The sequence below is a fragment of the Halalkalibacter kiskunsagensis genome (genome assembly GCF_037027555.1).
Taxonomy (GTDB): domain Bacteria; phylum Bacillota; class Bacilli; order Bacillales; family Bacillaceae_D; genus Halalkalibacter; species Halalkalibacter kiskunsagensis.
Window position 1 is genome coordinate 57,672 of record NZ_JAXBLX010000018.1, and the last position, 40,800, is coordinate 98,471.

A 40,800-nucleotide genomic window follows, 5' to 3' on the forward strand; every position below is an offset into this window, starting at 1 on the left:
GTCAGGAAGCAGCCTAGCTGTTTCAAAATACACCTTAAAAGTATAGAGTAAACGTTCTACTGCAGCATTAGTGCGGACTAGTTGACTTTGGAGAATCTCAAGAGGTTTAGGTGCATATTCTGCAGGCTCATTTTGAAAGTTTAACCGGTCTAATGATTGGGCTGCTGGATTAAAAAGTTCAATTTTAACATCGTAATTAAGCTCATTTACTTTGTCTGCTGGTAAGGTGACAAAACTACGATTTCTGTCAATGCCGTGATAAGGCTTACCATTGATTGAAACAAGAGCTTCATGATTGGTGTTTATCCCTGGTTTTCCTACTTTAAATTCGAGACCCACTGGATCTGTACTCCATTCTTGCGGTATCACTATCTTATTTTCTAAGAAAATTGTAGTGCCAGAATTAATCAGGAAATCACCTACATTTATTGTTTGCGTTTCTTCGTCATAATCATATTTAACTGGTTCCGTATACTGCGCGCGTACTGCCTTCCAATTATTTAATGGAATATAGTCTAAATTTACATGTGCACTTAAGTAATTTATAAAACGTTGAATTCTTTGCAACATAATCACTCCAAATTAAATTAGTTCCCTGCTACTTCCTGGCAGTACATAAAAAGTCTCATTTATTAAGAAGCTTAATCAAACAATGCGAAACAAATGTGATACGGGTGCTTTTTCTTTTAATTCCGTTTCAGGTAACGTTACCACGAAGCCTTCACTTTGGTTCATATATGTTAATTTGGCATTACTTGAAACAAGTTCAACTTTAGTAAAGTCATCTGTATAAGGGATAAAAATTTCTTTATTTATTGCGGCTTCTTCATCTTTGTATAAATAAAAGCAATAAACTGTATCACCCTTTTTTGTAAAAGCAACGCTTTCGTTTTCTAGATAATATGGATCTAATACTCTGGTTCCGTAAATTCCCTCACCATATTTTTCTAACCATTCTCCGAGCTCCTTCATTCGTTGAACAGCTGTTCTTGGCAAACGGCCATCTGGCTGAGGGGCTACATTTAAAGCTAGATTCCCTCCTTTAGCTACAACCTCAATTAATAAATGTATTATTTTTCTTGTCGATTTATATTCATCCTCGTACCTAAAGGAAAAAGCTGTTCCCATCGTAATGCAGCTTTCCCAAGGAGCATGTATAGGATCCTTAGGAATTGTTTGCTCAGGTGTAATAATATTTTCATAGGGTCCGCCAATCAAGCGATCCGCAGATAACAACCACGGTTGCTTTTCACGAGCCTTCTCTACCACTTCTCCAAGTCGTATATCCTGATTATTTCTTGCAGAAACCCAACCTGCATCAAGCCATAAAACATCAATCTTACCGTAATTTGTAAATAACTCTAATATTTGATTATGCGTAAATTTCACGAATTCATCCCATAGTTTCGGATGCTCTGACGGGTTATAGGAAGGACCTCTCCACATATGACGCCCACGCTCCATATCCGGCGCCCAATAAAATGGAGAATGCCAGTCAGCTTTTGAAAAATAGGCGGAGATTCCTAAACCTTGATCACGGAAGGCATTAAATAAATTTTTACATATATCCGCATTTTTGTTATTGTGAAATGGGCATTCTTCCCCTGTAACTTTATAATCTGTCTCACCTGTATCCCACATACTAAATCCATCGTGATGCTTTGTTGTAAAGACTAAATATTTAAAACCACTATCTTTAGCAAGCTTTGCCCACTCTTTAGGTTGGAATCGAACAGGATTAAATGTTTTATTTAAATCGAAATACTGCTTTTTAAACTCCTCCATATCTTCAATCCAGTCAATATCATCCCTCGACCAGTCCCCGTCTTCATCACTCAATGCCCAAGATTCCACTAATCCGAGTTGAGAGTATGGTCCCCAGTGCATCATTAATCCTAGTTTTTGATCTTTAAACCACTCAATCTGTTCATTAAGTATTGGTTTATCTGGTTTTACCCACTTTTTTTCACTGCTAAAATTATGAACGCCTTTTTCAACTTCATTTAGATTTGTATCAACCATCACATATCTCCCTTTTTTATTTTTCATTTATTCTGAAAATAAGTGGTATTCTGTCTATCTAGAATTTACATATACCGGGCTCAACTTCATATAAAATAGGTACCATGGAAAATGCAGCCTCATCACCAATTACAGAAACATTAGTACACATGATACTCAAAGCCTCTGGACTAGCGCTCATTACATCTGCACCATTTGCACCCTGAATATGTGCATCAATGCCCGGTATTGCTAATAAACCTAACCCACCAATAATTTAGCCAATTTTTAGATAATTCCCTTTAAAAAATCACCTATGTATTCAATTTGCTGTCCCGTTAATACAATTGATCTTTTTGTTTTTTATTTTCTTTATATATTTCTAATATGTATAACTTGACTATGCAATTTGCTCAGCCCCTACACCATTATTGGACCTTACAAAAAGGTTATCATATAGATGTTCAGTCGTCTATACATTTAGATGTCTATTTACATATTTTCACAAGAATGATAAAATAACGAAAATGAATATATCAAATCGGGAAGCACTGGGACGGTTCTAGTGCTTCTTCTGTTAACGATGTATTTTGCAAGAAACAAAGTTCCTCTCCCCAATACTTTAAAGTGCCGGGGGAGAGGAACCTTTACCAATATCTTACCTATAATATACTGTTATCAACATTCTTTGACTCAAAGTCATCAAGCAATACCCGTACTTCATCTGTTGACTTTGTGCTCATCAATTGATTTCTTAATTCACTCGCCCCTCGAAATCCTTTGACATATATCTTAAAAAAGCGATGAAGAGCTGTAAATGGACGTGCCTCAAATTCCTTTGAATATTGATCATAGAGGTCAAGATGCAATCTTAAGAGATCAAGGAATTCTTTACTGCTATGTTCTTTCGGCTCTTTTTCAAAGGCAAATGGATTTTTAAAAATACCACGCCCAATCATAATCCCATCAACTCCATATTGTTCGGCAAGCTTCAAGCCGGTTTGACGGTCAGGAATATCCCCATTAATTGTCAAAAGTGTATCTGGTGCCACACGATCACGAAGTTTCTTGATCTCAGGAATCAGCTCCCAATGAGCATCTACTAGGCTCATTTCCTTTCTTGTACGCAGATGAATGGAAAGGTTAGCGATGTCTTGTTTCAAAATATGTGTTAGCCAGTCCTGCCACTCGTCTAAATCCGTGTACCCAAGCCTTGTCTTCACACTTACTGGCAATCCTCCCGCTTTTGCTGCCTGTATTATATCTGCAGCCACTTCTGGACGAAGGATAAGACCGCTTCCCTTCCCTTTGGATGCTACATTAGGGACAGGACAGCCCATATTGATATCCACACCGCGAAAACCTTCTTTCGCCATTCCAATGCTCATTTGCCGAAAATACTCGGGTTCATCCCCCCATATATGAGCCACAATCGGTTGTTCGTCTTCTGTAAAAGTCAAACGCCCACGCACACTATGGTTCCCTTCTGGATGACAATAACTTACCGTGTTTGCAAACTCTGTAAAAAACACATCCGGTCTAGCAGCTTTACTCACTACATGACGGAAAACAACATCCGTCACTTCTTCCATTGGTGCTAGTATAAAAAACGGTCGTGGTAATTCACGCCAAAAATTATCTGTCATATTCAAACTCAAATCCTCTCATTATGGAACATCTGGATAAGCCCTTATATGGCCCCCAAAAATAAAAAGCAACGATGTCCCTGCTTCCTTTTACACTTATACCATGTTTGAGCACTTTGTATCAAACTATAGAAAATTTTTCGGATCAAGGTCCCTCACCCCCGGTGCGATACTAAATCAGTAAGGAAGATTTACCCATTTCAGGATGATATAATTAAATGTAATTAAGGAGGTATGTATTGTGGGTGATATAAAACTTTTTAGGTTAAACGGAGATAGCGTTGATGAATTAGAAGGGCAATCCGTATCAATAGAAAAATCACTTCAACATATTATTGAACAGCATTTGGAAACATTTTTAGGTGTCCGCTTTTTAGCATCTGAATATCGTACAGGCAAAAAACATGCTGGACGTATTGATACGTTAGGTATAGATGAAAATAACTCGCCCGTAATTATTGAATACAAGCGTTCAATTAAAGAAAATGTAATAAATCAAGGACTTTTACTTAGATTGGTTACTTGATCATAAAGCAGAATTTGAACTTATGACCTTACGTAAGTACGGGGAAGCCGTTGCAGACGCTATTGATTGGAGTAGCCCCCGTTTACTTTGTATTGCAGGCGGTTTTACAAAATATGATGAACACGCCGTACAACAAATAAATAGAAATATCGAACTTTACCAATACAAGCATTATAATGAAGGTTTTATTCTACTTGATTTAGTTAATGCTACAACCGCACAAACAGTCCATATTAGTGAAGAAGTTGCTATTAGTACGCAAACAAATAAAAATACAAAGGTAAAAACGGTATCTGATTACTTAGAGCAAGCTAATACGGATGTAACCGATCGATTTGAAACGCTAAAAGCCTACATGATGGCTCTCGGTGATGACGTACAAATGAAAATCCTTAAACATTACATAGCATTTAAGCGTATTAAGAACTTTGCTTGTTTAGAAATACATCCGCAAACTGCAAAGATACTACTTTATTTAAAAGTTAAACCCGATACAATTACATTAGAACAAGGCTTTACCCGTGATGTTACTAATATAGGGCATTATGGTACGGGCGATTTAGAAGTTGTCATTTCTAATGATGAAGATATAGAAAAAGCAAAACACTTAATAAATATAGCTTATGATGTTAGTTAGTTTTATTAAACAAACAAATGTTCCTGTCCCCCCCTACTTTAAAGTGAAGGCACTGAAAAAGGTACGTTTTTCACCTTTTTCAGTGGCCTCCTTTAAAGTGCCGGGGGACAGGAACCTTTACCATCAACTCTTATCATTGGTATTAATTTTGCCAAAGATAAACACGCTGCACGTGCACAAGCTTATTATTGGAAGCCGTATTTTTGGAGTAGAAGTTATAGGATTTTAACGACTGGTGGTGCGCCAATCGAAGTGATTAAGGAATACATTGAAAACCAAGGAAAAGAAGAAACGCCTAACCCGACTATATCATAGATTTTGAAGGGGAATGCGGCGTTCATTTTTGTTCAACTTTTTTGTAATATTATTAACACCCAACTCTAAACAACTAATCCACCTTAAACGATCACCTGTTTTTACTGATATCGTTTAAGGTGATCTATGAATAGATTTCTTTCCTATCCTAACTCACTGTTTTTTCTCTCTCTTTTTTAATTACTGCTTTATTATTTTGCTTTTTTAAGTCTTGATTAAATGTTTTTATCAAACCATAGCACATGATTAAGACAATGAATGTTAGTGGAAATGAACTAACAATGATAGCTGTTTGTAAACCAGCTAATCCCCCTGAAGCCATCAATACCACGGTAGAAGCTACTAGGATGACGCCCCATGTGACCTTTACTTTGTTTGGAGGGTTTAACTTTCCGTCAGTCGTCTGCATCCCTAAAACAAAAGTTGCTGAGTCTGCTGAAGTAATAAAAAAGGTTGTGATAAGGGCCACCGTCAAAATTGAGAGTATTATGCCAAAAGGCAATTGTTGGTAAACGTAGAATAATGCAGTTTCAATTCCTTGTCCAGATACGTTTAATCCCTCGAAAAATTCTAAATAAATTCCTGTTCCACCAAAAACAGTAAACCATAGAGCGCAAACAAGGGATGGAATGAGGAGAACAGCCACGGTAAACTCTCGTATTGTGCGACCTTTTGAAACACGGGCAATAAACATTCCAACAAACGGAGTCCAGGAAACCCACCATGCCCAATAAAAGATTGTCCAACCTTGTGTCCAAGCTGCTTCTTTGGCATCAAAAGGAGACAACCGCAATCCCATTAATGCTACATTTTGTACATAACTGCCTAATGTTGATGTAAACATATTAAACAGGAATAAAGTAGGACCAAGAACAAACATTGTAATAAATAGTAAAACGGCAATTGACATATTTACATTACTTAAATACTTGATTCCTCTTGAAATACCTGTATTTGCTGAAATGATGAAAAGCACTGATATGATACCCATAATCATGATTTGTACCATAAAGTTATTAGGAATACCTACAAGATACGCTAATCCGGCATTGATTTGCTGTGATCCTAACCCGAGAGAGGCTGCTACCCCAAACAAAGTCGCAAAAACAGACATCACATCGATCGTTTGACCGAGAGGACCTTTCACCTTTTCGCCAAATACAGGATAGAGCGTGGCGCTCATTAAACCTGGTGCATTTTTTCTAAACTTTTGATAAGCAAAGGCTAACGCTACGATTGCATAAATAGCCCAAGCATGTAATCCCCAATGAAGCCATGTATACCGCATACCCAGAATGGCGGACTGCGCTGTACTTCCATCTCCTAAAGGAGGGGCCGTAAAATGAGCAATTGGTTCAGAGACACCATAGAATAGAAGACCTATTCCCATTCCGGCAGAAAATAACATTGCAAACCAAGTGGGACGGCTGTATTCGGGTTTAGAATCAGGCTTACCAAGTTTGATTTTCCCATATTTGCTGAAAATCATAAAAAAAGCAAATATAAGGGAAAAAGTAGCGACTAACTGATAAAACCAACCAAATGACTCAAGAATAAAACTTTGAGCGACTGTCATTGCAGCAGCAAACTGTTCTGGTATAAGCACACCAATTAATACAAAAATGGTAGCTATACCTACTGAAATTTTGAAAGTCGACCTATCACTATGTTCCAAAACACAACACTTCCTTTTCAGATTTTCTTTTAAAATTTATCCTTATGGTTCTTTAAATCTTCTATTGATTGAACATCAACATTTGTTCCTTGTTCACTTTCCTCTCTCATATTAAAGAAACTAACTTTTTAAAGAAGGGTTTGACACGCATAACTTTAGTACAGCGTGTCAAACCAGATTCATTATTCGACTTTCATACCTATGGACTCTAAGACAAAATTGTAAAATTTGGTAACGTGTTGTTCAATCGGTACTAAAATTCCGCCATTCTTGTATGCTCTTGATCCCATGTTTTCTTGACACCACTCGCACGCATCAAAATCTTGCATATTCACACGATGGAACAATTCAACAGCATCTTCTAGATCAAAATCTGACTTTTCCATTTCTTCTGGATCAAATAACCATTCACAAATTACTTTCGATTTCTCCGCACTAATTGGAATGATACGATGAACAATGACATGGTCCGGTGTTAAATTAATAAATACGAGCGGAAGAATCGTTATGCCATAATATAAACGATCATCTTCTGGAAGCAATCCTTTAAGCATCGGACGATTGCCTTTGCCGCTTATTGAGAAAGCATCTAGCTCATCATTAAACATGGCTCCTCCACCGACTGAATTTTGAGTACCAATACCTGAACGAAATTCCGGAAGAGTCGCTGTTAATTCAGGATGAATAGAAGAACAATGATAACATTCTTGGAAATTTTCCACGATAAGTTTCCAATTTGCTGCTACCTCGTACTCTTTACGATGAGCGACTTTTAAATCTTGAATTTGATATCTACTAAATGTAGCAAGCTCGCCAAAGCGGTCAAATATTTGCGTATCTAATTGTTGTTCAACCGGTAATGGATTTTCTGCTAGGTTCAGCCAAATCATTCCGTGCCATATTTGAAGGTGCACAGGCTCTAAGCCATAGTTTTCATTGTTAACCAACTCATCACGGCATTCACTTGTATTAGGAACTCCAAGTAAAGAACCATCAAGACCATAACTCCAAGAATGGTATGGACAGCGAATAACTCCCGTTTTGCCGCAAGGGTCATTACAAAGTGTCGCTCCACGATGACGACACGCATTTATGAACGCACGAACCACATTGTCTTTTCCTCTGACAATTAAAATATTTTCGTTCTGCACCTTTGTTGTAATGTAATGGCCTGGCTTCCCTACCTCATATTCAAAGCCAACTAAAATCCATGTTTTAGCGAAAATCTGCTCTTTTTCTAGTTCAAAGATTTCCGGAGATGTATACAGCTCTCCTTTCAATGTTTCCTTTAATTTCCCTTTATCACTTACTGTTGTCTGATTCATTACCATCTGTCTTCCTCCTTTATCCACTTGGCAAGGGTCAAATAGACCATTTATGAGCTGATTCACTTAAAAATCACTGATGTACAAAACGCTGTGGGCAGAATAAATCTATTGGGTGATTTGTTTGCCCATTAATAACTAAGTCTGCTAAAACCTCTCCTACCACACTTGCAAACTTAAATCCATGCCCGGAAAATCCAGCTGCAACCGTTACTTGTGGGTGAGTCGGGTGAGCAGAAATGACAAAATGCTCATCAGGTGTGTTCGTATACATACACGTTTTTCCTTGTAAAAAACGACCATTTAACTTTGGAATGCCTTGGACAAGATAGTTTCTCATCATTTCTACTTCATCGTCATACACGTTTCGGTCAATAGTGTCTGGGGTACAAGGTTTTCCCTTACGGAAGAAGGCGACTTTTGCTCCTTCAGCTCCTAGTGCTGAAGAAGGAAAACCATATAATTGCACATTATCTTCTGCTTCCCATATATAAATCGGCTGTTTTCCAACACGGAAGGGTTCGATTCCTCCAGTTGGCTCAAAGAACATTTGAATATGACGTTCTACTTGTAAACTTACACCTAAGTCGTTCAATAGCTGAGGTGCCCAAGCTCCTGCAGAAATAATTATTTTTCCTGCTTCATACGTTCCGTTAGCTGTCACAACACGTACACCTTCACCAGAAGGATGGGCTTCCCAGGATTGAACTGCTTCAAAGAATCGTAGGTCAGCTCCGTGTTTTTCCGCTTGAAGAAGATGACTATAGACACTTAGTTCCGGTCTGACAAATCCAGCCTTTGCTTCATATAAGGCTAGGGTATTATCAGATGGGTTAAATAACGGGAAACGTCTACGAATATCATTTGCCTCCAACACCTCATAAGCAAGATTCCACTGCTTTGCACTTTCAATGCTCCCAGATACCGTTAAGCTATCAGGAGGACCCATCATTAATCCGCCTGTTACCGTCAAAATCTCTTCTCCACTTTCTCTTTCAATCTCGTCCCATAATTCATAGGCGCGAAGCAATAAGGGAACATAAGCAGGATCTTCAAAATAAGACTGTCGAATAATCCTTGAGCCGCCATGACTCGACCCTTGATCATGTGCCGGGCCAAACTGTTCAAGCCCAAGTACCCGTTGACCTCTCTTCGCTAATTGATAAGCAGCCGTACTCCCCATTGCTCCTAAACCGATGATAATGACATCATAAATTTTCGACATAGGACACCTCCTGTTTTCCCATTTTTTTATTAGACAGTCACAACAGATTCTCTGATGATTTTTGCTGTGTAACGCTCTCCGAAGTATTCAATACTTAATTCCTTGCTTGCTTTTACAGCTTCAGGTAATACCAATACATGTACAACCCCTTTGCCGAGATGATATGCATATCCAGCACTTGTGACAAAACCAACCGCTGTATCTTCATCAAATACAGGTTCATACCCCATTACAACGATTGAAGGGTCATTCAGTTCTAATGTAATTGCCAGAAGTTTCGGTCCCTCATTATTACGTTCAAGCAACGCTTCTTTTCCAATGAAAGTTTGTTTGTTAAGGTCAACCATATGATGAAGCCCTACTTCATATGGGCTATGCTCACTCCAAAAGTCTTTACCACTTCTTAACTTAAGTGATTCGATTCGAAGATTTTCAAGAGCACGGTCTCCAACGGCAATGAGCTGATATGGTTGTCCGGATTCAACTAATCGATCCCATAATTGCAATCCTTGAGCGAAAGTCGTAAATAACTCCCATCCTTCTGTACCAAGATAGGAATCATAAACAGCTAATACGGTAACATTTCCAATAAACAATTCTTTGGCTTGTCCAGGCTGCCATACCTTTGATGTAAAGAATTCAGGAGCAAGAGACTGGAGCACGTCTGATGCCTTAGGCCCGATTACGGCAAGACTGCAAGTTGCAGCTGTTACATCTTGAATCGCAACTCTACTTTCTATTGGCAAATGTCTTTTAATCCAACTAGCTTCCACTGCACCTGTGCAAAGAACAAGAAAAGCTGCTTCTCCTGTACGGATGACCCTGATTTCATCTTTGATGCCAGCTAATTCATTTAGCATGAACGTGTTCATTACTTGGCCAACCGAAATGTCAATATTTCCCGTTGTTAATTTTTGTAAAAACTCAACTGCATCCTCTCCCTTGATTTCTAATCGTTTTTTGGCAGCTGTAGCATCATAAAGTCCAGCATATTGCTTAGTATGCAGGTGCTCAGCTTCAATCGTCGGCTCCCAATATTCTGCGGCCCAACCTTTTCGCTTGAAAATGGCATTTTTATAGTTTTCAACAAGTAAGGCATTTGCGTCATACCATTGTGGCTGCTCCCATCCCAATTTTTCGTTAAAGGAAGCCCCTAATGATTTTTGCCGCAGATAAAATGGGCTGACACGCATCTCCCGCGCTGTTTCTGGCGGCATAAAAGGGTGATGGATAGCATATACTTTTTCAAAATTTTCAATCGAGCGCTTTTTATAAAATGTCGGGTTTAGGGCAAAGTTATCAAAGCGATTAATGTCACACAGCTCCAAATCGAGACTTGGTGTACCATTGATGATCCATTCAGCCATTGCTTTTCCTACACCGGCAGAATGGGTAACCCAGATCGCTTCCGCCACCCAGAATCCACGAACATTCTGCGCCTCCCCAAGCAGCGGCATTCCATCAGGCGTAAACGAGAAGATCCCATTGATTCCTCTTTTTAAACCTGCTTGTGTTAATCCAGGAAGTAGCTTAAGAGAATCTTGCCATGGTTTTTCAAAATCTTCCGGTGTAAATGGCTTTACAGATGGCATTTCTTTCGTTTCGCCATATTTGGTAATTTCACGAATCTCAACAGGCAATGGACGATGTTGATAAGAGCCAATGCCCAAACCTTTGAACACTTGACGATAATACATAGCACGATCTTGATCACGGATAAGAGGAGCTGTTACTTCTTCTGTTTCGTCAGCTAATTCCTGTAAATCATTCGTAAACACATATTGATGTGCCAGTGGTTGAAGAGGAATCGTCACACCTGCCATCTCCCCAATACGAGGTCCCCAAAATCCGGCACAGCAAATAACGATATCAGCTTCAAATCTTCCAGCTGTTGTTTCAACAGCTTTTATTTGGCTGTCTACAACATCAAAGTCGGTTACTTCTGTATGACTATAAAATACCGCGCCTTGAGATATAGAAAATTCAGCCATTTTTTCATTAGCACGAAGCGGTTTGGCTATTCCATCTGACGGTACATATAGTCCTCCATAAATATTTTCCGAATTGATGAGTGAACACTTTTCCTCACATTCTTCCGGTGAAAGAATAAATGATTCCATTCCCCACGATGCAGCTAACCCTGCCTTACGTTTCAAATCCTCTAACCGTTCGGGAGTACTAGCCACTTCAATACTTCCAACAGAATGAAAAGATGGTTTTTCGTCAGAGCTTAACTCTTTAAAACATTCGACTGTTTGATTGGCCAAGGTTGTTAATAGTTTTGAAGAATTAAGCTGAAATACAAGTCCAGGGGCATGCGATGTTGACCCCCCTGTTTCAAATAATGGTCCTTGCTCAATGACCGTAATGTTTCGTTGACCCATTTTGCTTAAATAGTAGGCAGTGCTGCATCCAACAACACCAGCTCCAATGATGATAATTTTCTTTTGATCCATAACGCGGCATCCCTCTCCTTCTTGCTTATAACAAAAATTAATTTGTTGAGGGAATTATAACTCTCATACTCAGAATTTTTAAACAATTTTCGTCAGAAAATATAACACATAATTTTCAAGGCTTTTTTTTTTGATTGTTCGTAAAATGACCCCTTTTTTTCTTGTATAGCTAAAATAAACAGCAATTTCACAGGAATAACGAACTTTTTTTGGAATGGAATTATCTACAAGTTAACTTAGCTTGTTTTGGTTTGATGGAGTGAGCAGGACAAACTAGTTGGTTGATCATGAATTTGTATCTAAGGATCAAAACGTAATTATGATAATATGAGCTTCTCATTTTTTTGCAGAGTGGATCCTTTACCGATAAGACAAACACGCATGCTACTATATCAACTCCGTTCTTCCATAGTATATTTTTTGTAACTATATGATTTCAAAGTGCGTGCTTATTTTTTGTCAGCATCTCATCTACACTGAAACCATATCAACTAAACTAAATTATTAAGGAGTAAACAATTTATGGCACTTCAGTTAGCGTTAGATCTTGTAAACATTCCAGAAGCAAAAGAACTAGTAAAAGAGGTTCAGAAGCATATTGATGTTGTAGAAATTAGAACACCTGTTGTGATTAACGAAGGTCTTCGTGCGGTAAAAGAAATCAAAGAAGCCTTTCCTTCTTTAGGAGTGTTGGCTGATTAAAAATTATGGACGCTGGAACTTATGTGGTGTCATTTACTTTTGGCGATGAGAATGAAGGAAATGAGGGATCTTGAATGTTTAAAAGGCTATTTTCCAACGAAAGGACATTAGAGAAAATTGTATACCTCCCCCCATTAAAAACGACCTATTTAAATTCTAATAATGCACTACATTTTTTGTCGATTCTAATTGATTTGCGTGTAGAAAATATCAAAATCGGTATTCGTAACTATTCAATGACTTATTGGGACAAATTAGATATTACAACTTGCATAGCAGAAGAAAAGAAAAGTGTGCTTTTGAATAATATAGAGTTAAATTTGGAAGCAGACACTCACGATATAGATTTCCAGTGGAAGGATGAAGTAACTTTTATGTTATCCATATATAATAAAAGGATTGCTGGGATCGTTGGAGTCATTCTCATTGGTAAAATCCCTATCAATAAGAAGCCACTTCTCATTTCTAGCTCCAAGGCCAATAAAGCGGACTGAAAATAAGTTACTTTATTAAATATCCCTTTCGTGAAATACTTACTGCTTTTTTCATGTCTCTTTTATAAAAACTTTTTCTAACAGTATACTTTTAGTTACTATATGATATTAAAGTGCGTACTTCCTTTCTTAAAAAATTTAACCTAGAATAAGTTACAGAAACATGATAATAAAAATTTAAATGAGGAGTGAAGAATTTATGAAACTTCAATTAGCATTGGATCTTGTCAATATTCCGGAGGCAAAGGAAGTAGTAAATGAGGTACAGGAGCACGTTGACATTGTAGAAATTGGTACACCAGTTGTCATTAATGAAGGGCTAAGAGCTGTAAAAGAAATCAAAGAAGCGTTTCCTTCTTTACAAGTATTAGCTGATTTAAAAATCATGGATGCAGGTGCATATGAAGTGATGAAGGCATCTGAAGCTGGAGCTGATATTATTACTGTACTTGGAGCAACTGATGATGCAACAATCAAAGGGGCAGTGGAAGAAGCTAAAAAACAAGGGACACAAATTCTTGTCGATATGATTAATGTAAAAGACTTAGAACAGCGTGCATATGAAGTGGATGCACTTGGTGTCGATTATATTTGCGTTCACACAGGCTATGATCTTCAAGCAGCTGGAGAAAATCCTTTTGAACAGCTTCAAGCCATTAAACGTGTCGTAAAGAATGCAAAAACAGCAGTAGCAGGTGGGATTAAATTAGACACACTTCCAGAAGTGATACAATCACAGCCTGATCTTGTGATTGTAGGCGGTGGTATTACAGGCCAAGAAGATAAAAAGGCAGTTGCTACTCAAATGCAAAGATTAATTAAACAAGAAACTTTTGCATGAGAAGAGGAAAATCATTATGCAGACAACTCAATATGTCACTGAAATCATAAAAGAGTTAAATCGTACCGCTGACTTACTAACTAATGAAGAAGCTGAGAAATTGGTAGACCATGTCCTTAAATCAAAGAAAATTTTTGTGGCTGGTGCAGGGCGATCTGGATTTATGGCTAAGTCCTTTGCAATGCGAATGATGCATATGGGGTTAGATACTTATGTAGTAGGCGAATCCGTCACTCCTAACTTAGAAGAGGACGACATTTTGATTATTGGATCCGGATCAGGAGAAACGAAAAGTTTAATATCGATGGCAGAAAAAGCAAAAAACTTAGGTGCAACCGTAGCGCTTGTGACCATTTTCCCTGAATCAACGATTGGAAAAATAGCCGATATTTCTATTAAATTACCTGCCAAATCTAAGACCGAAACAGACAGTGAATTTAACACCATACAGCCAATGGGATCATTATTTGAACAAACGCTCCTATTATTCTTTGATGCCATTATATTAAGAGTTATGGAGAAAAAGGGATTGAATTCCGAAACTATGTTTGGCAGACATGCCAATCTTGAGTAGAAAAAGAAATTTTGGTTAGATCCTCAGATGAAGTAATAAGTAATCTGTCAAACCATATAGAATAATTTCTATTTAAGAAGCAAGAAATAAAAAATTAAAGATCTCGTTACTTAAAGTTAAGGCTGCTACAATTTGAAACAGCATCATGATTTAACATATAATATATCCTAATTATGATAATGATCCTTATAATAAGGCTCCGGACTTAATAAAAAATCCGGAGCCTTTTCAATGCAACATAATAGTTTCGTATATTTATATATATCTAATCTCCTGCTTTAAAATCACTTTTGAGAAGTCCCATAACATGCTGTTTATTTTTCCAGCAAGAATTGAGTTATTCAAATAAACCAGACTAAAACTGAGCAAAGCCGTTAATAGAAGAAAAAGATTTTTTCACTTGATAAATTCAATTTCTTCTACTCTTTGTTTCATAACAGTCTCCATATGGTCTTTTCCCCATTCATACATAGAATCAAGAATCGGCATCAGAGTTTTTCCTTTTTCACTAAGTGAATATTCCACTTTAGGTGGAACAACGGGATGAACTTTACGCTCAACAATGAAGTCTTTTTCCAACTCTCGCAACTGATTAGCAAGCATTTTTGGGGTAATATCTGGGATTACAGACTTCAGTTCACTGAATCGTTTCGTTCCCTCTTTACCCAAGTACCATAAAATAGGCAACTTCCATTTACCTCCGATAATAGAAAGTGTTAACTCCTTTTCACAGTTAAACATCTTATCACAAGTATTATACCCCATGTGTTTCCCTCCTAGGAAATAACTAACAATATGTCTTTCTCGAAACTACTATTTATAAATTCATTTTAAATTGTTTTTTAAAATTACATTTCAATTATGTCAGAGTTCCTTACATAAATTTATGTATTCATTTTTCTAAATCTTAAACATGTAGTATGTTCAAGATTTAGAGATTAGTTTTAAGCTAACAAAAAATTTTGTAGCAGAATCCCAATGCGGCATTTCAATTATCGGAAAGAGATGGAAAGTTACGTTGTAGGTACACCCTGCTTTGCTTCTTCATGAAAGATTATGTCTTTTTTATTACGGGTGTCATTTTAGCCGTTCGTAAGGATAAGAGATAGAATGAGCAGGAAAGGAGTGAAAAATAGACGTTCGGAAATTTGGGATGACAGCTGTGATGGCCATGCATAAAATAGGTCTAAAAAAGACGCCCTTTTATAAACCTGTCACGGAGTATGAAGAAGGAGCACAAAAATAAATCTATATAATAGGAAGAAACTCGTCAAAAAATTAGCCTCTGGCGGTGAGCAGATGCATTTTCATCTCCCCGTGATGTGGTTTTTATTAGCTTCTTTAAACTTTTTTAATTGCCTGTAGATTATTCAGAAACAATTTAAACGGTTGTTTGTAACTGAATTTCTATAGAGATTTTTGTTATTAAATTACCGATTTCGATTTCTCCCACATCATTACGTAATCCAGGACAGGTTGCTTTTAAATGACAATCCAAAAAGTAACCCTCCATACCAACCGGAACAAAGGATTACTTTTTGAAAAACAATATAACTGTATACTTAAAACGCTTTGTTTTTAATACACATCACGTTGGTAACGCCCTTGCTTCTGCATATTTTTAAGATACGCTTCAGCTGCATCGCGGGCCATCGCGCCTTCTTTTTCAATTACAGTAATAAGCGCTTCGTTAACGTCTTTCGCCATATGTTTCTTATCCCCACAAACGTAGAAATACGCTCCTTTTTCAATCCATTCAAACAATTCTTTGCTATGTTCGAGCATTTTGTGTTGCACATAAATTTTTTGAGACGTATCACGGGAGAAGGTAGTATCAAGTCTTGTCAATACCCCATCTTGTTGATATTTTTCCAACTCATTTTGATAAAGGAAATCTGACGCTGCATGCTGGTCTCCAAAAAATAGCCATGACCGGCCAGTAACTTTATTCACTGCTCGTTCCTGGATAAAAGAACGGAATGGTGCAATGCCTGTCCCAGGCCCAACCATAATAATATCTTTATCTTGAGACTCTGGCAAATAGAAGTGTTTATTTGCTTGAACAAAGACTGAAAGCGTATCTCCTTCTTGAACACGTTCTGCACATAAAACAGAACAAACGCCTTTTCGATCACGTCCGTGCGTCGTGTAGCGTACAGCACCAATGGTTAGATGAACTTCATCTGGATTAGCAGTAACACTGCTTGCAATAGAATAGAGACGCGGTGTCATTTTTCTTAATAATGAAACGATTTCTTGAGCAGAAGCCTTCCATGAACCAAAATCACGTAACATATCAAGCAAATCACGCCCATAACAATATTCCTTTAGTTGATTTACATTTTCGACCAGCACAAGCTTTTGCAGCTCTTCGTTTTCTGTAAATACAGCTGCCTGTTGTAAAATCTTCTTCGTCAGCAGTGTAATTTCAAAGTAGCTTGTTAATGCTTCCTTCAGTGGCAGTGTCTCACCTTGCTTACTAACGGTTACAACCGCTTCTTCATCCCATCCCATTTCATTAATAAGAGAAACCACAAGCTCTGGATCATTTGATGGGATAACGCCAAGTGCATCACCTGGGACATAAGAAAGGCCTGACCCTTGTAATGATAACTCTATATGCCTTGTTTCCTTGCTAGAGCCAGCTCCATTTAAATTAATATTTTTTAAAATCTTTGCTTGAAATGGATTGGTCCTTGAAAATGGGAGTTTCTCACTTTTCGCTTTTTTAGAATCTTCTAAATTAAGTTTCATAGCTCTTAACCTCCAAAGGTAGTATATATTGCTTGTATAACAAAAAAAAAATGGATCATCCTAACTCTCTAAAACGAATAACTATGTAGCATTTCATAGAGAAACTTAAATAATATAACAAGTGCAAAAACAAGCAGCATAATGTGACCGGATTTGACTATACGATTTCTTATATCGCGAACAAAAATCCATATCCAAAAAATAGCCAACATACCCCAAATGAAATTGGATACGAGCTCCGTTCCTATCAATGTCCTCATCCTTCTCAACCTTCGTTTATATTATATTGTCTACCACATAGAGCATACTGAATTACTTGTCTTTCTTCTGCTTAGATATCTATGATATTTGTGTTTCTATCTATACTTCTTTACTGTATTTAAGCTTTTCCTTTTAATTTAATCGTCCCATTGTGCACATGAACTTGAAGTTAAGGTTTCTCCAAAAAGAAAGCCACGTTCATCTGTATAATCAATTTGGACCTCTTCATCTAAATAACGTTTCGTAAAACGATCCATTCGAATCTGGATCCCCTCGTACTCAATAATCGTATCGTTTCGTCGCGGTTCATCAAAAACTAGCGTAAACTTAACAGTCATCCCGCATCCCCCAGCTATATCAGCGTCAATTCGAGGAGATTGTTCGTCCTTGAACACCATTTCTTTTAGCTTTTTCAACGCCACCTCTGTTAACGTAATAACCATCGGATTCTCTCCTTCTCACCCGTGTCCTACCTTTTAATATTACACATTCGCTTTTGCTGCAAGGACCTGTTCATCTGCATGGTAGGAAGAGCGAACGAGCGGGCCTGCTTCACAGTGACTAAACCCTTTTAACAATGCAATTTTCTTTAATTCATTAAACTCCTGTGGGCTCCAATATTTTTGTACTTTTAAATGGCGTTTCGTTGGCTGTAAATATTGACCAATTGTTATAATATCAACATCGTTAGCACGAAGGTCATCCATCGTTTCTATGATTTCTTCTTTCGTTTCTCCAAGACCAATCATAATGCTTGATTTCGTTGGAATATTGGCATTCATTTGTTTTGCATTTTCACGCATTAATAACAGTCCCCACTTCAAGAGTTGAGAAGTAGAAGAAAACTAACGAAAGAATAACTTGGTCTAACCTAACTTAGTTCCACACGCTTAAAGCCACTGACACTCTCTGTGGAGTCCTATAAGATCTTAACTAACCATCAGTGGGGGATGCTCCCCCACACTGATGAAAGTTTTATTTTATGCCTTTACAGTGTCTTTTTCTTTTTCTTTTTCTTTCTCTGCCGCTTCCTTTTTTGTATAACGCAAGATGGGTTGTCTTGCTGCTTGTACTTCGTCCAATCGGCCAATGACCGTGGTATGCGGTGCCTCTAATACGATACCTGGATTTTCTTCCACTTCTTTAGCGATTTGAATCATCACATCAGCAAAGGCATCCATTGTTTCTTTTGACTCAGTTTCGGTCGGTTCAATCATTAAACATTCCTCTACATTTAAAGGAAAGTAGATCGTTGGTGGATGGTAGCCGAAATCAAGCAGACGTTTAGCCATATCAAGTGTTCTCACACCGAGCTTTTTCTGTCTAGATCCCGATAACACGAATTCATGCTTACAAATTTGTGAATATGGTGCATCAAAATACGGTTCAAGCTTTTTGCGAAGGTAATTCGCATGAACCACTGCCCCTTCAGATACTTGACGCAATCCTTCAGGACCCATCGTGCGAATATAGGTGTACGCACGAACCAAAATACCAAAGTTCCCATAATACCCTTTTACACGGCCGATAGACAGCGGGTGACTAGAGTTCAACACATATTTCTCACCGTCTTTTTCAATACGCGGTACTGGTAAGTACGGGATAAGTTTCTTTTTCACACCGACAGGACCAGCTCCGGGACCTCCTCCGCCATGAGGCGTTGTAAACGTCTTATGAAGATTTAAATGTACGATATCAAAGCCCATTTTCCCTGGTGTTGTTTTCCCTAAAATCGCATTGGCATTCGCGCCGTCATAGTAAAGTAATCCGCCTGCTTCATGAACAACTTTAGCGATTTCTACAATTTCTTTTTCAAACAACCCAAGTGTATTAGGGTTTGTTAGCATCAATGCAGCTGTATCATCGTCAACATGCTTTTTTAATTCTTCTAAGTCCACCAAACCATTTTCATTGGATGGGATGGTGACCGTTTTAAAACCAGCAACGGTGGCACTGGCAGGGTTTGTACCGTGCGCTGAGTCCGGAACCAATACCTTCGTTCTTTTTTCTCTTTTCTGTTCAAGATAGGCCTTTACCATCATTAAACCGGTCCATTCTCCTTGAGCCCCTGCAGAAGGCTGTAACGTCACCGCATCCATGCCTGTGATTTCAGCCAATTCTTCCTGCAATTCATATAAAAGCTCTAGTGCGCCCTGTACCGTTTCAGCTGGCTGATATGGATGGATGCGGCTAAAGCCTTCGAAGCGTGCCACATCTTCGTTAATTTTCGGGTTGTATTTCATCGTACAAGAACCAAGCGGGTAGAAACCATTATCGATCCCGTGGTTTTTATTAGAAAGTGCTGTGTAATGGCGCACAAGCTGAAGCTCTGATACTTCCGGGAGCTCCGCAGGCAAATCACGAATCAAATGCTTCAGAAACTTATCATGTAAATCAATGCCTTCTACGTCACTTTCCGGAAGGCTTGAACTGACACGCCCTGGACGACTGATTTCAAAGATTAGCTCATTGTATTCAACCATTTACAACCGCCTCCAATATCTGTACAAATTGGTCAATCTCTTCTTTTGTTCGCTGTTCAGTCACCGCAATGAGCATTTGATTGTCAAAGCCGTAATCACTTCCTAAGTCAAATCCTCCGATGATTCCTGCCTCAAGCAATTTTGTGTTGACCTCCTTGACCGGACAAGGAAGCTCTACCACAAATTCATTAAAGAATGGTGCTTGATTCTTAACAATAAAGTTTTTCTTTCGAAGGCACCTTGCCATGTAATCGGCTTTCTCAACATTTAGCTGTGCCATATGTCGAATTCCTTGCTTTCCAAGTGCTGTCATGCAGATGGCAGATGCAAGAGCGTTTAATGCCTGATTGGAACAAATATTGGATGATGCGTTATCACGGCGAATATGCTGCTCACGCGCTTGCAGGGTTAGCACAAATCCACGTTTTCCTTGGTCATCTGTCGTTTGCCCCACAATGCGTCCCGGTACTTTACGCATAAATTTTTTATGAACCGCAAAATAACCACAGTGCGGACCACCAAAGGCCATTGGTATTCCTAGAGGCTGCATATCACCGGTGACAATATCGGCCCCAAGTTTACCTGGTGCCTGCAGAAGCGCTAGTGCCAGCGGGTTGGCACTGACGATGAAAAGCGCTCCTTTTGCCTCTGCAATTTTCTTCACCTCTGCTAAATCTTCAATAGAACCAAAGAAATTCGGGTATTGAACAATAACGGCGGCAGTATCCTTTTCAATTTGTTCTTGTAGTTTTTCTAAGTCTGTAACATCATCAGCAAGATTCACTTCTTCCACTGTATATCCTTGTCCATCTGCTACCGTATTTAAAATGGCGCGGGATTCAGGATGAACGGCCTTTGATACAAGTACTCTTGAACATCTTGTTGAGGCAACAGCAAGTGAAGCAGCTTCGGCAAGTGATGTAAAGCCATCGTACATCGAAGAATTGGCTACATCCATTCCTGTTAGCTCACAAACCATGGTTTGGAACTCAAAAATGGCTTGTAACTCACCTTGGCTGATTTCCGGTTGATAGGGTGTATAAGCCGTGTAAAATTCAGAGCGTGAAATCATATGATTGACCACACTTGGAATGTAATGATCATATGTACCCGCACCAAGAAAAGTCAGGTAGTAGTTAGCATTTTTATTTCGTGAAGCAAGCTGATGCATTTTTTTCAAAAGAAGCGGTTCAGGAACGGCTTTTGGAATGTTTAGCTCACCATCTAAACGAAGATCAGATGGAATGTCTTCAAATAACTCATCTATAGAAGAAATGTTCAAAAAAGCGAGCATTTCTTCTTGATCTTGTTTCGTATCAGGAAGGTATCTATAAGTGTTTGTCATTTTATTCCTCTCCTTCATTGATAAATGCTTGGTACTCACCTTCATTTAGAAGCGATACTAACTCTTCTGGATTGGATATTTCCACTTCTACTAACCAACCTGCTTCATACGGATTTTCATTGATTGCCTCAGGAGTATCGTTTAACTCCTCGTTTACACGAACAACTGTACCTGATACTGGAGCGTAAAGTTCAGAAACTGCTTTAACGGATTCGATTGTTCCCATTGGTTCATCAACTTTTACTTCATCACCAACTGCTGGACTCTCAACAAAAACAATATCCCCTAACTGCTTTTGTGCATAATCAGAGATTCCAATTCGTACTCGATTTCCGTCTAATTGTAGTACCCACTCATGTTCCTCGCTATATAATAAGTTTGCTGTTGCACTTGTCATTGTTTTTTCTTCCTTTCACTTTGGTTTTTAATATTTTTATAATTCCGAAAATTATTGAGAGAAATTTTACCTGTAACGTACTTGTCGATTGGCCGTCTTTGTAAAGAGGAGACTGACAATTACGTATCTTCAAACAATGATCGCTATAACTCTACTAAAAATTTCATGAACCCCTTTTATAGAACGGTGTTTTTACAACAATGGCATCAATCATTTTTTTGCGCACTTCAACCTTTAGCTGTGTTCCCACTTCAGCATGCTCTGCCGATACAAGCGCAAGACCTAAGCTTTTCTTCAAAAACAGGGAATGGGTTCCGGATGTAATAAAGCCAATTTCCTCTTCACCCGCTGAAAATACCTTGTAACCGTGACGAGGAATTCCCCTGCCTGTCACTTCAACCCCTACTAATTTTCGTTTTAATCCTTCTTCTTTTTGAGCTGTAAGGATGTCTTTGCCGATAAAATGACTTTCTTTGTTCGTTTTGACGGCAAAACCGATTCCTGCTTCAAGCGGACTGATATCGCTTGTGAGCTCTTGTCCATATAACGCAAGCCTTGCTTCAAAACGAAGAGTGTCACGTGCACCAAGTCCACATGGTTTTAATCCATTTTCCTTCCCTGCTTCTAGAAACTTCTCCCAAAGGGCTTCCGCCTTATCTGCCGCTAAATAAAGTTCAAATCCGTCTTCCCCTGTGTACCCTGTACGGGATACGAGAACGTCTGTAACCCCATCCAGATTGACGTATTGAGCAAATTGGAAAAAGCCAATTTCTGTTAAGTCTGTTTCTGTTAAGTTTTGTAAAATACCTTCTGCCTTTGGACCTTGAAGGGCGAGCTGGGCAATGTCACCTGAAATATTTTGAATCGTTACATCTCCTTTTACGTGCTGCTTCATCCACTCATAATCTTTTTCAATATTTGCTGCGTTAATTACGAGTAGATATTTTTCATTTGCTAATTTGTAAACAAGCAAGTCATCGACCGTACCACCATCTGGATAACACATAGTTGTATACTGAGCTTGATTGATACTAAGCTTTGTTACATCGTTTGTTACAAGGTAGTTAATATAGCTTTCTGCATCTTTCCCTGTAACCAGCACCTCTCCCATATGAGAGACGTCAAAGAGTCCTGCTTCCTTTCGGACAGCCTCATGTTCTTCTAAAATGCTGGAAAACTGTACCGGAAGTTCCCACCCCCCAAAATCAATAACCTTTGCACCGTATTTTTTATATGTTTCAAAAAGCGGCGTTTGCTTTAATACTGTTTCTGTACTCATAGATACACCTCCGATTGCGGTTTCTTATGAAATAACTGTTCTTTTACCTTTTTACCTGTTTCGGTCATCGCAAGACCTCCAAGTGCGGTTTCCCGTAGTGTCCGCGGCATTTCTTTTCCGACCTTATACATCGCTTCAATGACTTCATCACATGGAATGCGGCTTTCAATACCGGCAAGGGCTAAATCAGCAGCTGAAAAGGCAATAGATGTTCCTATGACATTTCGCTTAATGCAAGGCACTTCAACAAGTCCTGCGACCGGATCGCAAACTAGACCTAAGAGTGACTTCATAGCAATTGCTGTCGCATTCACGGCTTGCTTTGGTGTACCTCCTTTTAGCTCTACGATTGTTCCCGCTGCCATAGCCGTTGCAGATCCTACTTCTGCTTGACACCCGCCGGCTGCACCTGAAATAAAGGAACGATTCGCAATCACATAACCAAGCATACTAGCCGTAAACAAGCCCATGACTAAGTCTTTATAAGAAGCTCCCTCATTTTTATGCAATGAAAATAATACACCGGGCAAAATACCGGCTGCCCCAGCTGTTGGAGTAGCCACAATAACGCCCATTCGTGCATTGCTTTCAGAGGTTGCCAGAGAGAAAGTCATTGCATCGCTAATATAATTTCCAGACAGTGTTTTACCTTGATTTATATAGTCGTACATTTTCACAGCATCACCGCCGGAAATACCACTTGGCGCAGTCGAGGCATCTTTTATCCCGGTATCAACGGCTTCTTTCATTTTGATCAATCGTTCTTCCATCATACTAATAATGGTTTCTTCACCTTTTCCCGACTTTTTCACTTCCATCATCAGCATCACTTCACCAATGGTTCTTTGCTCACGCTTGCAAGCTTCAATCAGCTCTTCCATGGACTGAATTTCCATTATATTACCCCCGTAAGTAATTTCCTTCTTAGCTGATACTGATTGGCAAGTGCTGCAAAGTCATCGCCAGCGCTTAGGCGAATATCTATCATCTCTTCGTCAATCATAAAAATTTTAGATAAACCGCCACCAAGCGATACACCACCTACTTTTACAATACATTCCCCACGCTTTGCCGTAACGACCGTTGTATTTGGGTGGTCATATTCTAAACAACTGTCTTCAAGATAGAATTCGTAACATAGTCCATATTGTTTGATCATCTCGACTGCATATCTAATCCGAGAATCATCTGTATCCATACCTAGCAATCCACCAATAAGGGCTTTATCAGTTCCATGTCCTTGATATGTTTCTGCAAAGGAATCATAGAAAATAATTTCAGTCTCTTCTGGACATCCTCCCAATAGCTCGTAAATAAACCTGCCGATGGATACGACACCTGCTGTATGAGAACTTGATGGTCCTACCATAATCGGGCCAATAATATCAAAACAACTTTGAAACTTCATGATAATGCTCCTTTCTTACACAGTAATTGATGTTTGAAATAGTGGATACATATCACAAATAGCTTTTGTTGTTTCTTTTGCTTGTTTAAGAACTTCCGTATCGCCTTTGCTTTTCAGAACAGATGCAATTACTTTAGCGATTTGCACCATCTCTTCCTTTTTCATCCCACGTGTTGTTAACGCCGCTGTCCCCATACGGATCCCACTTGTAACAAACGGACTTTGAGGATCATACGGAATCGTGTTTTTATTAACCGTTATACTAGCCTCTTCAAGCAACTTCTCGGCTTCTTTTCCTGTTAAATCCCATGGGCGTACATCCAACAGTACAATATGATTGTCTGTGCCACCTGAAATTAGAGCTGCACCTTCTTTCTTTAATTCTTCGCCAAGTATTACTGCGTTTTCGATGACTTGTTGTGCATATTCCTTAAAGCTTGGCTGCAGTGCTTCCTTAAAGGAAACTGCTTTTGCAGCGATAATATGCATAAGTGGCCCGCCTTGAATACCTGGGAATACAGCTTTATTGATGGCCTTAATGATTTCTTCATCATTGGTTAGGATAATACCGCCACGGGGACCTCTTAATGTTTTATGAGTGGTACTTGTCACAACATCCGCATAAGGGATTGGTGATAAATGAAGTCCTGCTGCTACAAGCCCCGCAATATGGGCCATATCTACCATCAATTTCGCGCCAACTTTATCAGCAATTTCTCTAAAACGAGCAAAATCAATCTTTCTTGTATAGGCACTTGTACCTGCAATGATTAGTTTTGGTTTTTCTTTTTGTGCCACTACTTCTAGTTCATCATAGTCAATCAAATGATTATCTTCTCTCACCCCGTAAGACACAACATCAAACCATTTTCCTGACATGCTTACCGGACTGCCATGTGTTAGATGTCCGCCGTGCGATAGGTTCATCCCCATTACTTTATCGCCTGGCTGAAGTAACGCATAAAAAACAGCTGTATTTGCTTGTGCACCTGAGTGTGGCTGTACGTTTGCATAGTTAGCATCGAACAGCTTGGTCAAACGTTCAATAGCAACTTGTTCTGCTACATCGACAAATTCGCATCCCCCATAATAGCGCCTTCCTGGATAACCTTCTGCATACTTGTTCGTCAACACACTTCCCATTGCTTCTAATACTTCTTCGCTTACAAAGTTTTCTGATGCGATCAATTCTAGTGTTTGATGTTGGCGATTCTTCTCTTTCTCAATTGCTTCAAAAACAATTGAATCTTTTTGTCGTAAACTCATTTTTATTCCTCCTCGAAATCTTGCTTATGTTCCCTTGGCTGTACCAACTATAGCTTGAAGAAATCTCTTTCTTGCTACTGACTTACTTTTCTATGAAAACTGTTTAAAACATGATGCTTCACTACTTTTTTACATACAAAAAAAGACACAGAAAGGTAGCATAACGTTCTCTACCCTTCTCTGTCCTTTTACCTGAGAGTTTAACTCCATTCTTAATTCAAAGAGTCTTCCCCTTTGGTGGCGTCCTACTGTATACGCGCTCTCCAGAGGTGCGTCCCGTTGTGGTTCATTCTACCTGAGAGATTTGTTTCCAAGGGTCTTTTTGGAACTTGCTCCTTCGGTGGCTTGTCGCATTGCACTCTCCCACAACCATCATCCGCTATTATGAAATTATACAGATTGAAACTTTAATTGTTTTTTACTACACATGATTGATCAGAAAAAAATTTATCTTCCTACCTGCAGTGAACCTTACTTTCATAGTTTTTAAATCTATATTTCTTTATAGTTTTAATATAAAGACTAGTTGAAGATATTCATATTAATTTGTCAGGTAAACTTACGTGGTTTTTGATAGTACAAAAAACTCATATCACTTTTAAGTAACTTCTAGACCGTAGATATACATATACTACTGCTCTACAGAAGACGCCGGAACAGTGTGGAAAAGTAATATTTATCTATTCTTCTTGGAATATAATCCATACATATAATGAAAAAGGGAAAGTTCACAAAAGAATGAACTTCCCAAAATGAAGTTAAATTCATATTTTAATTTGCTTGGAATTGCATCTTAGTTTAAATAATCAAAGACTCTAGAAACAACATCCCAAAGTATTGTTCTTTTATGAGCGTAACCTTGTTAATAAAATAAGAATTCAACTGGAACTCTCTCAAAAACATATAATTTAAAAAGCCTCTAGTATTAATTGATTTTCTAGGTAATGTTGAACTTCTAGTGCTGCGATACATCCATCCCCAGTAGCAGCTACTACCTGCCGGACTGCATTTTGTCTAATATCTCCTATCGCAAAAATTCCAAGGATATTCGTTTTCATTCGATTATCCGTTATGATCCACCCTTCTTCATCCGTAATATTTAGATTTTTCACGAAATCTGAAACAGGGTTCATCCCTATATACTCAAACACACCATCAACTGGAAAACTCTTCTTTTCACCTGTTTTTATATTTTCAATAAGGACATGAGTTACTTTATCCTCTCCTATAATCTCATTGACAACAGTATCATATATCACATCAATTTTATCATTATTAAGCATCCGCTCCACTAAAATAGGCTGAGCTCTGAATTGGTCCCGGCGATGAAGGACGGTTACTTTCTTAGCAAACTTAGTTAAAAAAACCGATTCTTCTACGGCAGAATCTCCCCCACCTATAACAACTAAGGCTTTTCCCCTAAAAAAGGCTCCATCGCAAACGGCACACCATGATACACCTCGACCTGAAAATTCTTCTTCTCCAGGAACGCCCAACTTTTTATATTTAGTACCTGTAGCAATAATGACAGATTTAGTCTGATACGTTTTATTCCCTGCATATACTACTTTAATATTGCCCTCGTTTACAATGTCTTCTACATTGGCTTGTTCATACCTGGCACCAAAGCGTAAAGAGTGCTCAAACATTTTTTGTGCTAAATCTGGTCCGGATATATGTGAATAGCTAGGAAAATTCTCTATCTCTTCCGTATTTTGAAGTTGTCCACCTGGCACTCCACGATCTAAAATTAACGTTTTAAGATTGGCCCTTGAGGTATAAACAGCGGCTGTCATACCACCAGGACCTGCACCAATAATAATGACATCGTAAATGCTATGGCTCATATACAACACCTCTTCTTTCCAAGTAAAAGGATCTGTTAATACTCCTTAAAGATATTGAGAAATTAAGTCCTTTAATTTCTCCTCTGGAGAAAACCCTAAACTCTGTTTAGCCACTGAACCATTTTTAAAAATTAAAGTAGTAGGAACACTCATAATATTAAATTTTTCTGCTAATTCACTGTTTTCATCAATATTGACATCTCCAAATGTCACATTCTCTATAGTAAGAGATAAACTATCCAATACTGGGGCAATCATTTTACAAGGACCACACCATGGCGCGCCAAATTTAATGACCGCTACCTCATTAGAATTTGTAATTTTTTCAAAATTAGCTTTATTAACTGCTACTACATTCGACATTGAAATTTCCCCCTTTATGAGCCATTCTTTCATTTTTTCACTTATACTCCTCATTCGTCATGCTAAGAAGTCTAAACATTCAGATTTATGATTCTATATATCTATAAAATAATTTAACCCCATTATTATTTACAATGTTTTTTGGCCTGGTTTCCAGTTAGCTGGACATAATCCCCCTGTCTGAAGTGCCTGAAGCACTCGAAGTGTTTCATTCACATCACGCCCAATATTATTGTGGAATACAACTTGGTACATTAACTCACCTTCAGGGTTCATAATGAACAATCCCCTAAGGGCAATTCCTTCGTCTTCAATAAGTACGCCGTATTCCCGGGAGACAACATGGTTGGTATCAGCAGCTAAAGGATATTGCAACTCTCCTAGACCATTATCTAGACGATCAGTATTAATCCATGCAAGATGCGTATGTATGGTATCTGTAGAAACTCCGATTACCTCTGCATCTAAATCTTGAAACTCCTCATAACGTTCAGACATTGCGGTGATTTCAGTTGGACAAACAAAAGTAAAATCCATCGGATAAAAGAATAGTACGGTCCATTTACCGTTCTTCATATTTTCTTCTAAACTTACTTTCTTAAATTCCTTATTGGGCATAACTGCATCCATTTCAAAGCGTGGTGCTTGTTTACCTACCATACGTTCTACCATTTTATTCATCCCCTTATTTAATTTTTTATGTTATTAACATGTTAATATATTAATCAATCAAGCCCTTTGTTTCCTTAAACAAACCATATACTCAATATGATCTTAATTGATGAATGTTATATGAATTTATATACTAAATTGGCAATAATGTTACCGCTTCTTCTGCTTCCAAGTTCTCAATCATTTCATGCCAAGACTTTGGCTTATTTGACAAGACCGAATAATAACGTTTCAAAAATTTCACAATTAGTTCTGTTTTCACTTCAGTGCTGATGGATTCCATTGGAAGAAAACAAAGATCAAGTCCTGTTACGGCCTCTCCATCATTGTGCCAGGATGGATGGACATAAGGAAAATTTAGACGCTTATAACCAAGATGGGACAGTACCTCCCGGCGAACATATGGATCCATAGAGTTCACTGCGCCAAATTCATGATATTCTACCCGATAAGGATCATAAATTTCGGCGAACATCCCGAAAAGCTGCTTTCCACTCGCTACGGCTAAGGCGTTTAAGTCCTCGAACCTCTTTTGGGCTAAAAACGGACCAATGCCGAGCCCATCGCGGCCAATGATTGTAAAGTCTGTCATCGCAACATTAAAATCCTCATAATAGCGATACTCCGTCGCCCCTACTACCTCCCCTTCAAGATCAGCAACAAAGACACGGATTCCTGGATCTTCGAGAGGTTCTTTCCAAAGGTCGAATTCCAATACTTCTTCTGGAGGAAATATGTCTTGCATTAATTGATGCATTTGTTTAAATAAAGGATCTCGTATACTCTCAATTCTTCGATATTCCATTTTCATCCTTCTCCTTGTTTCAATATTCATGTATAGAAAGGGTTTTTCCATTCCATGAGCGCTCCATAATTGGAAGACTCTGTATCCTCCAAATAGTTATCTACTATTTTAATAGGAGTACGGCCGCAACGAAGTAAAAAGGTGATGACAGGATCTTTTAGTTCCCCTTTTACGACTGCCTCAAGGTATTGTACCGGCGTCATCTCCTTTGCTTTTTTATGATACCCCGGCATTCTGCCTCCGCCTAACAACCGGTCCAGCCCCTTGTGAACGACAACATCATACATGGCTAGCATTAGCCATTTTCCTAATCTTAATTTTCGATAGGAAGGCCGCACGCTAATATCGACGACATAAAGAGTCTTTCCATTTGGTTTATGATTGCTAATATAGCCATTATCCGTAATCTCTTCCCATGTATGCTCCGGATGCTTTGGGTCAAAGTCAACAAGTAGCCCGGTCATTGAACCCGCAATCTCACCATTTACCTCAATGCATAGAGCTCCCTCGGGAAACAAGGTAACATGGTTGTGTAATTGCTCCGTATTCCACCATAAATCAGATGGGAATGGCGGAGGGAAACTTTCCTGTTGAATGCGAATTAAACCAGAAAAATCCTCTTCTTTATAATTACGGATCACCGCCAGGGCAGGACGATCCTCGTCGAAGACAAAAAACTCTTTTCGATACACGGCGACTCCTCCTTACTTACACTTGTGCGATGAGTTCTTTTTGGGGTTCCCAATCTGGATAAAGATCGGTACGACGATCACGCCATGTAGTGACAGAACCACTTTCACGAACCTGATATAACTGCTCTAAATCCAAATCAGCCGTTACAATCATATCTTGATTGATTTCACCTTCTACTAGAATACCGCGGGGAGGGAATGGAACATCGTTTGGCGTTATCACTGCTGCCTGTCCAAAATTACCTCGCATAAAGTCAACGGTAGGAAGGGAACCAACTGTACCCGTAGTAACGACATACACTTGATTTTCAACGGCTCTCGCATGGCTAGTGTAGCGAACACGATGAAATCCATGACGGTCATCGGTACATGAAGGACAGAAAATGATATCAGCCCCCTTCGCTTTCGCCATTCGAACAATTTCCGGAAATTCGATGTCATAGCAGGTCAACATGGCAATTGTTCCTTTGTCAGTCTTGAACACTTCTAGGCTTTCACCAGGGGTCATGTTCCATTCCTTCACTTCCGTCGGAGTGATATGAAGCTTTGCCTGTTCTGCGACTCTTCCATCCGGATAGAACAAATGAGCAACATTGTATAATCGGTCACCTTTACGGATGACATGAGTTCCTCCAATTATATGCATCTTTGTTTGCTTCGCGAAATTTATAAATAAAGACCGATACTGTTCCGTAAAATCAGGCAAATCTTGAATTGTCAAAGAATTGCCTTGCTGATTGCCAATAGACATTAGCTGAGTAGTGAAAAATTCCGGGAACATGACAAAATCCGCTCCAAATTCTTTAGTTGTTTTCATATAATGTTCTACTTGTTTGGCAAATTCGTCAAAGGATTGTATCGTGCGTAGCTGATATTGAATCGCTGAGACTCTTAGTTTCATAGCCTTCTCCTTTCTTAACATCTTTATATGCCTTCTTTGAAGTTCTTATTTTTAAACAACGAAAGTACTGGATACGGAGAATCAAGACACTTCAGGTCCTTATAAGGTATAAATGACCCTCTATGGTCTCTTTTATTTTCGTTATTACATAAAACACTCTTAACCCCTGCCGGATATAATCCTATAAGTATTTCAACCTTTTTACTCAGAAGGTATCTAATCTAAATACACAAAATAGCCATCAATAAAAGCCGAAGTTATAATACTAATTATTTAGATAACCGTTTCATAAGAATGTCCTTTTCGTTTTCAAAACCAGGCTTACCAAGTAAAGCAAACATATTTTTCTTATAGGCTTCCACCCCCGGCTGATCAAACGGATTTACACCTAGCAGGTATCCGCTGATGGCACAAGCCTTTTCAAAGAAATAAACCATTTCACCAAAGGTATATTCATTCAATTCGTTCAGTTCAACAAGTAAGTTGGGGACTCCCCCATCTATATGAGCCAACACTGTTCCTTCAAACGCCTTTTTATTGACTTCATCCATGGTCTTACCGGCCAAGAAATTTAATCCGTCGATATTTTCTGAATCCTCTTGAATCGTTATCTCAATACGAGGTTTTCTAACCTGCAACACTGTTTCTATTAGATTACGGCATCCTTCTTGCACATATTGCCCCATAGAATGCAAATCAGTTGAGAAATCAACCGATGCAGGAAAAAGACCTTTCTGATCCTTCCCCTCACTTTCTCCAAATAACTGTTTCCACCATTCAGATACATAATGAAGAGATGGTTCGTAGTTAACAAGCAACTCGATGTCTTTCCCTTTACGGTAAAAGGCATTGCGTACAGCAGCATACTGATAACACTCATTGGTTAAAAGATTTGGATCGTTGTATTTATAGTAAGCCTCTACTGCACCTTCCATCATTCGATCAATGTTCATTCCAGCTACTGCAATAGGTAAGAGGCCAACAGCTGTCAGAACAGAATATCTTCCGCCTACATCATCTGGAATAATAAAGGTTTCATACCCTTCTTCATCAGCAAGTTGTTTTAATGCTCCCTTCGCTTGATCAGTGGTAGCATAAATCCGTTTTCTTGCCTCCTCCTTTCCATACTTTTTCTCCATATAATCACGGAAAATCCGAAAAGCAATGGCAGGCTCCGTCGTTGTTCCCGATTTAGAGATAACATTAATAGAGATTTCTTTATCCTCTAATAGCTCTAATAAATGAGTAATATACGTAGAACTGATATTCTGACCAGCAAAATAAACTTGTGTCTTATTGTTTATTTGGTTATGAAAACTATGGGACAAGGCTTCAATTGCTGATCTTGCTCCTAAATAAGAACCTCCGATCCCAATCACAATAAGAGCATCTGACTGATTACGAATTCTTTCAGCAGCCTCTTTAATTCTTACAAATTCATCTCTATCATAGTGTATTGGCAAATCAACCCACCCGAGAAAATCAGATCCTGGCCCTTTTTTTTCGTGCAGCATATTGTGCGCTGTTTTTACAAATTCACTTAGATAATTAATTTCACTCTTTTTCATAAACGGTAATGCATTAGAGTAATCAAAAGAAATCGTCATGAAACCTTCTCCTCTTCATATGAATGTTATCACTACCCATATACATAATTTTCAAATAATTGTTTATCTTAAGATCTTATTGCGTTCTCACTTTTTTCTAAAGCATGCCCTCCAAATTCGTTGCGTAAAGCTGCTACCACTTTCCCTGTAAAAGTATCGTTTTCTAAGGAACGATAACGCATCAATAGGGACAAGGCAATAACAGGCGTGGCTGTTTGTAGGTCAAGAGCTGTTTCAACCGTCCATTTCCCTTCCCCCGAAGAATGCATAATCCCTTTTATTTCTTCTAATTTTGCGTCTTTAGAAAAGGCTCGCTCTGTTAAATCCATAAGCCACGAACGAATCACTGATCCATTGTTCCATACTCTTGCTACTTTTTCGTAGTCATAATCAAATTCGCTTTTCTCTAATACCTCAAACCCTTCACCAATAGCAGCCATCATCCCATATTCAATCCCATTATGGACCATTTTTAAAAAGTGACCGCTCCCTGCTTTTCCTGCATATAAATATCCGTTTTCTATTGCTGTGTCACGGAAAATAGTTTCTACAACATTCCAGGATTCAGGATCGCCGCCAACCATGTAACAAGCACCGTTACGAGCACCTTCCATCCCGCCGGACGTTCCAACATCCATAAAGCTAACACCATATTGTTTTAACCGATTGTACCGGTTAATGGATTCCTTATAATAGGAATTACCAGCTTCAATGACGATGTCACCGCTATTTAAAAAAGGTGTAAGTTCATTAATCACTGAATCAACAACTGTATGGGGAACCATTAACCAAAGAACTCTCGGCTGCTCTAATGATTGAACAAGCTCTAACAAACTAGAAGTACCTTTAGCTCCGTACTTTTCCATTTCTTCTACAGCCCGTTGGTTTATATCAAAAACGGCTACTCCATGCTTACGATCCATTAAATTCTTACCTAGGTTCAATCCCATTTTTCCCAACCCGATTAACCCAACCTTCATGATGTTCCCTCCTATAAGTAATTTAATAAAAAGACAATTTCCACCCTTGTCTGTACACTATTTTTCTTGACATTATCTAGGTTATCTGTAAATCGACTTTTTCTTGTAAACTTTCAGCCTTTCCGAGTTTTTATAAATCCCACCAATTAAAACCATCCTCTTGTAATAATTCGTAGGAAGCATCTGGACCCATTGAACCCGAACGATACGGATGAAGGGGAAGGCTGTTTTCTTCAAATGATTCCAGAATTGGTTGTACCCATCTCCACGATAATTCAACTTCCTTCCAATGGGTAAAGAATGTTGAATCTCCGCGCAACGCATCGAACAACAAGAGTTCATACGCTTCTGGAACATTTTTTGGACTGGCTGAAAATTCTGTACTGATAGGCTCGATTTGATTGGTTAATGGGTTTTTCATATTTAATTGTAGTGAAACGCCTTCGTTCGGACTAATTTGGATGACCAAAAGATTAGGCGTCATTACATCGTGCTGGAGCATATTCAGATCTTTTAACGGATTTTTGAATTCAATCACAACACGCGTTAACTTTTCCTTCATTCTTTTTCCCGTACGAATATAGAATGGGACTCCGCTCCATAAAGCATCATCAATCCATAAACGTGCTGCAATAAACGTATCATTTGTTGAAGAATTCTCAATTCCAGGCTCTTCTTTATAACCAACAACCGGTCTGCCATCTATTTCTCCCGAAACGTATTGCCCCCGGATAACATCTGTAATGACACCTTTGTTCCCCAAAGGCCGAAGAAATTCCATAATTCTCCTCTTCTCATTACCGACCTCTCTAGCGCTGAGTTTGTTGGGAAGATGCATGGCTGTCACCATAAGTAACTGCAGTAAATGATTTTGAAACATATCTCGGATAGCTCCGGCCTGATCATAATAATCAGATCGCTCTTCAACCCCAACCGTCTCACTGGCTGTGATTTGTACATTGGCAATGTACTGATTATTCATAAACGCTTTAAGTACAGGATTAGAGAATTCTAATCCCTCAAGATTCTGGACCATCGGCTTGCCAAGATAATGATCAATGCGATAAATCTCCTCCTCTTCAAATGTCCGGCTTAATTTTTCATTTAACTCTAAAGCTGATTTCAAATCATGTCCGAATGGTTTTTCTATAATGAGACGCTTCCACCCTTTTTTGGAGCTTAACCCGCTGTCCTTAATATTTGACGTAATAACATCCACAAATTCCGGTGCAACGGATAAGTAAAAAATGCGGTTTTCAGGGAGCCCTAATTGCTCTTCACGTCTTTCAATAGTTTCAAGTAATTTTTTATATCCTTCATACTCCGTTACATCCAGGGAACAATACCGAAATGCATCAAGAAACTTTTCCATTTTTAAAGAATTATTGATTGAACGCCTAGAGAAAGTTTTAATTGACTGTTCAACATGGATTTGAAATGTATAGTCAGACCATTCCCTTCTTCCTAAACCAATAATTGAAAATGAGTTAGGCATCTTGCCATCAAGAAATAAATTATATAAAGCAGAGAAGATTTTCCTCTTAGCCAAGTCCCCTGTTGCTCCAAACAAAACAAAGGTCATAGAATCCAGTTCCAGCATATTTGAAACATCAAAAGAATTCTCCTCTAGATAACCACTGCGAGAAATAGCTAATTTACTCATTAAATCCCCTCCTATGTTCTTTATCACTTTTTCAACATCTTTACAGACATCAGTATAACGCGTATAATATTTACTTGTAAGTACGCACTTTTTTTTCATATAGTATCAAATAGTATACTGTTACCTAGAACCGAGATGGAGGTTAAATGCATGGGACGTATTTGTATAAAAGAGTTTAACTGTGAAAAAGAGTTAACCCTTTCTGTAATTGGGGGTAAATGGAAGATGTTAATTTTATGGCATCTAGGCAAAGAAGGTACAAAACGCTTTAATGAATTGAAATCTCTTATACCTGGTATTACTCAAAAAATGCTTGTTAACCAATTACGTGAACTGGAAGAGGATCTTATTATTCACCGTGAAGTTTATCCCGTTGTACCGCCTAAAGTAGAGTACTCACTGACAGAAAAAGGGGAAAGTCTAATGCCTATTCTCGAATCGATGTATGAATGGGGTAAGAACTATATGGAAACTATTTTGAAAAGACAGGAAGAAGAACTCGAATCTAGCAAATAGAAAGAACTCTCTTTGAAAATAAATTGCGTATTCACCACTAATGCGAGACAAAACTGTTGAGAAAAACAAGATTATTAATGTTGATTCGCATTGAGAAAATTACATAAATCAAATATGTAATAGCTAAAACCATCTGCAGTAACTTTCATTAAGATTCCTAGGTTCCTGCATGTGATTGAGAATATGCCTATATATCAACACTTCAACCTCTCTCAAGGGAGGTTTTTTAATGTCGCTAAGTCCCCCAAAACTCAAAAAAGACAGAGGGAGTTTTAATCGCTCCCGGAACGGGTGACGTCACCTTTTTAGACAATCGAGTAGGAGTGGTGACTAACCCCGACCTCTCACACCACCGTACATACCGTTCCGTATACGGCGGTTCACTCAGGTATGACGTAAGTGGTTGTATCTATCGACTAGACTTTTCAGCTTTCTATTTCACCGAAACTCTAAATAAGAATACGGTTCTTTTTCAGGTGGTGGTGCAATAAATGGCTTTTAAACAAATACATTAAAAAAATGCATACCACTATAATTTCTAAAGGTCTTAAATTATCAAATATTTCTCTACGGTATTCTGGTTTAACGTAATGTAAAACACCACTTGAGAAAAGTATGTCAAATTGTGTTGTGCATAACAATCATATGATAAGCTTCTAAACTCACTATCCTTACTGTTGAGCAGAAAAAATTCTTCTTTCATTAATAAATTACCGATAGTACGGTTCAGTTGTTTATCATATTCCTTATATATATCAACAAGCCACTCTTGTACTTCTATTTGGTATTGTTGTATCTGACTTCGGTATTTGTTTATTCTTTCATTATTTAAGGTCGTTTGTTCTTCTGCTTCTGTAATGTCTAAATAATTATTGAAATACTCAAAAACATAATTAACGCAAATCTTCATGTTATCCATACGTAATTCTGAATCAAACTCATTTATCTTATCTTCTTTTTTTCTTCGAGCAATATATTCTTCAATTGAAATCAAGCCCTCACCTTCCTTCAATACACTCATATTTCAACAAAGTGTACCTCATTTCCATAATTATCGCTTGACTTGACTGCTCTTTTTACATGGTTAATTATTCTTTGAATTATAAATTTCCTTTTCAGAATTTTTTTGAGTGCTAATAAATCACAGTACCTTGCTTTTTAAAAATTAAGAGAAAAGAAAAGCAAATATTTGAATAAAATTCAACAATGTAGTTTTACTCATTAGAAAATAAGGTACATCTTCAATAAGAAGATATACCCTTGTATTGAATCAAGTTACCACTACCCCGTGAAAACCTCTCCATCTGGATAACGAATACTTGATTTTTGTGCTTTTGCCAAAGAAAAGGCTAATGTTAATGGTCCAATTCTTCCGATAAACATTAAAACAATGATAATAAGTTTACCAGCATCTGATAATTCTCCTGTCAGCCCCATTGATAATCCAACTGTCCCAAATGCAGAGAATGCTTCAAATACAATCATAATAAACGGCGCACCCTCCGTTATTGACAGAGCTAATATTGTTAAAAATACCGCAAATAAACTAATGACAACGATTGCTAATGACCGTATAACCATTTGATGTTTAATTGTGCGTTTAAACACTACGGTTTCATTTCTTCCTCTTAAAAACGTTACAACCGCCATGACAATGACAATAAATGTTGTAAGTTTAATACCACTACCTGTTGAAGCACTACCTGCTCCGATAAACATAAGCAGTAGAATAATAACTATTGTTCCAGGATTCATACTACCAATGTCTAATGAGTTGAAGCCTGCTGTCCGAGGTGTAACAGCTTGAAAGTAAGATGCCCAAAGTTTTTCCAAAGTATCTAAAGTGCCTAATGTAGCAGGGTTAGCATACTCTAATGTAAATATTAATAGCATTGCTACAACATTGATAACGAATGTTCCGACGAGCATTAACTTAGTATGTAACGATAAACGATGGAATTCCTTAGTATGCCATAAATCAGATAAAACGGTAAAACCAATTCCACCCGTAATAAACAATAAGGTAATAAGAATATTAACTGCTGGGTCGCCCACATACCCCATCAAGCTATCTGACCACAAAGAAAATCCAGCATTATTAAAAGCAGATATGGCATGAAAGATACTCGTGTAAATCCCAAATGCCCACCCATACTCTGGAACCCAACGCAGCGATAGTAAAATAACGGCGATCACTTCCATAACAATAGCAAAGACAAATAATATTTTCACAAGTCGGATTACTCCCCCTATAGATGTTTGATTAAATGCTTCTTGAACAAGCATTCTCTCTTTTAGACCTATTTTCTTTCCTAAAACAACAACAATTAAAACAGCAAACGTCATTAATCCTAATCCACCAATTTGAATGAGTATCATTATAACGACTTGTCCAAACACAGTAAAATCTAGACCCGTATCAAGTACGACAAGGCCTGTAACGGTCGTTGCTGACGTTGCCGTAAATAATGCATCTAACCATCTAATCGGCTCCGTTGTTGCAATTGGAAGCTTCAATAGTAAAGTACCTACAACGATAGCGATAAAAAAGCTTAAAGCTAATATTTGTGGCGGTGACATTTGAATGTTGCGATGTGGAAATCCTCTTCTATCTAACATCCTTACATCCCTTCTTCTTCAAACCGTTTTAAGTCCGCTTTATGTCCAATAACAATTAGGACATCTTTTTCATAAATTGTATCATCGGGTAGAGGTGACACGTTAATATCTTCGCCACGTTTAATCGCCAAGATGGTACACCCAAACTTAGCACGAACATCTAAATCTATTAGTGTGGAATTATGTATTTTCTTTGTCGCCAGTAACTCCACGATACTATACTCATCTGATAACTCGATATAATCTACAATTTTTTCCGATGTTACATGTTGGGCAATACGAATCCCCATATCTTGTTCAGGATGAATAATTCGATCTGCTCCAATTTTATCAAGTACCTTATGGTGGTAGGCGTTTTGAGCTTTCACCCAGACATTTTCCACTTCCATCTCTTTTAAAACTAGGGTTGTTAATATGCTTGATTGAATGTCGTCACCAATAGCAACAATGACATATTCAAAATTTCGAATACCGAGGGATTGTAGTGATTTCTCATCTGTTGCATTCGCAATCACTGCATGAGTAGAGTGAGCTGCGAACTCATTTACCTTAGCTTCATTATTATCTATAGCTAACACCTGATGCCCCATTTTATATAACTCTTTGCAAACACTGCCCCCAAAGCGTCCTAAGCCTATAACTGCGAATTGTTTCTTTTTTTCTGCCACTTTTTTCACTCCTTTTCCCAAATAAAAAAGACCATCACAAAGAATGGTCCATTAATGACCCTTCTCTCCAAAATAACGCTGACGAGGTTAGCTGTCGGATTAGGGATTGAGAGTATCCCCTCTTACTTAGTAAGATTCACCCCAAAGATGGTTTTTAACCACCAAAATGGTTCCCCCGCTCTAAAAAAGATTAAGCGAATAAAAGGTTAAAATTGTATATTTATAAAAGAAAATTTACTCCTCTTTTATATACTTGTCAATACATTTTTATAGAATGAAATTTTTAATTCGTTTTCTAATAATTGGCGCACAACATGTAAATAATTCTTAATAAAGGGAGTGATTATAGTGTTGTTTATCTTTGATTTAATAAAAATTGTTGTAAAAATAAAGAAGCAAACCCTGCTATAAACCACACTTTTTTTCTTTATTGGTAGCTCCTTTATTATTCATTGGCTGGAACCAGAGATGTTTGAAAGTCCATTCATTGGCTTTTGGTATTTAATGACGCCCGTAACAACAACTGGTTATGGAGACTTCGTAGCTGAAACTACAATGGGAAGGATTTTTGGGTTATTTTTATATTTTTTTGGGATAGGTTTAATTACAATTGTCATTGGTAAAATTGTAGGAAGCTTCGGTATATTTCGTAATTTGAGGAAGAGTGGGAAGTTAAGATTTAAAGGGGAAGGTCACTATGTAATAATAGGGTGGTCTAATAAAGCACAACATTCAATGAATGAAATAAAAGAAATGGATGATAAAGCAAAAATTCTTTTAATTGATACACTTCCAGAATCACCTGTTGACCATGAACGTTTTTATTATATTAATGGTGATGTAACAGATAAAACGATATTAGAAAGAGCTAATATTCAACAAGCTAAGGCAGTATTAATCTTCACGAGTGATAATGAATTTGACCCAATTACGGCTGATGGAAAATCGTTGATAACGGTATCAGCTATTGAAAATTATGCAATAGAGAAGGACAAAGACATCTATACTATTGTAGAGGTTTTAAAAGAGAAGCACGTACCAAACTTCAAACACGCAAATGTTGATGAGCTTGTAATATCTGGTGAGGCACTTTCAAACCTCATGGCGAAAACAGCTATACATAAAGAGTCTAGTCGGTTAATCATAAACCTTCTTAGTAGAAAAAGTGGAGTCGATTTATGGAAAGTTAAAAAGAGAGAGATTTGGAAAACTTACAATGATGCATTAGAAGATTTGAAGAACTTGGGGGCTAATTTAATTTCAGATGGAACTGATTTTAATCTTTTAAGTAAATTAGAAGAACCGATTCCAGACGAAGCAGAACTTTACGTTATTTGTAACAAAGAAACTTATTTACAGATTCCTGAAACATAAAAAAAGAAAGTGTTTATAAGCTTAACTATTGGAAAGTTAGGCTTTTTCACTTAAAAGGCAGGGAATAATTTCATCCAAATTATTACTATTAGAAATATCCTTACTTTTTTATGCTACATTAAACTATCGTAGGGTTTAAGTACATTTTTTCACAAAGTCTCTAAAAAATGAATACCCTTGCTACGTATTAAAAGTTACTGATTTCAAATCCTACCTTTTTCTATCCTTTTCTCCAAAAGCAAAAAAACTCACAAACGCTGATGTATCAACATTTGTGAGTTTATAATCATTTTTAAACTTAACTTAAATTATGTAAATGGTACCGGTGGTCGGGGTCGAACCGACACTCCAGAAGGAACACGATTTTGAGTCGTGCGCGTCTGCCAATTCCGCCACACCGGCAAATAATGGCGCGCCCTGAGAGATTCGAACTCCCGACCTTTTGATTCGTAGTCAAACACTCTATCCAGCTGAGCTAAGGGC

35 protein-coding genes, 1 tRNA gene, 4 pseudogenes and 2 riboswitches (1 of these 42 cut by a window edge) are annotated in these 40,800 nt (G+C 38.1%); of the genes and pseudogenes, 9 read left to right on the top strand and 31 right to left on the bottom strand.

The features are described 5' to 3' along the window. From SLH51_RS12190 to SLH51_RS12200, 3 genes are all read right to left on the bottom strand, one after another. Positions 1-567: the start of an alpha-mannosidase gene (locus SLH51_RS12190; protein WP_390183816.1), read on the bottom strand. The gene continues 2,550 nt to the left of window position 1, outside the view; only the first 567 of its 3,117 coding nucleotides appear in the window; it begins with the start codon at positions 565-567; its stop codon lies beyond the left edge, outside the window. A 78-nt stretch (positions 568-645) separates the two neighbouring features. Beyond that, positions 646-2,022: an alpha-L-fucosidase gene (locus SLH51_RS12195; RefSeq protein WP_335961542.1), complete on the bottom strand. Its 1,377-nt coding sequence runs from the start codon at positions 2,020-2,022 to the stop codon at positions 646-648. Between the two features lie 641 nt (positions 2,023-2,663). Further along, a complete protein-coding gene (locus tag SLH51_RS12200; protein WP_335961575.1) occupies positions 2,664-3,647 on the bottom strand; it encodes a tRNA dihydrouridine synthase in 984 nt (327 codons plus the stop codon). 241 nt (positions 3,648-3,888) lie between these two features. Here SLH51_RS12200 and SLH51_RS12205 point away from each other — a divergent pair. Both SLH51_RS12205 and SLH51_RS12210 read left to right on the top strand, forming a co-directional pair. Next, positions 3,889-4,810, top strand: a pseudogene (locus SLH51_RS12205) (DUF5655 domain-containing protein). Between the two features lie 132 nt (positions 4,811-4,942). Further along, complete coding sequence (locus tag SLH51_RS12210; protein ID WP_390183815.1) at positions 4,943-5,125, top strand: transposase; 183 nt, start codon at positions 4,943-4,945, stop codon at positions 5,123-5,125. A 148-nt stretch (positions 5,126-5,273) separates the two neighbouring features. Here SLH51_RS12210 and SLH51_RS12215 read toward each other — a convergent pair whose 3' ends face one another. From SLH51_RS12215 to SLH51_RS12230, 4 genes are all read right to left on the bottom strand, one after another. Next, positions 5,274-6,800: a glycine betaine uptake BCCT transporter gene (locus SLH51_RS12215; protein WP_335961543.1), complete on the bottom strand. Its 1,527-nt coding sequence runs from the start codon at positions 6,798-6,800 to the stop codon at positions 5,274-5,276. A 182-nt stretch (positions 6,801-6,982) separates the two neighbouring features. Then, the gene (locus SLH51_RS12220) at positions 6,983-8,131 is read right to left on the bottom strand and encodes an aromatic ring-hydroxylating oxygenase subunit alpha (protein ID WP_335961544.1); all 1,149 of its coding nucleotides are present in this window, start codon (positions 8,129-8,131) and stop codon (positions 6,983-6,985) included. A gap of 67 nt (positions 8,132-8,198) precedes the next feature. Further along, the gene (solA, locus tag SLH51_RS12225; protein ID WP_335961545.1) at positions 8,199-9,350 is read right to left on the bottom strand and encodes an N-methyl-L-tryptophan oxidase; all 1,152 of its coding nucleotides are present in this window, start codon (positions 9,348-9,350) and stop codon (positions 8,199-8,201) included. A gap of 29 nt (positions 9,351-9,379) precedes the next feature. Then, complete coding sequence (locus tag SLH51_RS12230; RefSeq protein ID WP_335961546.1) at positions 9,380-11,806, bottom strand: GcvT family protein; 2,427 nt, start codon at positions 11,804-11,806, stop codon at positions 9,380-9,382. A 522-nt stretch (positions 11,807-12,328) separates the two neighbouring features. Here SLH51_RS12230 and SLH51_RS12235 point away from each other — a divergent pair. From SLH51_RS12235 to hxlB, 4 genes and pseudogenes are all read left to right on the top strand, one after another. Continuing rightward, a pseudogene (locus SLH51_RS12235) lies at positions 12,329-12,537 on the top strand (orotidine 5'-phosphate decarboxylase / HUMPS family protein); the annotation flags it as partial. A gap of 45 nt (positions 12,538-12,582) precedes the next feature. Continuing rightward, positions 12,583-13,002 (top strand): hypothetical protein, encoded by a 420-nt coding sequence (locus SLH51_RS12240; RefSeq protein ID WP_335961547.1) that lies wholly within the window; start codon positions 12,583-12,585, stop codon positions 13,000-13,002. Positions 13,003-13,201: 199 nt separating this feature from the next. Further along, positions 13,202-13,843, top strand: a complete 642-nt coding sequence (gene hxlA / locus SLH51_RS12245) for a 3-hexulose-6-phosphate synthase (RefSeq protein ID WP_335961548.1) — start codon at positions 13,202-13,204, stop codon at positions 13,841-13,843. Positions 13,844-13,859: 16 nt separating this feature from the next. Beyond that, positions 13,860-14,417 (top strand): 6-phospho-3-hexuloisomerase, encoded by a 558-nt coding sequence (gene hxlB, locus SLH51_RS12250; protein ID WP_335961549.1) that lies wholly within the window; start codon positions 13,860-13,862, stop codon positions 14,415-14,417. A gap of 396 nt (positions 14,418-14,813) precedes the next feature. On the opposite strand, the gene SLH51_RS12255 is transcribed toward hxlB, so the two are convergent. The 20 genes and pseudogenes from SLH51_RS12255 to zwf form a co-directional block, all read right to left on the bottom strand. Beyond that, complete coding sequence (locus SLH51_RS12255; protein WP_335961550.1) at positions 14,814-15,182, bottom strand: winged helix-turn-helix transcriptional regulator; 369 nt, start codon at positions 15,180-15,182, stop codon at positions 14,814-14,816. 813 nt (positions 15,183-15,995) lie between these two features. Then, a complete protein-coding gene (locus tag SLH51_RS12260; RefSeq protein WP_335961551.1) occupies positions 15,996-17,171 on the bottom strand; it encodes a sulfite reductase subunit alpha in 1,176 nt (391 codons plus the stop codon). A gap of 398 nt (positions 17,172-17,569) precedes the next feature. Further along, positions 17,570-17,875 carry a HesB/IscA family protein gene (locus SLH51_RS12265; protein ID WP_335961552.1) on the bottom strand — a complete coding sequence of 102 codons (306 nt, stop codon included), beginning with the start codon at positions 17,873-17,875 and terminating at the stop codon, positions 17,570-17,572. A gap of 39 nt (positions 17,876-17,914) precedes the next feature. After that, a pseudogene (locus tag SLH51_RS12270) lies at positions 17,915-18,223 on the bottom strand (lipoyl synthase); the annotation flags it as partial. Positions 18,224-18,412: 189 nt separating this feature from the next. After that, a complete protein-coding gene (gcvPB, locus tag SLH51_RS12275; protein WP_335961553.1) occupies positions 18,413-19,915 on the bottom strand; it encodes an aminomethyl-transferring glycine dehydrogenase subunit GcvPB in 1,503 nt (500 codons plus the stop codon). Then, on the bottom strand, positions 19,908-21,260 hold the full coding sequence (gene gcvPA, locus SLH51_RS12280; RefSeq protein ID WP_335961554.1) for an aminomethyl-transferring glycine dehydrogenase subunit GcvPA: 1,353 nt from the start codon (positions 21,258-21,260) through the stop codon (positions 19,908-19,910). Before gcvPA ends, gcvPB begins: the two co-directional genes overlap by 8 nt. A 1-nt stretch (position 21,261) precedes the next feature. Then, positions 21,262-21,657 carry a glycine cleavage system protein GcvH gene (gene gcvH / locus SLH51_RS12285; RefSeq protein WP_335961555.1) on the bottom strand — a complete coding sequence of 132 codons (396 nt, stop codon included), beginning with the start codon at positions 21,655-21,657 and terminating at the stop codon, positions 21,262-21,264. 163 nt (positions 21,658-21,820) lie between these two features. Further along, complete coding sequence (gene gcvT / locus SLH51_RS12290; RefSeq protein WP_335961556.1) at positions 21,821-22,936, bottom strand: glycine cleavage system aminomethyltransferase GcvT; 1,116 nt, start codon at positions 22,934-22,936, stop codon at positions 21,821-21,823. Beyond that, positions 22,933-23,832, bottom strand: a complete 900-nt coding sequence (gene sdaAA / locus SLH51_RS12295; RefSeq protein WP_335961557.1) for an L-serine ammonia-lyase, iron-sulfur-dependent, subunit alpha — start codon at positions 23,830-23,832, stop codon at positions 22,933-22,935. Before sdaAA ends, gcvT begins: the two co-directional genes overlap by 4 nt. Further along, entirely contained in the window at positions 23,832-24,344 is a 513-nt protein-coding gene (locus SLH51_RS12300; protein ID WP_335961558.1) for a serine dehydratase beta chain, read from the bottom strand. The genes sdaAA and SLH51_RS12300 overlap by 1 nt, the downstream gene beginning before the upstream one ends. 15 nt (positions 24,345-24,359) lie before the next feature. Continuing rightward, entirely contained in the window at positions 24,360-25,610 is a 1,251-nt protein-coding gene (gene glyA, locus SLH51_RS12305; protein ID WP_335961559.1) for a serine hydroxymethyltransferase, read from the bottom strand. A gap of 170 nt (positions 25,611-25,780) precedes the next feature. Beyond that, positions 25,781-25,887, bottom strand: a riboswitch (glycine riboswitch). A gap of 631 nt (positions 25,888-26,518) precedes the next feature. Next, positions 26,519-27,457, bottom strand: coding sequence for a thioredoxin-disulfide reductase (trxB, locus tag SLH51_RS12310; protein ID WP_335961560.1), 939 nt, complete (start codon positions 27,455-27,457; stop codon positions 26,519-26,521). A gap of 45 nt (positions 27,458-27,502) precedes the next feature. Beyond that, positions 27,503-27,820, bottom strand: a complete 318-nt coding sequence (trxA, locus tag SLH51_RS12315) for a thioredoxin (RefSeq protein WP_335961561.1) — start codon at positions 27,818-27,820, stop codon at positions 27,503-27,505. A 129-nt stretch (positions 27,821-27,949) separates the two neighbouring features. Further along, on the bottom strand, positions 27,950-28,492 hold the full coding sequence (locus SLH51_RS12320) for a peroxiredoxin (RefSeq protein WP_335961562.1): 543 nt from the start codon (positions 28,490-28,492) through the stop codon (positions 27,950-27,952). 133 nt (positions 28,493-28,625) lie between these two features. Further along, positions 28,626-29,297: a GNAT family N-acetyltransferase gene (locus SLH51_RS12325; protein WP_335961564.1), complete on the bottom strand. Its 672-nt coding sequence runs from the start codon at positions 29,295-29,297 to the stop codon at positions 28,626-28,628. A gap of 26 nt (positions 29,298-29,323) precedes the next feature. Then, complete coding sequence (locus SLH51_RS12330; RefSeq protein ID WP_335961565.1) at positions 29,324-29,989, bottom strand: GNAT family N-acetyltransferase; 666 nt, start codon at positions 29,987-29,989, stop codon at positions 29,324-29,326. 16 nt (positions 29,990-30,005) lie between these two features. Then, a complete protein-coding gene (locus SLH51_RS12335) occupies positions 30,006-30,890 on the bottom strand; it encodes a carbon-nitrogen hydrolase family protein (RefSeq protein WP_335961566.1) in 885 nt (294 codons plus the stop codon). Between the two features lie 269 nt (positions 30,891-31,159). Next, on the bottom strand, positions 31,160-32,497 hold the full coding sequence (locus SLH51_RS12340) for a glucose-6-phosphate isomerase (protein ID WP_335961567.1): 1,338 nt from the start codon (positions 32,495-32,497) through the stop codon (positions 31,160-31,162). A gap of 68 nt (positions 32,498-32,565) precedes the next feature. After that, on the bottom strand, positions 32,566-33,477 hold the full coding sequence (gene gnd / locus SLH51_RS12345; RefSeq protein ID WP_335961568.1) for a phosphogluconate dehydrogenase (NAD(+)-dependent, decarboxylating): 912 nt from the start codon (positions 33,475-33,477) through the stop codon (positions 32,566-32,568). A 130-nt stretch (positions 33,478-33,607) separates the two neighbouring features. Further along, on the bottom strand, positions 33,608-35,068 hold the full coding sequence (gene zwf, locus SLH51_RS12350) for a glucose-6-phosphate dehydrogenase (RefSeq protein WP_335961576.1): 1,461 nt from the start codon (positions 35,066-35,068) through the stop codon (positions 33,608-33,610). Between the two features lie 222 nt (positions 35,069-35,290). On the opposite strand from zwf, the gene SLH51_RS12355 reads away from it, so the two are divergent. After that, positions 35,291-35,656, top strand: coding sequence for a winged helix-turn-helix transcriptional regulator (locus SLH51_RS12355; protein ID WP_335961569.1), 366 nt, complete (start codon positions 35,291-35,293; stop codon positions 35,654-35,656). A 547-nt stretch (positions 35,657-36,203) separates the two neighbouring features. Here SLH51_RS12355 and SLH51_RS12360 read toward each other — a convergent pair. The 3 genes from SLH51_RS12360 to SLH51_RS12370 all read right to left on the bottom strand — a co-directional run bounded on the left by SLH51_RS12360 (position 36,204) and on the right by SLH51_RS12370 (position 38,943). Beyond that, positions 36,204-36,650, bottom strand: coding sequence for a hypothetical protein (locus tag SLH51_RS12360; RefSeq protein ID WP_335961570.1), 447 nt, complete (start codon positions 36,648-36,650; stop codon positions 36,204-36,206). Between the two features lie 287 nt (positions 36,651-36,937). Next, a complete protein-coding gene (locus SLH51_RS12365) occupies positions 36,938-38,275 on the bottom strand; it encodes a TrkH family potassium uptake protein (RefSeq protein ID WP_335961571.1) in 1,338 nt (445 codons plus the stop codon). A gap of 2 nt (positions 38,276-38,277) precedes the next feature. Then, on the bottom strand, positions 38,278-38,943 hold the full coding sequence (locus tag SLH51_RS12370; protein ID WP_390183814.1) for a potassium channel family protein: 666 nt from the start codon (positions 38,941-38,943) through the stop codon (positions 38,278-38,280). Between the two features lie 61 nt (positions 38,944-39,004). Further along, positions 39,005-39,150: riboswitch (cyclic di-AMP (ydaO/yuaA leader) on the bottom strand. A gap of 219 nt (positions 39,151-39,369) precedes the next feature. Between SLH51_RS12370 and SLH51_RS12375 the strand changes: the two are divergent. Continuing rightward, a pseudogene (locus SLH51_RS12375) lies at positions 39,370-39,561 on the top strand (ion channel); the annotation flags it as partial. Positions 39,562-39,567: 6 nt separating this feature from the next. Then, positions 39,568-40,317 carry an NAD-binding protein gene (locus tag SLH51_RS12380; RefSeq protein WP_418769851.1) on the top strand — a complete coding sequence of 250 codons (750 nt, stop codon included), beginning with the start codon at positions 39,568-39,570 and terminating at the stop codon, positions 40,315-40,317. 317 nt (positions 40,318-40,634) lie between these two features. Here the strand turns inward: SLH51_RS12380 and SLH51_RS12385 are convergent. After that, positions 40,635-40,719 (bottom strand) — tRNA-Leu (locus SLH51_RS12385). Positions 40,720-40,800 lie beyond the last annotated feature (81 nt).

What these genes read in the sequence shown, in the direction of transcription:
- SLH51_RS12300 (WP_335961558.1), bottom strand. Translation starts at nt 24,344, where the DNA reads ATGAAGTTTCAAAGTTGTTTTGATATTATTGGCCCGATTATGGTAGGA.
- solA (WP_335961545.1), bottom strand. Translation starts at nt 9,350, where the DNA reads ATGTCGAAAATTTATGATGTCATTATCATCGGTTTAGGAGCAATGGGG.
- SLH51_RS12240 (WP_335961547.1), top strand. Translation starts at nt 12,583, where the DNA reads ATGTTTAAAAGGCTATTTTCCAACGAAAGGACATTAGAGAAAATTGTA.
- SLH51_RS12220 (WP_335961544.1), bottom strand. Translation starts at nt 8,131, where the DNA reads ATGGTAATGAATCAGACAACAGTAAGTGATAAAGGGAAATTAAAGGAA.
- SLH51_RS12335 (WP_335961566.1), bottom strand. Translation starts at nt 30,890, where the DNA reads ATGAAACTAAGAGTCTCAGCGATTCAATATCAGCTACGCACGATACAA.
- gcvPB (WP_335961553.1), bottom strand. Translation starts at nt 19,915, where the DNA reads ATGGTTGAATACAATGAGCTAATCTTTGAAATCAGTCGTCCAGGGCGT.
- gnd (WP_335961568.1), bottom strand. Translation starts at nt 33,477, where the DNA reads ATGAAGGTTGGGTTAATCGGGTTGGGAAAAATGGGATTGAACCTAGGT.
- SLH51_RS12200 (WP_335961575.1), bottom strand. Translation starts at nt 3,647, where the DNA reads ATGACAGATAATTTTTGGCGTGAATTACCACGACCGTTTTTTATACTA.
- trxA (WP_335961561.1), bottom strand. Translation starts at nt 27,820, where the DNA reads ATGTCGAATGTAGTAGCAGTTAATAAAGCTAATTTTGAAAAAATTACA.
- SLH51_RS12325 (WP_335961564.1), bottom strand. Translation starts at nt 29,297, where the DNA reads ATGGAATATCGAAGAATTGAGAGTATACGAGATCCTTTATTTAAACAA.
- glyA (WP_335961559.1), bottom strand. Translation starts at nt 25,610, where the DNA reads ATGAGTTTACGACAAAAAGATTCAATTGTTTTTGAAGCAATTGAGAAA.
- SLH51_RS12255 (WP_335961550.1), bottom strand. Translation starts at nt 15,182, where the DNA reads ATGGGGTATAATACTTGTGATAAGATGTTTAACTGTGAAAAGGAGTTA.
- SLH51_RS12230 (WP_335961546.1), bottom strand. Translation starts at nt 11,806, where the DNA reads ATGGATCAAAAGAAAATTATCATCATTGGAGCTGGTGTTGTTGGATGC.
- trxB (WP_335961560.1), bottom strand. Translation starts at nt 27,457, where the DNA reads ATGAGCCATAGCATTTACGATGTCATTATTATTGGTGCAGGTCCTGGT.
- gcvT (WP_335961556.1), bottom strand. Translation starts at nt 22,936, where the DNA reads ATGAGTACAGAAACAGTATTAAAGCAAACGCCGCTTTTTGAAACATAT.
- sdaAA (WP_335961557.1), bottom strand. Translation starts at nt 23,832, where the DNA reads ATGGAAATTCAGTCCATGGAAGAGCTGATTGAAGCTTGCAAGCGTGAG.
- SLH51_RS12260 (WP_335961551.1), bottom strand. Translation starts at nt 17,171, where the DNA reads ATGAAACTTAATTTAGAAGATTCTAAAAAAGCGAAAAGTGAGAAACTC.
- gcvPA (WP_335961554.1), bottom strand. Translation starts at nt 21,260, where the DNA reads ATGACAAACACTTATAGATACCTTCCTGATACGAAACAAGATCAAGAA.
- hxlB (WP_335961549.1), top strand. Translation starts at nt 13,860, where the DNA reads ATGCAGACAACTCAATATGTCACTGAAATCATAAAAGAGTTAAATCGT.
- SLH51_RS12195 (WP_335961542.1), bottom strand. Translation starts at nt 2,022, where the DNA reads ATGGTTGATACAAATCTAAATGAAGTTGAAAAAGGCGTTCATAATTTT.
- hxlA (WP_335961548.1), top strand. Translation starts at nt 13,202, where the DNA reads ATGAAACTTCAATTAGCATTGGATCTTGTCAATATTCCGGAGGCAAAG.
- SLH51_RS12355 (WP_335961569.1), top strand. Translation starts at nt 35,291, where the DNA reads ATGGGACGTATTTGTATAAAAGAGTTTAACTGTGAAAAAGAGTTAACC.
- SLH51_RS12365 (WP_335961571.1), bottom strand. Translation starts at nt 38,275, where the DNA reads ATGTTAGATAGAAGAGGATTTCCACATCGCAACATTCAAATGTCACCG.
- gcvH (WP_335961555.1), bottom strand. Translation starts at nt 21,657, where the DNA reads ATGACAAGTGCAACAGCAAACTTATTATATAGCGAGGAACATGAGTGG.
- SLH51_RS12265 (WP_335961552.1), bottom strand. Translation starts at nt 17,875, where the DNA reads ATGGTTATTACGTTAACAGAGGTGGCGTTGAAAAAGCTAAAAGAAATG.
- SLH51_RS12320 (WP_335961562.1), bottom strand. Translation starts at nt 28,492, where the DNA reads ATGGTAGAACGTATGGTAGGTAAACAAGCACCACGCTTTGAAATGGAT.
- SLH51_RS12340 (WP_335961567.1), bottom strand. Translation starts at nt 32,497, where the DNA reads ATGACGATTTCTTTTGATTACTCTAATGCATTACCGTTTATGAAAAAG.